The following is a 57671-nucleotide window of genomic DNA, read 5'->3' on the forward strand; positions in this document are numbered from 1 at the left end:
TTATAGTAATCTGTTTAAATAATAAATCAGCTAAGAATATTTTAAGTCATATACGATCTAGTTTGAATAATTTAGAAAATAAGGTACGTTGTATTACACCCGGATTCGTGGAAAGAACAGATTTGTTTAAAGAGAAAGGTAGAGTGGCTCTCGCAACTGCTTTTAGAGCCAAAGAAAATGAAGCTAATTTTTTTAATTAGATGTGATGTTATTCCGCGAGATATTAGAAAGAGAAACTCTGTATTTTTTTCAATAACGCGTTCTCGTGGCTGGACCTATTTAACAGGAACAGGTGATGAAAGTAATATAATAAAATCTGAAATAGATGAAATCGAAAAAATTATTCTGAATTTATATTTCCAAAAGAAAAAGATTACCAAAGAAGGTTTCAAATTATAAGTCGGGAAGATAACAAAGAAAATAGAAGGCTGGAAAGCTCAATGAAAACAATATTTATTTAACCCATGTTTGATTGCTTCAAATTTGTTGAAATCTAAACTAACTTCTATTAAAAAGCCTCAGATAAAAATTTTCTGAGGCTTTTTATTCTTATTTCCAAAATAAGAGCTTCTGAAACCAACTTTTCTTTTTTGGTTCAGGTTTAGACAATTCAACAGAATAACTTAATCCCTCCTCTAAATTTTGTGAGTCTTTATTCTTATAATACTCTTCTCTTTCGGAATCTTCAACTGCTCTGACTTTATGTATAGTTTCGTCAGACCATTTTAATGACCATTTAACCTCGTTGTTAGTAATCCAATAATGAGATTTACAGTCAAAACTCCAGTTACCAACCGATGGTTTTAAACTGATTGCCTCTCCATCATAAATCATTTTCCATCCTGTAGGAGTTAAAGGCGTATTAACTTCACTTCCACAACCACAGGCACATTTATGAATCACACTACCATAATCTAAAGAAATGTACAGAATACCTTCTTCAATTATATCTGGTATAAAGTCAACGAACTTATGCTGAAATCTCATTACTTACTAATTGATTAACATTAATCGAATAAGTGCTGTGATGCTCATTTTCAAGGTCATTTAAAACACCATAAAGCTTGTAAAACTTAATTACAGCAAACGTTGCATTTAAACAGTTCAAAGGAGCAATTTGTATATTGGAAGCATACTCTTCATTTTCTTCATCAGCAAATGAAATACATCCATTCCAGACATGGTCTCTTTTATTTTTAGTACTCGTAGTAGTCCTAATCATTCCTATTAAGGAATCATCAACTCGTTCAACTCCAATTCCTGTATCAATAAATTCGATCCCTTCATCTTCCAGTTTTTTAAATATTAATTCTTTGATTTCACTTTTGTCAATACAAACAAATACAAAATCCAAACCTTTAAGCATACCTACATTAGATTCATTTATAAACAAACCATGAGTAATGATATGCTTGCGCATTTTAGAATAAATATTGTAAAGATAATCTACCTTTAAAACGGATTCATTGAGTTCTTCCAACGAAGGAGCACCAGGTGCCCTAAAAGCATTATGTTGTAAAAACTTATCACCATCATATAAGTGTATTTCACCTACATAGGTTTTTGCTATGAAATCTAATATGTAAGAACCTGTACCTCCAAGACCTATAATTCCAATTTTAAGCCCTGACAACTTCTGGTTAATAGCTTCAATTTCAGCTTTTGAAGAATTTGTGTCACTATAATTTAATACTGATTCATCATCCAATGACTCAATAACTTTATATGTTCGAGCAGTAACACTAGGGGCAATATTTCTGGCAGGTGCTGAAATAATTTCAGCATACTGCACCATTTTATCATAGTAATTCTGATAACCATTTGCAGGTTTATTTGAAAATGAATGGTTTGCAACAATCCTATCAGTTAAATTCATAGTTCGGCTCGAATGCTGTAATTGACGAATTATAGTTCCATCAATATTACAAGGAAATTCACCAGCAAAATGGATTACATGTGTATTAGGTTTTGTAACTTGATTGTTAGCAATAGACACGTTGCTAACCAACGTGCCTTTTACTACTTCTTTATTAGCGTTCAAATAAGGAACACTATGCATCAATAAGTAATTTCCAATTACTTCTACTTCATAACCATTGTCACGAAGTTTTTTGACATCTGGACTATGATCTATTAGTTTGTGTGACATTGAAAATCATTTTATTTTTAACATATATCACTTCACCTTTAACCATACTTCCTTCTGGCTTACTAGGTACACCTCGCTTATAATTTATTGTATAAATCACATTAGGATTAGTGGAAACTTCTCCATAAGCAAGTTTTACAACATCATCAAAAGAGATTTTTTCATTGCTCCATGCCTTTTCTCTGGCATTTACAATAACACATTTAATCTCTTCTCGTTCACAGCTCACAAAACTTGATTTTTTGGTTATAGCTATCTTATGTTCTACATCATCCTTATAAGAAACCTCTACATTTCCTTTGCGAATCTCTTTTAGATAGAATCGGTCAGGATTAATACCTGCTACTTCCATTATTTCTAAAGAAGTCATCAAACACTCTTCAACTTCGTACTGCTTGTTATCAACTTTTATTTTCAGCTTTCTATAAGGTTTTGCTTTGAAGCCTTCAATACCTGCTGTTTTGAGGTCAACTATCTCATCAAGTTGAATTGGCGTAAAACCTTTCTCATTGATTTTGTATAGCAACTCAAAATCCTCCACAGGAGTTAGATTAGCAATAGTTAATAGTTCACGTCCAGTTATTTTTGATTCGCTGGACTCGAATTTTTTTCTATTAATTGTAAATATATAATTCATCTTATAGATTTTTTACGTTAAACTCAATTGAAGGTTTGAGCTCACCTTGAACCCGTAATCCTTTAAAACAGTATGGGTCAGGCACTATTCAGACAAATAATATTTTGCTAAAACAGTAATTATGACGTAAAAAATCATTATATTTGTATAACAAAATAAAGGGAATGCTTTGATGGTGATAAAGCCTCAAAGTGAAGTCGTCCAAACTTTTATTCCTCTTAAATTCTAATCCAATTCTATTGTTGTCTCAATTGAATTGGATTTTTTTTATCTGTTTATCGGCTTGTAATTTTTAAATTCATTTTACAAATATAATAAAAATCTAAATATAATAAGATTTTGTCTAAAATTTTTAATCTTATTTTTTTTAGATAAAAATTACCTAAAATAAGATTTTATTATTATATTTGTGTAATAAACGAAAAATGTTATAATGACAACATTAGGTTCTTATCTAAAGTCTTTGCGTAAATCGAATAATTTAACTTTAAAGTATATCGAAGAAAATTTAGGCATTTCAAATGCGTATCTAAGTCAACTTGAAAATGACAAAATTAAAAGCCCGTCGATATATGTGTTAACGACCTTGTCAAATGCATATGATACACCCCTTGCTCAAATATTAGAGGGATCGGGAATTGTTAAAAAGCCTGAACAAACACAAGAGGAAAATCAACTTAACAGCCGTATTGCCTTCTCAACAGAGAAAATGTCTAAAGCGGAAAAAGAAGAAGTATTAGAATATTTAAATTTTTTAAAATCGAAAAGAAAATAAATAGCTCACTTCAATCTCAGGATGCAATAGAAAAAATATCTTATAATCTTTTAAAAGATAGTAAGTGTTTAGGTATTTTTCCAACACCTGTTGAAAATATTGTACAATATGCTAATTTGAAAATCGATCAAGGTAACGACTTGTCTAAAATTGAAGAGTCATTTATCGATAATTTAAAATATAGAACTAAGGGGCAGATACAAAACTTACTATCTGGATTGAGTAAAATTAAAGGAATATTCTTTCGAGAGGATAATCTCATTTATGTTGACCTAAAGGATAAAACTAATAGAAAGAATTTTGTTGCTTTGCACGAACTAGGTCACGGAATTCTTCCTTGGCAAAATGAGTTATCTCTTGCACTTGATAACAAGTCTTCGCTTTCTATGGATGTAGAAGAACAATTTGAACTTGAAGCCAACCTCTTTGCTTCAGCTACTCTATTTCAGCATGAAAGATTTAATAGAGAATTAGAAAAATTACCTCTTTCTATTAAGTCTGGTATGGCTCTTGCAAAAAAATTCGGCTCATCCAACCATGCAGCTTTGAGAAATTATGTGCTAAAATCTAGAAATAGATGTGGTATGATTGTGTTGGATAAAATCCCAGAACCAAAATGGAATAAGCCTTTTTGTTCATTAAGAAATTTATTTTATTCAAATTCATTTTTACAAGATATTGGCGAACTATCAATACCTGAGGCCTTTGGTTATAAATGGGGATTTGCTCAAGATTTCAAGCACAAAAGAAGATTACACGAAGCAGGTGAGATTGAATTTACAAACATAGTAGGCGATACTATAAATTGTAAATACCATTATTTTTTTAACTATTACAATGCTTTTGTATTCTTTTTTCCTGCTGATGAAAAGAAAAAATCAAAAACAAAAATTATTTTGAAAAATGTATAATTTTAATAACGAGAAATAAACATGTCGTTATAATATATCTATATAATTTGGTTTAAAACTTGTTAACTCTTAATTAGCCAATATTACTCAAATCATTACTATAATTAGAGTTTGGTGTCTCCACATTTTTGCAGAATAAATTATATTTCTGTTTTCTTAAAAAATAGGTCAACTTATTTTAATCAATAGCTTCAAGTCAAACTTTGAACCATTCTAAATTAGATGTCTTTTTATTAGATATTTTTGAAGATGATTATTGTGGGAAAAATTTCAATAGACCTGCTATTAAAGAAATGTTTGAATTTTTAAATAAAAACAAATCCAAGGTTTATTTGTTTCTTGTCGATGTTGTAGATAGGTTTTCTAGAGATACTGAATACATTTAAACCATTGCCATAAATTGTAAAGCTTTTTGAGATCATACTTATAGATGAATACACTAAGAAGTCTGAAGACAAAATGAGAGAGATAAAGTCTATCGATAATGAGATCAGTAGGATGTGACAAAACGATTAAAATTGATAGTAAAATATGCAAATGATAAAATAGAAGAAAAAGATTATAAACAATTATTAGAAATGTATCGTAACAAAGAGACTGAGTTGCTTGGTGAAAAATTATAGTTCGATTCGTTTCAAGAAGATATGGATAAGTTTATTTCATTTGGGCTTACTCTTCTAACTAAATTGCTGAAGTGCTATAAAAAAATCAAGTGTTTCGGTAAAGAAAAAGATCATCAATTCGATAATTAAAGATTTACTTTACTTTGAAAAGAATAAGTTTCGAACCACAGAATTCAATGAAGCGATTAGTCTGCTTTTCAATTATAGTAACGGGCTTCAGAGAATAAAAAAGAAAACGGGAAACAAAAAACTATTGCTTCCCGCTTAGTACTCAAGGCGGGAATCGAACCCGCACTTCCGAAGAAACTGGATTTTGAATCCAGCGCGTCTACCAGTTCCGCCACTTGAGCGATTGCGTGTGCAAAATTAAAAAATAATTTGAAACTTCCGTGAAAATTAGTGAGAATATTACTTTTATGCTGAAAATAAATTTATAAATTTGCAGCTCGTTTTAAAAAACAGTAAACAAGTAGTTTACATAACATTACTAAAATGGCAAAAGTAATTACTGAAGCACAAATATTTGCATGTTCCCAGAGTACTATATTGGCTGAGAAAATCGCCAAAGATTATGGCGCTAAATTAGGGAACGTAATTACTTCTACTTATAGTGATGGCGAGTTTCAACCTTCTTTCGAAGAGTCTATTCGTGGAGCAAGGGTGTTCTTAATTGGTTCAACCCATCCCGGAAGCGATCATTTAATGGAGATGTTACTCATGTTAGATGCTGCTAAAAGAGCATCGGCCAGACATATTACGGCGGTGATGCCTTATTTTGGTTGGGCGCGTCAAGACAGAAAAGATAAGCCAAGAGTGCCTATCGCAGCGAAGCTTATTGCAAAAATGCTGGAAACTGCCGGAGCTACCCGAATTATCACGATGGATTTACATGCCGATCAAATTCAGGGTTTCTTTGAGCGTCCGGTAGATCACTTATTTGCTTCTACTATATTTTTACCTTACTTAAGAAAATTAAACCTCGATAGCTTAACCATTGCTTCCCCGGATATGGGAGGTTCTAAAAGAGCCTACGCTTATTCTAAAGCCTTAGAGAGCGATGTGGTAATTTGTTATAAGCAACGAGCAAAAGCCAATGTAATTTCGCATATGGAATTAATTGGGGATGTTACCGGTAAAAATGTGGTCTTAGTAGATGATATGGTAGATACGGCCGGAACCTTAACCAAAGCGGCAGATGTGATGATGGAGCGTGGGGCAAAAAGTGTACGAGCGGTTTGTACGCATCCGGTGTTATCTGGAAATGCTTATGAGCGTATCGAAAATTCACAATTACAAGAACTTATCGTTACCGATTCTATTCCGTTAAGACAGGATAGTAGTAAGATTAAAGTGGTGAGTTGTGCAGAGCTGTTTGCCGATGTGATGCGAAGCGTTCACGAGAATAAATCCATCAGCTCTAAATTTTTAATGTAGAACAATTTATTTATTAATTAATATTTTTTAGAAATGAAGTCAATTACGATCAATGGATCTAAAAGAGAAAGCGTAGGCAAGAAGTCAACAAAAGCCTTACGTAATGCTGGAGAGGTTCCTTGCGTATTATACGGAGGAGAGCAAGCTATTCACTTTTCAGCACCTGAAGTTTCCTTTAACAGTCTAATCTATACGCCAGATGTGCATACGGTAGTATTGGAGTTTGATGGAGCTAAGCATAACGCTGTCCTTCAGGACATTCAATTTCACCCCGTAACCGATGAAATCCTTCATATGGATTTTTATGAGTTTGGTGAAGATCAAGAAATTTCTATGGAAATTCCTGTACATGCAGAAGGTATTCCAAGAGGTGTGAAAAACGGAGGGGTTTTACGTTTTAACTTACGTCGTATGAAGGTAAGAGGCCTTGCTGCTAAATTACCAGATTATATCGTAGCCGATGTAACTCCACTTAAGATTGGAAATAAATTATATGTTACTGCTGTGCAAAGTGAAGATTATACTATTCTTCACCCAGATAACACGGTAATCTGTCAAGTGAAAACTTCTCGTAACATCGTTGCTGTTGAAGACGATGATGAAGATGAAGTTGCTCCAGGAGATGTTCCAGCAACTGAAACTCACGATGAAGGTGCTGCTGCAGCTTCAGACGATGCATAGAAAATTGCAAACGTTTATTATAAAGCATCTTGGTATTTATCAAGATGCTTTTTTTATTTTTACTGAAAATTGAACAGATGCTGTCGTTTTTTGGTAGAATTTTAAGTACAACTAAGGATAATACAGACCCAATGAGAAAATTTTTAATTGTTGGTTTAGGGAATATTGGTGAAAAATACGAGGAAACCCGACATAATATTGGCTTTAAAGTGTTAGACCAATTGGCTGCTGAAGAAAATATTTCTTTTGAAACCGTAAAGTTGGGAGATCGTGCTGAATTTAAATGGAAGGGAAGAACTTTTGTTCTAATCAAGCCTTCTACGTTTATGAACTTAAGCGGCAAGGCCGTCAACTATTGGATGCAAAAAGAGAAAGTTCAAGTAGAAAATTTACTTATTGTTACCGATGATTTAAACTTGCCTTTTGGAACCCTAAGAATAAAAACGAAAGGTAGTGATGGCGGCCATAATGGTTTAAAAGATATCCAAGCACAATTGAATACTTCTAAATACCCTAGGTTCAGGTTTGGGATAAGCGATGAGTTTAGCAAAGGGAATCAGATAGATTATGTGTTAGGGGAATGGGATGAAGAGGAACAAAAAAAATTGCCTGAGCGGTTAAAGAAATCTGCAGAAGCTATCCGTTCTTTTGGAACTGCAGGAGTCAATAATACCATGAATACATTTAACGGGAAGTAAAACCTACCCTATAGAAACAAAAAAAGGAGCTAGTTAGCTCCTTTTTTATTACAAATAATTCGTTCTATTCTATAATTACCTTTTTAGTAACAGACTTGTTGCCATTATCAACTTTTACAAAATAGACTCCCGTTTGAGCTTGATCAAGACTTAAAGATTCTGAAAATTGATTTTTGTAATGATAGGTTTTTGAGAAAATCCTTCTTCCCGAAATATCAAAAATATTTACTTTGATAGGTTCTTCTTCTTTAGGGGTTAAGCTAATAGTGAACCTTCCATTGTTAGGGTTGGGATAAATGACAAAACGATCTAAAAGTTTGATGTTTTCGTTTTTAAGAGGATCTCTGACCACTACCGTATAATCTTCTACTTCACCATAAAAATCTTCTTCACAAGATTCTGGAGCGAACAAGTTCCAAGGCGGGAAATAAATTTTAGTGGATACACGCATTATTGTAGGTCCTAAAACAGCATCGTTAGGAACGATAACTGATAGCGGGGAGTTCTCACTAGGTCCATTACTGGTGTTATAGGCACTGCCTAACTCATATTCTTCTCCGGGATCATCAAAACTACAGTTTTGGTTCCAATCAATCCAAACCATGGTATAAGCTTCAAATTGTCCTCCTGTATTGGAGTTCACGCTTAAATCATAACTTTCATTCAAATCAATAGTAGTGGATTGGTCTGTGTAGTCATTGTAGCCGCTGGTTTTTTGCGAGGAGTTACTAATAGTGTTAAAATCGACTAATGTGATAGCTATATCAAATTGAAGGCTACCGGAAGAAGGACAAACACTACAGCTTGTTGTTGTAAATTCATAAACCTCACTATATTCTGTTTCTGTACATGGATTAAATGCTTTTACTCTCCAGTAATAAGTGGTGTCAAAATCTGTTTCGGTGAAAGTATAAGTGTTATCTTCTACTTCTGTTTCAATTAAAATATTATTAAAGCTATTATCAGTTGATAGTTGAATGCCATATGAATTTGCATTTTCTAATGCCTGCCAACTCAATACAGGAGTCTCGCTTACGTCGGTCTCTTGGTTTTCCGGATTTAGTAAGTTAGGAGCTTCTAGGTTGTTATCGTAAATGTTTAAATTAACCGGAGTAGTATATTCTACAGAAGAAGAATTCCCCGCAATTTCGATTTCATAAGCACCAACTTCTAAATTTTCGGTACCTGAAATGGTAAGTGTGATTTCTGTTCCGTTTTCAGAAGTAGAAGGAGGGTTGAAATCAGCGAGTAGTCCTTCAGGTAAATTATTAACCGAGAAAACAGTAGTTTGATTAAAATTTTCTGAAGTATTGTAAGTGAAGTTATATTGAGCATTTTCTGGTACACAGATAGCTTCTACAGGATTTTCTACTGTAAACACAAAAGAAGAAGAAGCTATCGTGAAATCTTCGTTATTAACATCATAAAATATATTTTCTGAAGCTTTTACCATTAACCTAGCGTTCGAAGTAGAAGTTTCGTAGGGTACAGTAATTATGGCAGAACCATTATTAGGTATACCCGAAGCTATATTGATATCAAAATTTTGGCCTCCGTCAATACTTAAAAATACATCCACATTAGTTGCATTTATAGGTGCAGAATTTGTGTTGGAAACATCCCAAGTTATAGTTTGGTTTTCTCCTTCATTCCAAGTAATGTTTTCTTCGTTTTGTGAAGTTATCACAAAAGGTCCGGCACTATCATCTACAGTTACTTTCATTAAGTCAGAATCAGTTTGCCCAATTCCTGCAGAAAATCCACTTCCATTATCCCTTACTATAAAAGAAAAATTCATTTCCCGACTTATCGAGGGTGTTACTTCCCACATCGGAGTTAAGTTGCCGTTTACTACCTCTTCTAATCTTGGTAAATAGCGTTTCGGGCTATCTAGAGGCAAGATAGCTCGGTATAAAGGACCTTGTTCCCACGTAGGTTGAGGTGCTCCATTGCTAGGAGCCTGTTCCGGATCGTTTTGAGACCAATTGTAGGTTAAGGTGTTTTCACCATCAGGGTCTGTAGCATTTCCCTCTAATACAAATGCAGTTGAAATAGGGATAATGTAATCATTTCCTGCATCTGCTACCGGAGGCTGATTATCAATGGGTATTTCTGTAGCACAATTACTGCTAGCCCCATTTTTTATATTCTCGGTAATATCCCTAACAGAAACATAATTAAAATGCGCATCACTATGGTTTTGTACATTGGAAGAACAAATCCCGGCATATCCCATAATAGAACTACCACTAGCAGGTTCAACTTCTGTAGTCCCATTACCACTTCTATTACAAGTATTCATGACGTGAAAACCACCAAATTGGTGACCCATCTCGTGAGCTACATAATCAATATAGAAAGCATCGCCTACCGGGTTATTGCTTCCGGTATGACCACTTCCCTTTTGTCCAGAAATACATACACAACCAATGCATCCTGCGTCACCTCCTCCCGAAGTGTTAAAGTTGTGCCCAATATCGTAGTTGCTATTCCCAATAGTATTGTCAATAACTTCTTGGGTGGTATCGTTAAATTCTCCGTTCCAAGGGTCATCAGAAGTATTGCCATAATAGATGAGTTCATCATTATTTTCCACAAATATTAAGGTAACCCCTAGGTCTCTCTCGTAAATTTCATTAACCCTATTAATGCTTATGGTCATTTGTGCTTGGATATCGGCTATTTCATCACCTGCGGTATTGGCGAAAATATTCCCATATTCAGCCGTACAAGATAGAGCAAGTCTATAGGTTCTGTGAATACTATCGTCACTATCCATCAATTTACCCGTAGTATTTTCAAGCGAGGGAAGCTCTATTTCTTCCTCAGTAAGACATTCAAAATCATTGGAAGCATTGAGTAATTCAGAACGGTTAAAAGCAATATAATTAGAAGCATCTTTCGTGTAGGGTTCTACATATTCTACATTTCTTTTTCCTGAAAAGCTCATACTATGAACTCCAAATTGTGTAACACTAAAGCGCATGGTAGCGGTAGCATCATTTACTCCAATAGCTTTGTAAGTCTTAATTTGCGGATATTTTTCCTGAAGGCCAGGTTCCATGATAGAAGATTCTACAACGCTAAACTTCTCCAGATGCCCGTCTCCCATTGGAAAAGAGATTATAATTGGAGAAACCCCTGAAAAAGTTTCTCTATTGGGAGCATCTTCAATAGCAGACTTAAAAGAAGCTATGTCTAAATGAAATAAAGAATAGTGTTTAGGGTTTGAACTTCTTTCAATCTTTTCTGAAGGATCTAAATCTTTTTCGGATATTTTAGTCCAATACCTATTTTGTCCCGATATAGAAAAAGTCAGGAAAAATAAGAACAAACCTAAAACATAATGTAAATTTGTGTTCATAACAATATTTGGGGTTTTGAGCAGTACCAAACTTAACGAATTTTTAAAACATTAACTAACAGACGGTAGTTTTAATAGCTAAATGGCGTTTTTTTTATGAAAAAAATTAACAATTCGGTGGTTACCATCGGTACTTTTGATGGAGTTCACTTAGGGCATCGAAAAATTATAAAAAGATTGGTGGAAGCCGCTCAAGATTCCATATTAGAATCTGCAGTACTTACCTTTTTTCCCCATCCAAGAATGGTATTGCAAAAAGAAGTAGGTATCGAGTTAATTAATACCATTGAAGAAAGAAAGCAAATTCTACTAAATACCGGAATAGATCATTTAATCGTATATCCATTTACTAAAGAATTTTCAAGATTGTCTGCTAAAGAATATATTGAAGAGGTTTTGGTGAAGAAACTTCACGCCAAAAAAGTAATTATTGGCTATGATCATCGCTTTGGTCGAAATAGAAACGCCAATATTGAAGACCTCAGAAAGTATGGAAAAGAATACGGTTTTGAAGTAGAAGAAATCTCTAAACAGGATGTAGATGAGGTGGCTGTAAGTTCTACCAAAATTAGAAAGGCGCTTCAAGAAGGAAATATAGAAAAAGCAAATTCCTATTTAGGAAGTCACTTTTTATTAACGGGTAAGATTGTAAAAGGAAAAGGTATTGGTAAAGATTTAGGATTTCCTACGGCCAATTTAAAAATTGAAGAAGCCTATAAACTCATTCCTAAGACCGGGGTGTATGTGGTAAAAGCTGAAATTGATAACGAAGAAGTTTTTGGGATGATGAATATTGGTTATAATCCTACTGTAGGCGGATCAGAAAAAACCATAGAAACCTATTTTTTCAATTTAGATAAAAACCTGTATGGTAAACAACTTCAAATAAAAATGCTAAAACGCATTCGGGAAGAAAAGAAATTTAGCGGTCTTGAAGAACTTATCAAAGCGATGAAAAAAGATGAAGAATTTTCTATAAATTACATCAATCAACTTAAATCTTAATCAAGTGCTTAACAAATGGTTATTTCAGCGGGTAGATAATAGTTCTTTAATTGTTTTTAGAATTATTTTCGGAATATTAATCACAGCTGAAGCTTGGGGCGCTATTTTTACCGGTTGGATTCGCAGGACACTCATAGAACCGCAATTTACCTTTAACTTTATTGGTTTTGATTTTTTGCAACCGCTTCCCGGAAATTGGATGTATGTCTATTACGGGGTGATGGGCTTTTTTGGAGTATTGGTAACTATTGGTTACAAATATAAATGGAGTATTTCTGGTTATACGCTTATGTGGACGTGCGTTTACTTGATGCAAAAATCCAGTTACAATAACCATTATTACCTCCTTATTCTTATTCTGGTTTTTATGTTACTTGTGCCGGCAAATACGTATGCTTCGGTCGATGCAAAACTAAATCCAAAACTCAAACAAATCTCGATGCCGCGTTGGGTAGTTTTGTTTATTGTGTTTCAATTATGGATTGTCTATACCTATGCTTCCGTCGCTAAACTTTACCCTGATTGGTTAAGTGGAGAAGTTCCGGCAATGCTCATGAAAAACAAGAAAAATTATTGGCTCGTAGGTGAAATTCTTCAACAAAGCTGGGCGCATTATGTAATTCTTTACTTCGGTATTTTATTCGACTTACTCATCGTCCCTTTATTGTTATACCGAAAAACCAGACTTCCTATGTTCTGTCTGGCAATTTTCTTTCATCTCTTTAATAGTTATGTTTTTAGAATTGGGATTTTTCCATACTTATCGTTAGCCTTTTGTCTGTTCTTCTTTTCTGCTGAATTGGTACATCGAAGATTTCTGCCCAAAAAACCATTTTACGATAAAGAAGAAGTTATCGTGCCAGAACACCGTAATCTGCTCATCGGAATTTTTTGTTTTTGGTTTCCATTTCAAATTTTAATGCCCTTAAGGCACTGGGTGATTAAAGGTGATGTGTTATGGACAGAAGAAGGCCATCGGATGAGTTGGCGAATGATGTTACGCAGCAAAAGCGGAACAGCCTCCTATAAAATCGTGAATAAAACCACGGGAGAAGTCAACTACGTAAAAAAAGGAGATTACCTTAGTCGAAAACAGATTCGACAAGCAAGCACTAAACCCGACGTTATTTGGCAATTTTCACAACGATTAAAAGAAATGTATGCCGAAAAAGGAGAAGAGGTTGAGATTTATGTCAACGCTAGAGTGAGTGTAAATCATAAAGATAGAAAACAGCTTATTGACCCTAATGTAAATATGGCAGAAGCCAAGTGGGATTATTTCTTTCATAATGATTGGATTTTACTCCATGAAGATGAAGATTAGTTACACCGAAATAATTAACTTTGAATCCTTAATTAAACAGAAAAATTCAACCCTATGTTACAAGTAGCTCATATTAGAGAAAACAAAGAGGTTTATGTACAAGCTTTAAAAAAGAGAAATTTTGAAGCGGAAAGCATTTTAGAGGAAGTAATCACCCTAGATGAGGAACGTCGTTCAACGCAAACCGAATTAGACAATACCTTAGCAGAATCGAATAAGCTTTCCAAAGAAATTGGGTTGTTGTTTAAATCGGGAGAACACGAAAAAGCCAATAAGGTAAAAGAGCGAACCGGAGACTTAAAAGAAAAGTCGAAAGAATTAAGTGAAAAGTTGAATTCAGTTTCAGAACAACTCAATCAGCTTTTATATACCATTCCCAATATTCCGCACGAATCAGTTCCTGCCGGAAAAGATGAAGAAGATAATGAAGAAGTTTACAAAGAAGGCGATATCCCGGTCTTAGCAGAAGGAAGCTTGCCGCATTGGGAGTTAGCTAAAAAATACGACTTGATCGATTTTGAATTAGGAAATAAAATTACAGGAGCCGGTTTTCCCGTTTATAAAGGAAAAGGAGCTCGGTTACAACGCGCTTTAATTACTTATTTTCTAGATAAAAATATAGAAGCCGGTTATACCGAATATCAAGTTCCATTAGTGGTGAACGAAGAATCGGGTTACGGTACAGGACAGTTGCCCGATAAAGAAGGACAAATGTACCATGTGCAAAACGACGATTTATATTTGATTCCAACTTCAGAAGTGCCACTTACCAATATGTTTAGAGGCGATTTGTTAGAAGAAAAGCAATTGCCCATAAGCTGTACCGCTTTTACCCCTTGTTTTCGGAGAGAAGCAGGTTCTTATGGAGCGCATGTTCGTGGCTTAAACCGTTTGCATCAATTTGATAAAGTTGAATTAGTAAACTTGGTAAAACCGGAAGATTCTTATGCGACTTTAGATAAAATGGTAGAGCACGTAAAAGAAATTTTAAAAGAATTAAAACTTCCGTATCGGGTGTTAAGACTTTGCGGTGGCGATTTAGGATTCACCTCGGCATTAACGTTCGATTTTGAAGTGTTTTCTACAGCGCAAGACCGTTGGTTGGAAATTTCTTCCGTATCCAACTTTGAAACTTTTCAATCTAACCGATTAAAAGTACGTTACAAAAACAAAGAAGGGAAAAAAGAATTGGTGCATACCTTAAATGGAAGCTCTTTAGCTTTACCTCGCGTTATGGCCGGTATTTTAGAAAATTACCAAACCGAAGACGGTATCAAAATTCCAGATGTGTTAGTGCCTTACACCGGTTTCGATATGATTGATTAAAACTTTTTAAAAAAGTTCCTTCCCTTAGTAAGGGAAGGTGCCGAAGGCGGAAGGGTTCTAACTTCAAGCAGAAGAGTTTAAACTCTAAAAAGATAATTTCCATTAAAAACAATAATTCAAAACGCATTTTTTACTTAATTAACAAAAATAATATAACGTAATATACCCTATATAGGGTATTGAAAGGTATGTTTTTATCCTTTAGTTTTGGAGTGTAACTTTTATATGTAGAATTTTATTAACTTTAAAATCACAATGATGAAAAAATTACTTGGTTGCTTTTTTGTTTTAACAATGTTCACGCTTAGCATAAGCTGTTAGGAAGAAGAATTTACAGATATCCAGGCAAGCTCTTCCTCGAATAAAGCGATGGATTTTGGCTCACATAGCGAAAATGCTATGTCTGATTTTCAGACCGACAAAGATCGTCCACTTAGCGACGCATATTATAGGGACTATGTAGAAAAGCGCAATGAATATGGGGTTTCCTACACGTATGGGATCATCTCTGTCAATCCAAAAGATTACGCAACTAAAGCAGATAAACCCATCTCTTGGATTCCTGTTCTGTAATCAATGTTGACGCTCAACAATCCACTAGTAAAAAAAGATATTTATTTGATATTATTACATTAGGAACAACAAAGTTACAAATTGATGCTAAATTAAGTATACCTGAAAATGAGGGTGATGAATATGGAGTTAATCAGGTTACTTCGCATTTGTCTGGAATTACAACTCCAGTAGCTGAATGGGAAAAGACCAATTTTGATATATCCGAAGATTATGATGGAAATATTCGAGTTCAAGTTTATGGTTTTTTAAAGCAGGGACTAATGATTAGTGGCTGGGGAATATATTCCGAGGTAGGTTATATTTTTTAGTTAATATTCGAGAAAGATACAGGAGAATTATTGAGTGGGCAGCCAACTTATACAGATTAATTTAATTTTATAAACATGAAAAATAATTTATCTACTTAATGGCTAGTAGTAGGTCCAATACTTATACTAACATTAATTATAGTGTCAATTATTATGATTGTCCGGTTTTACTTTCTTATGGTAAAATTATTAAATTTAAAGATCAAGGAACTAAAAGATAAACAGAATGACCGTGAATGATTTTAGTATAGGTTTACTATTATGGCAAATTATTAATTTCGTTTTACTTGTTATTCTTGTAGTACTTATTTACAAGTTGTTCAAGTTTTTAAAAAAGAAATTAAAATAGAGTTTTTGTAAATCTACGGACTGATTTAGCAGTCCCTTTATATAATAAAATTTTGGGCCATAATTAGTTATTTAAAGTAGAAAAACAATCAAGAGTTTAGCGCACTATTTGAGCAAGATGTGTATGGTCAGACCGTATGGAGAAGTAATGCTTCAATAATATAAAAGCAAATTAAAACATGAGAAATACTTTTGGAGAAATATGGCTAGTATTAGGTCCAATACTTATACTAACATTAATGATAGGATCAATTATTATGATTGTCCGGTTTTACTTTCTTATGGTAAAATTATTAAAGTTAAAGATCAAGGAACTAGAAGATAAACAGAATGACAGTGAATGATTTTAGTATAGGTTTACTATTATGGCAAATTATTAATTTCGTTTTACTTGTTATTCTTGTAGTACTTATTTACAGGTTGTTCAAGTTTTTAAAAAAGAGATTGCTGTAAAATCATATTTCTTTTGGCGAAAAAGAAACCGAACCTGAAAGGGTTTTAACCTCAAAAAGATAATTTCCATTAAAAACAATATATCAAAACGCATTTTGTTATCTTAGCGAGATGCGTTTTTTAATTATCTTATTTATTACACTTGGTTTAAGTGGGTCGGTTTTTTCACAATCAGAAGAAATCGCCCAAAACTATTTTGATCAAGGCGAATACGAAAAAGCCAAATCGGTTTACCAACAACTGTACGAAAAAAGCAACGGCAACCTCAACTATTTACAAGGTTTGGTAAGCAGTATGCAAGAATTAGAACAATACCAAGAAGCAGAAAAATACCTTTTAGATTTTACCCATCGCAATAGTGCTTACCCTAATTTATTGGTAGAGCTTGGGCATAATTATCAATTGCAAGAACAAACGCAAAAAGCAAAAGAATACTACCAACAAGCCATAGATAAAATAGATAAAATTCCCAATTACGCTTATACCGTTGGAAAGGCATTTCAGAAATATAACTTGTTGGAAGAAGCTGCGTTGGCTTATGAAAAGGCACTGGAAAAACAGTCCAATCCCAACTTTATTATTCAGTTGGCAAGAATTTACGGCGAACAAAGAAAGTTAGAAGAGATGTTTGGTACCTATCTTGACCTTATCAAACAAAAACCGGAATATTTTTACGCCGTTAACCGAAATTTTTCAGAATATATTACCGAAGATGCAGCCAATGAACCCAATCAAGTCCTTCGGAAATTATTGCTAAAACGTATTCAACAAGAACCCGATTTATTTTATAATCAGATGCTCAGTTGGTTATTCACACAGCAGCAAGAATATAAAAAAGCGTTTATTCAAGAGAAAGCCATTTACCAACGTTCACCAGATAAAAGTCTGCGTAAAATCACTGAACTGGCAGAAATCGCTAATGAAAGTGGGGAGCCGGAAACCGCAAAGGAAATTTTAAATTATACCATAGAAACGGCCGATATAGAAAGCGAGAAGCTCAACGCTTATGAGTTGCTATTGGCCATTGAAATTGAACACATTTCTTCCGAAGATCAAAAAGCAGAAATCGATGAGCGTTTCCAAGAAGTATTTCAACAATACGGAAAAAACAGAAATACACTTGGGTTACAATTACAATATGCCAAATTTTTAGCCTTCAATGAGCATCAAAATGAAGCAGCGAAAACGCTATTAAGAAACGCCTTAGAAGAACGGATTAGCCGTTTTGAAGAAGCTCGTACCAAAATGGTGCTGGCCGATATTTTAGTCTTAGAAGAAAAGTTTAACCAAGCCCTTATTTATTACAGTCAAGTACAAAATTTGGTGCAAAATAACGAGTTAGCACAAGAAGCCACCTTTAAAGTCGCCAAAACCAGTTACTATAAAGGCGATTTTAAATGGGCACAAACCCAATTAAAAGTGCTAAAAACCGCTACGAGTCAATTAATTGCGAACGATGCCCTTCAGTTAAACCTATTAATTTCAGATAATTCACAGGAAGATTCTACCCAAACCGCTTTAAAACTTTTTGCGAAGGCAGATTTATACAGCTTTCAGAAGAAAGAAGAAAAAGCCTTAAAGCTGTTAGATACGATTTTACTTCAGCATAAAGGCGAAAAAATTGAAGACGAAGCTTTGTTAAGAAAAGCGCAACTTTTTGAAGAATTGGGAGAATATGAAAAAGCAGAAAAAAATTACCAGCAAATCATTCAATATTATGCAGACGATATTTTGGCCGACGATGCTTATTACTATTTAGCTGAACTCTACCGAAATCAGCTTAACCAACCTGAAAAAGCCAAAGAAAACTACGAACAGATTATTTTCAATTTTGCCGATAGTATTTATTTCGTCGAGTCCCGAAAAAAATACCGCATATTACGTGGCGATCAAATAGAATAATGCAATTTTGCAGCTTTAAATGTTGAAGCTATGATTATTTACAATGTAACCATCAATGTAAGTGAAGAAGTGCACGACGAGTGGCTTACTTGGATGAAGCAAGAACACATCCCGCAAATGCTCGATACCGGCAAATTTATAAACGCTATAATGACCAAAGTTTTGGTAGAAGAACCTATGGGCGGCGTTACCTATTCGGTACAATATAAAGCCGAAAGTAAAGCAATGTTAGAGCGTTATTATCAAGAAAATGCCGAAACACTTCGTGAACAATCAAAACGTTTTAAAGACAAAACCGTGTTTTTTAGAACCGAACTAGAAGTCATTTCTGAACAGTAGTTTTCAGTTGAAGTTGTAATTAACACTAAAGTGTGTCGTTACCCATCTTGTCACACTGAGCGGAGTCGAAGTGTTAATTGAGGAACAAATCTTCAAAATATTGAAAATTAAAGCTATAGGAGATTCCGGGTCAAGCCCAGAATGACGATGATTTATAAAATACGTTCAGAAAAATGAAAAAAAAGTATTCCCATAAAAAGCAGAAATCTACTAAAAAGCAATATGCTTCAGATCCTGTAAAGGCCAAAAAACATTTAGGGCAGCATTTTTTAAAAGATGAAGAAGTAGCTGAACGAATTGGCAATACACTAACCTTAAACGGTTACGAAAATGTATTGGAAATAGGTCCGGGAACGGGAGTGCTTACCAAATACATTTTACAGAAAGGGAAAAATGTAATTGCAGCCGATCTAGATACCGAATCTATCGAGTATTTAAACCAATCGTTTGCGTTAGACCACCCTTCTATTTCTACCGAAAATTTTCAGGTCATAGAAGCCGATTTCCTAAAGATGAATTTAGAAAAACTCTTTAACGGAAAAGCTTTTGCCATCACTGGAAATTTTCCCTATAACATTTCTACCCAAATTGTTTTCAAGGCTATAGAAAACCGAGACTTAGTGCCGGAGTTTACTGGGATGTTCCAAAAAGAAGTAGCGCAACGAATTTGTGAGAAAGAAGGTAGCAAAACCTACGGAATCCTTTCTGTGCTAACCCAAGCCTATTACGATGCAGAATACCTCTTTACCGTCCCGCCAACGGTATTCAATCCGCCACCAAAAGTAGATAGCGGAGTCTTACGCTTAATTAGAAAAGAAGACTACAGCCTGCCTGTAGAACAAAAATTATTCTTTAGAGTCGTAAAAACAGCTTTTCAACAACGAAGAAAAACGTTAAGAAACAGTTTAAAAAGCTTTAACCTTAGTCTACAATTAAAAGAAGATAGTATCTTTGGGCAGCGACCCGAACAATTATCGGTGCAGCAATTTTTAGAACTCACCCAAAAGATACAACACGATGCAGTTTCAGATTAGTCGGGAGTTTATAGAAAAAATTGAAAACCTTGTTGAACAAAAAAACAACAAGGAACTACTGGTGCAATTTGAAAATATGCACCACGCCGATATTGCTGAAACCCTAGAAGACCTCTCCCTCGACGATGCAACCTATGTGATAAAATTGCTTGAAAGCGATAAAACCGCAGAAGTCTTGATGGAGTTGGACGAGGAAGATCGTGAAAAAGTCCTCAATAACCTCTCTGCTAAAGAAATTGCTGAAGAGATTGAAGAAATGGACACCGATGATGCGGCCGATATTGTTGGTGAACTTTCCCCGGAAGTAAAAGAACTGGTGATCTCTCATATTGAAGACGAGCAACACGCCGACGATATTGTAGATCTCTTGCGTTATGAAGAGAATTCTGCGGGAGGGTTGATGGCAAAAGAGTTGGTGAAAGTCAATGAAAATTGGAGTGTTACCGGCTGCATGAGCGAAATGCGACAACAAGCCGAAAATGTAACCCGCGTTCATTCCATTTATGTAGTAGATAACAAAAACAAACTCAAAGGAAGGCTTTCCCTAAAAGACTTAATTACCGCCCCGAGCACCGCACAAATTAGCGATGTGTATATCGCTCAAGTAGATTATGTTTCAGTCGATACCAAAGGTGAAGAAGTAGCCCGTATTATGCAGAAATACGATTTAGAAGCTATTCCTGTAGTTAACGAAATGGGCAAGCTCGTCGGGCGTATTACCATTGACGATATTCTTGATTTTATACGGGAAGAAGCCGAAAAAGATTACCAAATGGCGGCCGGTATTTCTGAAGATGTAGAAGCAGACAGTAGCATTTGGCAACTTACCCGTGCGCGTTTACCTTGGTTAATCCTAGCTCTTTTAGGTGGTTTTATAAGTGTAAACGTCTTAGAAACTTTTGACGAAGCGATGGAAAAGCACGGAGCTTTATTCTTTTTTGTGCCATTAATCGCCGCTATGGCAGGAAATGTAGGAGTACAATCTTCCGCTATTGTATTACAAGGTTTGGCCAATGGTTCATTACGGGGATCTTTATTAAATCGCTTGCTGAAAGAGGTGCTGTTAAGTCTCTTCAACGGATTTGTCTTAGCGGGATTGTTAGTCTTGGGCGGAGTTTTCTTACTCAATTTGGACTTTGATTTTGGCTTAACGGTTGCTATTTCCCTAATTTCTGTGATCATTACGGCCTCCCTAATCGGTACGTTTGTGCCCATTATTTTAGACAAACAAGGCATCGATCCTGCGATGGCTACAGGGCCATTTATCACCACCAGTAACGACATCTGCGGTATTCTCATTTACTTCTCCATCGCCAAATGGATCCTTGGTTTTTAAAAAGTTTGTTTTAGCGTGACCCTCACGGGTCGGGCTATTCGCTATATCTTTTTTGCTTGTCACTCCGATTTCAACTAACAAATCATTCATATGCAAAAAAGGATGTCGCTACTATCCCTCACGCAAAATAAAACGAGATAAATACCTGCAAGTTTTTTAAATATTGCTGGGAAGGATTCTTTTATCTCCTTCTATTTCTAAGGGAAGGTGCCAAAGACGGAAGCTTTTTTAATCAAAATATTCCTACATTTGAAGAAAAGCAAAGAGAAAATGACACCTATTCCTTTTCAATATGAAATTGAAGTTCAGCCGGAACATATCGATGACCTAAAACACGTAAATAATGTAACGTACTTGCAATGGGTGCAAGACGTGGGTGAGAAACATTGGAATTTAAAAACTTCAGAAGAACTAAGAGAACGAGTAGGCTGGGTTGTACTTAATCATTTTATAGAATATAAAAGTCCCGCTTATTTAAACGATAAAATCATTTTAAAAACTTGGATAGAAAGTCACCAAGGAGTAAAAAGTGAACGTCGGGTAGAAATTATTCGAAAAGAAGACAATAAAATTTTGGCACAGGCCAAGACTTTATGGTGCCTGATAGAAAAACAAAACCATCGTCCCACACGCATCACTCCAGAAATTACAGATCCTTTTTTTGAAGATTAGTATATACTGGGGGTCGCCTTGAGCAGGGTTAAAAGCTTTTATCAATCTCGACTCCGCTCGATTTGACACGTAAATAATAGTTATAGTTCAAGTTCAATAATATAAGAAAATGAAAATCCTTCACCTCGACAAAAATCATCCTTTAATCATTCAACAATTAGAGGACTTAGGATTTACCAATGAAGAAGATTATACTTCCTCCAAAGAAGAAGTATTAGAAAAAATTGATGCTTATGATGGAATCATCATTCGTAGTCGATTCAAACTCGATCAAGCATTTCTTTCTGCAGCGAAAAACTTAAAGTTTATCGGTCGGTTGGGAGCAGGATTAGAAAATATTGATACCAAATTCGCTTCGGCGCAAGGTATTCAACTCTTTTCAGCTCCGGAAGGTAATCGGAATGCTGTGGGAGAACACGCCTTGGGAATGCTGCTTTCATTATTCAATAAACTAAATAAAGCCAATCAAGAAGTAAGAGCCGGTAAATGGTTACGGGAAGAAAATCGAGGCGTAGAATTAGAAGGAAAAACCGTAGGAATTATTGGCTACGGAAATATGGGGAAATCTTTCGCTAAAAAACTACAAGGATTTGATGTTGAGGTGTTGTGTTACGATATTCAAGATAATGTGGGCGATCCATTCGCAAAGCAAGTGAATTTGGAAGAATTTCAACAAAAAGTAGAAGTACTCAGTTTACATACGCCTTTAACAGAAGCAACCAATGATATGATTGATGCTGATTTTATCAATTCATTTAAAAATAATTTTTGGTTTATCAATACCGGGCGCGGGCAAAGTGTAGTTACTTCAGATTTGGTAGAAGCCTTAAAATCAGGGAAAATTCTAGGCGCGGGGCTCGATGTGTTGGAATATGAAAAAACATCCTTCGAAAATTTATTTACTTCTGCAGCGCAAATGCCGGAGCCTTTTCAATATTTGATTCAAGCCGAAAATGTATTGCTTTCTCCACACGTTGCCGGTTGGACGGTGGAGAGTAAACGAAAATTAGCCCAAGTGATCGTTGATAAAATTAAAGCGAATTTTGGTTAACTTTCTTAAAATGAAAAAAACAGTTCTTGTTTTTGCTGCTTTAATTTTTTCAATCTTATTGTTATTTCGGTTAGGAGAATATTCACTCATCACCGGGAATGTCACCATCGAAATTATTATGGCTGTTGTTGCCTTTGTCTTTTTTGGAATTGGGGTGGTATTAAACAAAAACAGTCTTCAGCAGAAAAAAGAAATTCAACCTCAACCCAAGGTCGATTTCAATAAAATTGAAGAATTGGAAATTACCAATCGGGAATATGAAGTTTTACAAGCGGTTGCTAAAGGTTTATCGAATAAAGAAATTGCCGAGAAATTATTTCTTTCAGAAAGTACTATAAAAACGCATGTTTCCAGTTTACTTTTAAAATTAAATGCAAAACGAAGAACGCAAGCGGTCCAGATAGCAAAAGAGCTTCATATTCTTTAAAATTGCCATTTTATACCAAAGTATGAGCGATTTGGTACTTTAGTATGAGGCTTAAAAAGAGCTTTCGATATAGCTTTGAAACAGAAATTTTAATTGATTAATCTATGAAAAAAGTAATTTTAAAATTTGGCGTTTACGGTTTATTAACGGCTTTAGTTCTGTTTTTATTGGTCTTATGGTTGGGCATGAGTTTAAGTTATTCCATTCAAGAAATTGTGGGTTATGCTACGATGTTGGCCTCGCTTTCTTTTATTTTCTTCGGGATAAAACATTATCGGGATCGTGTTAATAATGGTGAAGTATCTTTTGGGAAAGCCTTACTTATTGGTTTAGGAATTGCCGTTTTGGTTGGTGTTGGCGTTGCTATTGCAGATTATATTTATACGGCAATTATCAATCCCGATTTTGTAGAAGAATACACTGCTTATTCAATAGAAAACTTAAAAGAAACCGTTCCTCCAGAAAAATTTGAACAGAAAAAATTAGAATTGGAAAATGAAGTCAAATCGATGGACAGCTCAGGAATTTTAGCTTTTGTGATGTTTGCTACCGTCGTAATTATAGGCTTTATTATATCTTTAATCTCAGCATTGATTTTACAAAGAAAACAATAAAATATGCAAATTAAAGCAGATTCAGTCGAAGAGTATTTAGCAAAAGTCCCTGAAGAACGAAAAGGAGCATTTGCCAGGTTACGCAAAACAATTATCGAAAATTTGCCTTCCGGTTTTAAAGAATGCATCAATTACGGGATGGTAGGTTACGTGATCCCAAAAAGCATTTACCCCGACGGTTATCATTGCGACCCTAGTCTGCCCTTACCGTTTATGAGTATTGCTAATCAAAAGAATTTTTTGGCACTTTACCATAGCGGAATTTATGCCGATGAAAAATTGCTCAAATGGTTTCAACAAGAATATCCAAAACATGTGAAAACCAAGTTAGATATGGGCAAAAGCTGTATTCGCTTTAAAAATGTAAAGAACATTCCGTATGAATTAATTGCAGCGCTCTGCCAAAAAATGAGCCCGGAAGATTTTATAGCTATTTATGAAACTAACCTTCAAAAGAAATGAAAAAAAGAGTTACCGGCTTAGGTGGATTTTTCTTTAAGTCTGAAAATCCTGAGGCTGCTAGAAATTGGTATAAAGAACACCTAGGTTTAGATACAGATCAATATGGTTGCACCTTTTTATGGAAAGATAAAGAAGGCAACGATTGTTCAACCCAATGGAGCCCGATGGATGAGAAAACCGAATATTTTCAGCCTTCACAAAAACAATTTATGATGAATTTTCGGGTAGAAAATTTAGACGATTTGTTAGCTGCTTTGAAGGAAGAAGGCGTAACCATTGTTGGCGAACCGGAAGAATACAGCTACGGGAAATTTGGATGGATTTTAGATGCTGAGGGTAACAAAATTGAACTTTGGGAACCCAAAGGCGATGCTTTTTCATAAGCGTATTTTATATTTCTATATCGTTAAAAAATCCCAACATTATTGTAGGTCGTCATTTCAGCAATTATCTTTGCGGCAATGAGTACATCTACTATCGCCCAAAGTTTTGCACAATCCCCGCAACAGCAGGAATTGCGGGACGCTATTGCCGTTTCAGAAAAAAACACCGATAAAATTCATTTAAAAGGCCTTATTGGCTCATCCCTTTCTTTTGTGGTGGCCAATGCTTTTAAAGAAGCCAAACGTCCTTTTTTATTAATTCTAAATGATAAAGAGGAGGCTGCATATCACTTAAATGATTTGGAGCAGTTAATCGGAGAGGATAATGTGTTGTTCTATCCTGGCAGTTACCGCAGGCCTTATCAAATTGAAGAAACCGATAATGCCAATGTGCTTTTGCGTGCCGAGGTCTTAAACCGAATCAATTCGCGCAAGAAACCGGCAGTGATTGTTACTTATCCCGATGCGCTTTTTGAAAAAGTAGTTACCCGAAAAGAACTTGATAGAAGTACACTGAAGATAAAAGTGAACGACGAACTTTCTATCGATTTTGTAAATGAAGTTTTGTTTGAATACAAGTTCAAACGAGTAGATTTTGTTACAGAACCCGGCGAATTTTCAGTACGAGGAGGGATTATTGATGTATTTTCTTTTAGTAATGACGAGCCGTACCGAATCGAATTTTTTGGGGATGAGGTAGATAGCATCAGGAGTTTTGATGTAGAAACCCAACTTTCTACCGATAAGGTGAACAAGATTTCTATTATGCCCAATGTCGAGAATAAACACCTCGATGAAGTAAGAGAAAGCTTTTTAAAATATGTGGCTGAAAATACCTTGATATTCGTTAAAAATCTTGATCTTTTTTCAGCACAAATGGATAAACTTTTTGAGAAGGCAGAAGAAGCTTTCCAAAAACTTTCCGGAGAAATAAAGCAAAGTGAACCCGCAGCGCTTTTTTGTACCTCTTCCTTAATTCATAAACAGATCCTTGATTTTTCGGTGGTAGAATTAAGCAATTATCCGTTGCTAAACCCGAAAAAAGAGATTGTTTTCTTTGTAACGCCGCAACCTTCCTTCAACAAACAATTCGATTTATTGATTGCCAATTTAATCGAAAATCAAGAAAAAGGATATAGCAATTATATTTTCTGCGGAAGCGAACAGCAAGCCAAACGTTTCCACGATATTTTTAAAGATCAGGAAAAAGAGGTAAAGTATAAAACGGTAGTCCTTTCCTTATTTCAAGGATTTATTGATGAACAGGCAAAAAATGTTTGCTATACCGATCATCAGATTTTTGAGCGTTACCATAAATTCAGCCTTAAAAATGGCTATGCCAAAAAGCAGGCAATTACCCTGAAAGAATTGACCAATCTTACCGTAGGTGATTATGTAACCCACATTGATCACGGAATTGGAAAGTTTGGCGGATTGCAAAAAATAGATGTAGAAGGCAAAAAACAGGAAGCCATTAAACTGATTTATGGAGAGCGCGATATCCTGTATTTAAGTATTCATTCCCTACATAAAATCTCGAAATATAACGGCAAAGACGGGAAAGAACCTAAAATCTTCAAGTTAGGTAGTAATGCTTGGAAAAACCTGAAGAAAAAGACCAAAGCCCGCGTAAAACATATCGCCTATAATTTAATTGAATTATATGCGAAACGCCGCTTGCAAAAAGGTTTTGCGTACGGTCCAGATTCTTATTTGCAACACGAGCTGGAAGCTTCTTTTATTTATGAAGATACACCAGACCAAAGTACAGCGACCGAAGCGGTTAAAAAAGATATGGAAAACGAACGCCCAATGGACCGATTGGTTTGTGGGGATGTTGGTTTTGGGAAGACCGAAGTAGCCATTCGCGCTGCCTTTAAAGCGGTAGATAATGGGAAGCAAGTTGCGGTTTTAGTGCCCACGACGATTTTGGCCTTTCAGCATCATCAAACTTTTTCGGAGCGTTTAAAAGATTTACCCGTAACAGTCGATTACTTAAATAGATTTAGAACCGCCAAAGAACGCCGAGAAACGCTAGCCGATCTGGAAAGCGGTCGCGTAGATATTATCATTGGAACGCATCAATTAGTAAACAAGGCAGTTAAATTTAAAGATCTGGGACTGCTGATTGTTGATGAAGAGCAAAAGTTTGGAGTAGCGGTAAAAGATAAGCTGAAAACCATCAAAGAAAACGTCGATACATTGACACTCACGGCAACCCCAATTCCGCGTACGCTTCAGTTTAGTTTGATGGCGGCAAGAGATTTATCGACCATTACCACTCCGCCACCTAACCGGTATCCAATCGAATCGAATGTGATTCGTTTTTCTGAAGAAACCATTCGGGATGCGGTATTATATGAAATTCAGCGAGGCGGACAGGTGTTCTTCATTCATAACCGCATTGAAAACATCAAAGAAGTTGCCGGCATGATTCAGCGTTTGGTACCCGATGCGAAAGTAGGCATTGGTCACGGACAAATGGAAGGGAAGAAGCTGGAGAAATTAATGTTGAGTTTTATTAATGGCGAATTTGATGTGTTGGTTTCTACCACGATTATTGAAAGTGGATTGGATGTAACCAACGCCAACACTATTTTTATTAATAACGCCAATAATTTCGGACTGTCTGATCTTCACCAAATGCGAGGTCGGGTAGGACGAAGCAATAAAAAGGCCTTCTGTTATTTTATCACGCCACCTTATTCGGCAATGACCGAAGAAGCGCGTAAACGAATGACGGCTCTAGAGCAATTTTCTGAATTGGGAAGCGGATTCAATATCGCGATGAAAGATTTAGAAATTCGAGGTGCCGGAGATTTATTAGGCGGGGAACAAAGCGGATTTATCAATGAAATTGGTTTTGATACCTATCAGAAGATTTTAGCGGAAGCTATTGAAGAGCTGAAAGAAAATGAATTTAAAGAGCTGTATAACGAAGAAGATATTGAAGATAAAGATTTTGTGAAGGAAACACAGATCGATACTGATTTTGAAATTTTATTCCCGGATGATTATATCAATAACATCGCCGAGCGTTTGAATTTATATACCAAGCTGAACGAATTAAAAACCGAAGAAGAATTAGAAAAGTTTGAAACCGAATTAGTCGATCGTTTTGGCGAATTACCGGTTTCTGCCGTCGATTTATTAAATAGTGTTCGTATTAAGTGGATCGCTTCTAAAATAGGCTTAGAACGCATTATTATGAAGCAGAATAAACTGATAGGCTATTTTATTGCCGATCAGCAATCGCGTTTCTACCAAACAGCTAATTTTACCAAAGTATTGCAGTACGTACAGTCGCATCCTACAACTTGTAAGATGAAAGAAAAGAAAACCAGAAATGGCCTGCGTTTGCTCTTAACCTTCGATAAGATAACTTCGATAGAAAAAGCACTAAAAGTATTACAACCCTTAGATTTTAGAAAGAAAAAAGAGGAAGTGGAGGTATAAAAAATTAAAAGCCTTTCAATAATATAGAAAGGCTTTTTTATTCTAGGCGGGTAAAATACCCCGAGACTTGTCTCGCTAGTAAATTTTAAAAGTTTGTAAACGTGTTCCGCTAAAAAAATGCTCGTGGGCTTGCCCCGGAGAAATTTACGACATTATTTAGATTATAGATTTTTTGTTGTCTCTAAATACATTTCAATAATTTCATCTATGTCTTTAAAATTAAGCTCATTATTATTAATTTTTTTAAGTAGTGCAGGATCTTCTTTTAAATACGCATTAGCACTTTTTTTAAACCCTCTTGAAAGATTTGTTTCATGAAATAGGCGAGCTTTTTCGAAGTCTCTTTTTTTAATATAATATTCAAGTGAAGGAAAATCTCTTCCTTGCATATATCGATAAAGCATGTATAATTCACCATCTTTATTTACTCTATATACGCCATAACTCACGTAAAATTTTGCATAATCATTTTCTTTAGATATAAGTAATAATGATTTACCTAAAGAAGAATTACCCTTCAGTGTTAATACTACTTTTACAGGTTCAAATTGGTAAACAGTACCTGATTGTGAGGTGAGTTTAATTGTTTGTATGTCTTTTTTCTTTACTTTTTTGTTTTTTCCGTTTTTAGTTGATTTGATTAACACTTTCCCTTGTGCCGGATTATTAGGAACTTGGATAAAACCTTGTTGTGAAGTTCCATCGTTCAATATAATTTCTCCTTCCCAAAAAGGATTAGTGTTTATGTTTTGAGCAGAAACATTAATTGGAGCAAGAAATAATAAAAATAGAGTAAAAATTGTGTAAATGTTTTTCATAATGAATTTGTTTAGGGTGTTTAATTTAGAGATAAAATTAGAAATATAAAAAAGCGTCTTCTAAATGTTCAATGCGGGTTCCGAGTTTGTTTTTAATAATCGCTACAATATCAAACCGAAGTTCTACATCCAAATCATGTTCGATTAAGTAAAAATCCATCGCTTTTACCAACTGCTGAATTTGTTTTGGTTTTACAAAATCTTGTGGGTTTCCAAATTCCGGGGTACTTCTGGTCTTTACTTCCACCGCACAAATCATATCTGCTTTTTGAGCAATGATATCAACTTCGGCTTTTTGATGTCTAAAATTACGCTCTAAAATGGCATAACCTTTTTGCTGAAGGAAATCTACTGCGAGTTGTTCGCCTTTTTTGCCTAAATCATTGTGTTGCGCCATGGATACATCTCGAAAAGTTTAATAGTTCATCTAATATACTATTTTTTAAGATTTATATTTGTATGAAAGAGTGATGTTTAAAAGATGAAAGAGATTAAATTAAAAGTCCCGGACAATAAACTGGTTCAGCAATTAGGCTTTGCGGTTTCTCAGGAAGCTGAAATACTTGAAGCACATAAAAATATCGTTCGTGAACGAAATGCTGCTTACCAGAAAAACCCGGTTTAGATTTAAAATTTATAAATGAAATTGAACTAACGTTTTCTTCTTTAAAACAAAATCTTTTTTATCAATTCAGGTATGAAGAAATTAGATGCATTCCTTTAAAAAATTTTCCATTTATAATTCATTTTTCGTTAGATGAAAAAACGAACTTATTATCATTTAGGTCGTATTTCATACACGCAGAAATCCACTTCATTGGGATAAACGAAATCAATAACTATTTTAGGTAGCTTAAAAAAGAGTTTTCATCATTCACCTCTAGCTTTACTCTTCTTCCAAAAATTAAAGCTTGATTATGCTCAATATGTCCTGCCGGAAAATTAAAGGCTACCGGAAAATCATACGCTGCTACTGTTTCAGTGATAATTTCTTCCGCAGTTTTTCCAAATGGTATTGTGTTATCATTCATAGCATTCATTCCGCCAACGATGAGTCCCGCTAAATTTTCTAGCATTCCATTACGTTTTAGGTTTTGCATCATCCGGTCGATATGGTAAAGGTATTCATCTAAGTCTTCTAAAAATAGGATTTTCCCTTGGGTATTGATGGCAGAATTGCTTCCGCAGAGCGAATAGAGCACCGATAAATTTCCACCAACCAATTCGCCTTTAGTAGTTCCGGTTTTATTTAGGGAAGAAGTTGAAAATTCATACGTTAATTCTTCTCCGAATAACACCTTTCTCAACGTTTCCCGACTTGCTTCAGATTTGGTCTCCACCCCTAAGCACATTTGAGCGTGAAGTGTAGCGATTCCTAAGTTATGAAGATGCGAATGCAAAGCGGTGACATCACTATAGCCTATAATCCATTTCGGATTTTCTTTAAATGCAGAGAAATCGATTAAATCTAAAATTCTCACCGTTCCATAACCCCCTTTGGCACACCAGATTGCTTTAATTTCGGGATCATTTAATTGTTGCTGAAGATCTTCTGCTCGTTCTTTATCACTTCCTGCAAATTGATGTTCTTCCAATCCGATGCTAGAACCAATTACGGCTTGTAGTCCCCAAGCTTCCAACAGCTGAATGGCCGGTTGCAAATCTTCTTGCGTTGCTTTCCTGGCGGTGGCTACAATGGCGACTTTATCTTTTTTTTTTAAAAATGGAGCTGTTTTCATAAAGAAGTACTATTGATAAAGAATTAGATAGTGAGGCTTAAATTTCTTTGGGAAATTCAGGTACACTTTTTCCCTTAAAGTGGAGGCTAAATTTTTTATCATCATCAAAAAATCCTTCAAAAATTATTTCTATAGGTTTTAATGATATAATTAGAGCATTAACTTCTACGGATGTATGACGAACTAGAGAATTCGTGCTAGTTTCTTCCATAAAATCAACAAATAAACACCTGCAAGAACTTTGGCATGAGTTTAATTCTAAAGGAAACGCTCTGTTGAAATTGGTGTCAGGGCCTATATATATCGTAAGCAAGGGCTTTGCATCTGGCTTAATGCTCTTTGTGTCGTAGAAGAAAAGATTATATCCATATTCTGATTCTTTTGTGGTACAATAAGAGTTGTAAACGAAATAATTACCAGTGAGTGCTTGTACCTTAAAAGACTCTAAATTATACGATTCATTATTATAATTAAGTTTATTTAATTCAGGATTTTCTTCTCCATCATCATCTTTATCACAAGAAATAAAAGAAAGAATACTAAAGCATATTATAAATAAAAAGTAGATTTTTTTCATTCGATTAAATTATGGTGGGGTCAAAAATAATAATCTTATATAAATCCTAATCATAAAAAGCTTGTCAAGCAAAAAATGGAAAAACAATACTTGAATTCTCTGAAAAGAATGAAATAGCAAATTTATAAATATTCTTTGATGATTTTGTCTCTTTTATTTTTTTGAATTCCTATTTAGTAAGCGGTTAAAGTAACTTTATAATTAACAGAAATGTCTTTACCTTCAGAAGTAGTACCTCAAAAGTTATCTCGTAAGTACTTCCGTTTTTGGAAACCTCAATTTCTCCAGAATTGATAGAATATTTAGCACCTTTAGTTGAGAAAAATTCTTTATCAATAGTAATTAATTGTTCCTAAACCAAATGAAAGCGGTTCTTCTGTTAGATTATTGAAAGTATAAATACCACCTGTTAAGCCTGAAGGACTTTTAGATAACATGGGAAAATAAATATAAGAATACTTCTCTTCTGTAGAAGTATAGCTTTCATCGTAATTTTCAATATCGAGGGTAGAAAAATTAAGTTTGCAATTGTAAAGATTCTCATTATTGGTTTCTAAACAACTTTCGATAAATCCCATCTTTAAATCATAGCTTTTGCCCTTAAGCTCTATAGAACCTTTTTCATTAGTTATATGTTATTTCTAAATAGTAATTAAAAAAACTAACTATTCCTCACTGTAATCATATTCATATAAATTGCCTTTGTAGTGTCCTTCAAAATCAACAATGTCAGTTTCATCGTCCCAATTTCGTGCTTTACCTTTAAAAGTTACTTCATAAGGGTTAAGGCTAATAATATTTAAAACACCAGCTGTTAATTCGTAATTATCTATATCAATCATATCTTCCGTTTCTGTCATTATCTTAATTTCAGAAAAGTCAGAAAACGTATTTGCTAGTTCTCCTTCAAAAAATTTGTATTCTCTTGTTCCTATAGTTCTTTCAGAAGTAAAAATTTCAAAAAATATAGAATTAAAAAATTCATCTTCCGCTTCTTCATTTTCATTTACTTCTGTAGTAACCAATATTAAACCTGAACTGTGGTTTCCAGATTCATTTCCATAATATTCAAGGGCACCAGCTTTTAGTGGATAGGTTTTTCCATTCACTAAAAGTTCATTATTAAGATTGGAAGAATTATTATCATCATCATTGTTACAGGAAATAAATGCGGTTGCTATAAAAGCAAACAATAAAATCGAATAAATTTTTTTCATAGGTGTTATGTTATTTAAGGTTAGAATAATAAATAAAAAAAGGTGAAAGATTAGAACCTTTCACCTTTTTATATATTTCAAGAAAATTAGAAAGTGCTTAACAAGCCTTTATAATTAACAGAAATGTCTTTGCCTTCAGAAGTAGTACCTTCAAAAGTTATCTCGTAAGTACTTCCGTTTTTGGAAATTTCAATTTCACCTGAATTGATTTCATAATAAGTTCCATCCTCAGAGAAAAAATTATAGTTCAGGCCAATCTCTGAATCGCTAAATGTAAAAGCATCCTGCGTATAGTCGCTATCATAACTATAATTCCCGTCTGTTAATTTTGATGCACTGTCTGACCACAATTCAAAATACACAGAAGAAATGTTGACATCTGTTAAAGACGACTCATCATTTATAGAACTAATATCTTCTGAAAAAAGTTCAATATCGAAATTGTAGGTATTGCCGTCATCAGATTCTCCATAAGATTCAATAGTTCCCGATTTTAAATTGTAATTTTCATTGTCTATTTTCATCTTTCCTTTGACGCCGTTATCGCTTCCTCCGTCGTCATCATTTCCGCAGCTAGACAACACCATTGCTACTGCAAAAAACAAGTAATAAATTTTTTTCATTTAAGTATTTTTAAGATTAACGGGGGTAAATATATAAAAATTACTTTTCGGTTTTCTAGAATGAATTTAAAATAAATATAAGTTTTTATGAAAACATCTATTTGTATTTCCTTCAAGATTATTTTACTAAAACTCTCTTTTCTATAAACAGTTTCAAAATCCTCGTCGCTTTTCTTACCTTTACCGCTTAAAATTTCAGAAATGAGTACACCAAAAAGATATACCATTACGGCGGCTTTGCCTTACACCAACGGACCTATTCATATTGGTCATTTAGCAGGGGTTTATGTGCCTGCAGATATTTATGTAAGATATTTAAGAAAACGAGGGAAAGATGTAGTTTTTGTCTGCGGAAGTGATGAACACGGTGTGCCCATTACCATTAAAGCAAAAAAAGAAGGCGTAACGCCACAAGATGTGGTGGATAAGTACGACGGAATCATTAGAAAGTCATTCCAAGATTTTGGGATAGCTTTTGATAATTATTCGCGTACGTCTTCCAAAATTCATCACCAAACGGCCTCCGATTTTTTTCAGAAATTATACGATGAAGATAAGTTTATTGAAGAAGTGACGCAGCAACTGTACGATGAAGAAGCACAACAATTCTTAGCCGATCGTTTTGTGGTGGGTACTTGTCCTAAGTGTGGTTTTGAAGAAAGTTATGGCGACCAATGCGAAAAATGTGGAACTTCCCATAACGCCACTGATTTAATTAACCCAAAATCGGCCATCACCGGAGCTACGCCTATTTTAAAAGAAACGCGCCATTGGTTTTTACCCTTAGATCAATACGAGCCTTTTCTAAAAGAATGGATACTAAAAGAGCATAAAAAAGATTGGAAGTCTAATGTTTATGGACAATGTAAATCATGGATTGATGATGGTCTGCGTGCGCGTGCCGTAACGCGTGATTTAGATTGGGGAATTCCCGTTCCTGTGGAAGGTGGTGAAGGTAAAGTACTTTACGTTTGGTTTGATGCGCCTATTGGTTACATTTCTGCGACCAAGCAATGGGCAGAACGTGAAGGCAAAGATTGGGAGCCTTATTGGAAAGATGAAGACACCAAATTGGTTCATTTTATAGGGAAAGATAATATTGTCTTTCATTGTATTATTTTCCCGGTGATGCTAAAAGCGCACGGTGATTATATATTGCCGGATAATGTGCCTGCCAATGAGTTTTTAAACTTAGAAGGAAATAAGCTTTCCACCTCAAAAAATTGGGCGGTTTGGTTACATGAGTATTTAGAGGATTTTCCGGGAAAAGAAGATGTGTTGCGTTATGTGTTAACCGCCAATGCCCCAGAAACGAAAGATAACGATTTTACGTGGAAAGATTTTCAGCAGCGTAATAACAGTGAATTGGTAGCTATTTTCGGTAACTTTATCAACCGTGTGGTGGTATTAACCAATAAATATTATGATGGAAAAGTACCCAGTCCAGCAGAATTGACAGAAATTGATGAGCAAACCTTAGCCGAGTTAAAAGCCTATCCATCGGTTATTGCCAGTTCTATTGAAAAATACCGTTTTAGAGAAGCTCAGGCTGAATTGATGAATGTCGCTCGATTGGGGAATAAATACTTAGCCGATGAAGAACCTTGGAAAACTTTTAAAACTGACAAAGAGCGGACACAAACCGTAATGTATGTGGCGCTTCAAATTGCTTCCGCTTTAGCAACCTTGAGTGAACCGTTCTTACCGTTTACTTCAGAGAAGTTGAAAAAAATGCTGAACTTAAATGATGCTGTCATCTCGAGCGGAGTCGAAAGGTCTTGGGAAGATATTGCTACAGATAAAGTATTATTAGAAAAAGATCACCAAATCGGTAAAGCAGAACTATTATTTGCAAAGGTGGAAGATGAAGAAATTCAAAAACAAATTGACAAATTGGAAGCGACTAAGAAAGTTAATGCAACAGAAGAAGCAGAAGTAATTCCGCAAAAAGAATTCATAGAATTTGACGATTTTACCAAACTCGATCTTCGTGTAGGAACTATTCTAGAAGCCGAAAAAATGCCGAAAGCCAAAAAGCTTTTGGTCCTCAAAGTAGATACAGGTATCGATAAAAGAACCATAGTTTCCGGTATTGCCGAACATTTTAAACCCGAAGATATCATTGGGAAAAAAGTAAGTGTGGTAGCCAATTTAAAACCAATCAAGCTCCGTGGTACCTTAAGTGAAGGAATGATTTTAATGACGGAAACAGCCGATGGAAAATTAGTGTTTGTGAATCCAGATGAAAACGGAGTAAATAGCGGAACGGTAATCTCTTAAGATGAAAAAGTTTTATTTTCTATTTGTAATAGTATTATTAAGTTTTTTGGTAAAAGGCCAGCAAATTTATAATATCCCTAATAATTTAAAAGATAGTAATCGCTCAATTAAGGATGTTTTTATCATTAGTAATGAAACGACCAAAAACTTAACTCTTTTTATAGACGATAATAAAACGTTCAATGCATACCTCTATGATAAAGATATGCAACGCTTAGATGAGTTATCCTCTGAAGGTTTACCTAATCGTTACAATGAAATCATTGGATATATTCAAAAAGAAAATCAAACTATTCTTTTCTTAAAACATGGAAATAATAAAAATTTCGGTGCTATTATCTTTAATTTTAAAACTAAAAAATCATCTGAAATTGAATTCGATTTCAAATTAAAAAAAGGAGAGTATATAGAAAGTCTTAGTAAAAACGGGAAGTTCTATTTGCTTTCTACAGATAAGAAAAAATCTGTAATAAATTGTTTTGAGTTTACCGGAATTGATTACAAAGAACATCAAATAGTATTAAATCAGGATTTCAGGATAGAAGATAACAAACAGAAAAACCTGTATGAGATGCTCAAAAATCTAAAAAAGAGTAGTCCAGATCCTCTTGAAATTCGAAAAATGGACACCAATTATCCAATTGGAGTGGCCTGGGCAGGTGCTATGAACAAACTTTATGAAACTGAAAAAGGTTTTGAATTAACCTTAGACAAAAGCATTTACGAAACCTATCTTATAGACGTAGATTTAAACAAATATAACGCAGAAATAGAACATTTTGAAAAACCTTATTTTTCTACGAAAGAGAGATTTTTCAGTAAATCTTTTCTGCTTAATGATAATATTTATCAAATTGTAGGGAACTCAGAAGAACTTTTCTTTGAAGCCAGAAATAGGGAAACAGGCAAGCTACTTAAAGAAATACATTTGAATGACGATGAAAAAATTACGTTTGCAAACACTCCTGATATTCAGGATGAAGATGGAGACATGTATATTCCAAAAGATGAACTAAAGAAAACTTCTAAATTTTTAAAAAAAATTGATAATGAAGATATTGCTGTTTCTGTTCAAAAAGATAACAATCGTTATGTTGTGAATATAGGCAGCTATTCTAAAGCCTATCATGGAAATACAGCTGTTAGCATAGGACCAATGGGTATGGTCCAAGTTATGCCATATGGTGACAATTTCGATCAATCTCCATATCTTTGGTATGCTTACACAAACCCTATTCGCATAAAATGCTTATTCGATAGCAATTTTAATCATATTGAAGGAGAAGTTCCAGAAAATGCTTTCGACCGTATAAAAAAATACGCCAAAACTCTACACGATCAGATTGCTGAAAATGTTTTTAAGTGGAATAATAAAATTTATTACGCTTACTATAATAAAGAAACAGAAGCTTACCGAATTGTAGACTTTTCAAAATAAATAGCTACTATTTTGCTCAAAATTGCTTTTCATCCCAGTTATGTTTATCCCTTACCACCTAAACATCGCTTTCCTATGGAAAAGTACGAGTTGCTTCCACAGCAATTATTGCTAGAAGGAACGTGTACGGAAGAAAACTTTTTTGAACCAGAACTTCCCAACGATAAATATATTTGTGCGGTTCATGATCCCGATTATTATTACGACTTTCTCAATCTAAAACTTTCCCAGAAAGAAATTAGAAGAACCGGTTTTCCGTTATCTCGGGCTTTAGTGGCTAGAGAACGTTTAATTGCCGGAGGAACGATCATGGCTTCAGAATTTGCTTTGCAACACGGTATAGCGATGAATATCGCCGGAGGAACGCATCACGCTTATAGCAATCGAGGGGAAGGGTTTTGCATGCTGAATGATCAAGCCATTGCGGCCAGATATCTTCAGCAGCAAAAATTAGCCGAAAAAATATTAATCATCGATTTAGATGTACATCAAGGCAACGGAACCGCAGAAATTTTTGGAGGAGATGATTCAGTCTTTACCTTTTCGATGCACGGTGAGAAAAACTATCCGTTTAAAAAAGAAAAATCAGATGTAGATATTGGTTTAGCCAACGAGACGAAAGATGAAGAATATCTTAAGATTTTAAAAGAAACGCTTCCGCAGTTAATTGAAGAAGTAAAGCCTGATTTTGTATTTTATCTTTCTGGGGTAGACGTCTTGGAAACAGATCAACTAGGGAAATTAAGCCTCTCGATTAAAGCTTGTAAGGAACGGGACCGATTTGTATTGCAAAGTTTAAAAGATAAAAACCTTCCGGTAGAATGTAGTATGGGAGGCGGATATTCTAAAGAGATTAAACACATTGTGGAAGCGCACGCCAATACCTATCGCTTAGCTCAAGAAATATTCTATTGATACCAACTCTAACACCTTTTCTAACTAGTTTAAGTGAAATCTCTCACCATCTTGAAAGTTATTTTTTTCTAAAAGTCTAAGGCTAGACAATAGGATTTTTTGAACTTTAAATAAAAAAGATGAATACGAAAGAAAATAAAACTAGAATTGTAAGATTTCATGAGACAGGGGAGGCTGAGGTTTTAAAAATTGAAGAGGTTCCTCTTGAAGAACCGAAAGCCAATGAAGTGAGAATTAAGGTAGAAGCTATTGGTTTAAACCGTGCAGAAGTAGCCTTTAGAGCAGGTAATTATTTAGAACAACCAAAATTCCCATCAAAAATAGGCTATGAAGCCAGTGGCGTGGTTGATGCGATTGGCAGTGAAGTACAGTCGGTTAAAGTTGGTGATAAGGTAAGTACAATTCCTTCCTTTTCTATGAATGATTACGGTACCTATGGCGAAACGGCCATTTTACCTGAACATGCAGTAACCACCTATCCCGCTCAACTTTCTGCTGTAGAAGCCACTTCTATTTGGATGCCATTTACTACTGCCTATGGCGGACTTATTGAAAATGGAAAATTAAAAAAAGATGATTTTGTTTTAATTACTGCTGCCAGCAGTAGTGTGGGGTTAGCAGCCATACAAATAACCAAATCTAAAGGGGGGATTGCTATTGCTACTACTAGAAAAGAAGAGAAAAAGCAATATTTATTAGATGCCGGAGCAGATCATGTAATTGTTACAGACGATGAAGATTTAGTAGAAAGAACTCAAGAAATTACTGATGGGAATGGTATTGACATTAGTTTTGATCCAATCGGAGCTGAGATGGTTGCGTCTTTAACGAAAGCAGCAGGAGAAGAAAGTAAAATTATTCAATACGGATCTTTAACAACTAAAAATGTTGATTATCCTTTATTTCCCATATTGAGTAAAAGATTAACCATTAAAGGATACATATTGTTGGATATCACAACAGACAAAGAGAAACGTAAGAAGGCAAAAGATTTTGTAGTTAAAGGGATCGAAGAGGGGAGTTTGACGCCTACGATAGATAAAACCTTTGCTTTTGAGAAAATTGTAGATGCCCATAAATACATGGAATCCAATCAGCAAAAAGGAAAAATTGTAGTGGTTGTAAACTAATAAAAAAGGAAATCTTGGCTGATTTATTTAGCTAAGGTTTCCTTTCTTTTTCTGAAAATTTGAATTGAAATTAATGGAAATGCAAAGATGAAAAATCAACTTTTCCAGTTATAGCCTTGTATTTCTAAAGCAGCTTTTAAAACATCTTTTTGGCTAATAAGGCCGATTAGTTTTCCTTGTTCACAAACGGGAAACCTTCTTTTCTTTAAGCTTAAAAACTTATTGGCTACATCAAATAAATGCATATCTGGGCTTACCGTCTCTACCTCTTTAGCCATGTAATTTTCAACAGTCATATTCTCCATAGGTTGGTTGTAATAACGTGATTCTGAAATTTGCTTTATACAATCTCCTTCAGAAATGATCCCTATTAATTCGTTTTGTTGATTAACGACAGGACCTCCGGAAATTCTATATTTTAATAAAGTTTCCATCACCTCTAAAACACTTTGTCCTGCATAGAATTTGTACATATTTACCGTCATAAAATCTTCAACGGTAATATTTTCTGAAGTAGCAATAACCCCTATTTGTTTTCCTTGAAAGTTCTTGATTCCCATAATACTTTAATTTTCAATTAATTAAAGATAACGTAATTTTTTGAATTATGAAAATGATAAAATAAGGAGTCTCTAGATGTGATTTTGGTAATTTAAAAGTGTTTTATTGATATAAAAAAGTGCCCTAGAAAACTCTAGAGCACTTTTTTAAAATGAAAAACAAGGCTATTAGGATGCAATAAATAAACTTGCAATAGCTGTAGCTTCGTCACCTGTTAAGATTTCATCATAAGCTTGAGAAGAAGCTTCTGCCGTAAATGGCGAACCACTTCCTAGAGTAGAAACATCTACTCCTCCTTGTATTAAATTTTCTTCTCCGGCATATACCGCTTCTACACCTTCATTGGCGGCGGCTACACCAAGATCTGGAATCCCTGTATTATCTAAAGTAATCCAACCTTCTAGGCCTCGTAACCTTCTTATTTCTGAAGCATGTCTCGCCTCTACTGAGTGAATTTGAAGTGCAGCGGTTAATAAATCATCGTTGCCCATCAATGCTCCGGCTTGTCCTTTATAAGCTCTAACCCCTGTATCTTCAAAAGCTTGAGCTAAAATAAGAAGCTGTGCATAAGCTACTTCGTTTCCACTATTATTTTCATTAAAAGGGTCAAAATTACCATCTACTGTAAAATCAAACGTGGGTTCGCTTACTGGGTTTTCCCCAAGAGATTCTAAGGTATTTTTTAATAAATTTACATGAGCAGATTCATGCATTGAAATTTGCTGATAAATCGCTTCTGCTTTGGCATTGCTCGAGAGTACACCAGAAGCAAGAGCTTTAGCATAAAAATCTGCTTCCAAGTATTCTAAGGTCAAAGCTAATTGTAAAGCACCTACCGCATTATCTGTTTGAAACATAGTGGCAGCTTTTGCTTTGTTTGATAAAGTTGCCATCCCAAATGGAACGGCAGCTATGGCAGCTTTTTTACCAAGGGAAGAAAAGGTGCTAAAGGCATCTCTTCTAGAAGCTCCTTTTTTGGTAAGGTTTTCAGTGGTAAACTCGTCTAAAAATTTTATAAGATTCATAATATTGTTTTTTAAATTATTGAAATGATTAGTTACTTATTTTACGGCAATTGGTTTGCGGTAAATGGAGTAACAATAAATCCGCCTGCGGCATTAATGATTACTGATGGGTTTTCTGCACCATCCAAACCTGTGTTGGGATCTACAATATCATCTCCAGCAAAAAGTTTGAAGTCATCCATATCGTTACCTATAATACTTCTAATGGCAGCAGCGTGTCTTGCTTCTACAGAAACAATTTTGCCTGCGATTACTAAGTAAGCGGCAGTTTCAATAAGTTTACCGGCACCATTATAGGCCTTTACACCCGTATCTTCTAACAATTTAGCGGTGGATAATACAGAATCTCGATTAGAAAAATCTACACTTGAAAAATCAAATTCTAAGCTTTCCGGTAATACGACCTCTGCATCAAAATTCGCATTTAAAGCGGCTTTAAAAAACTCCCTATGGTTGACTTCGTGGTTATATAAATCTTCCAAAATTTGTTTTTCTTCCATCGCAGCACCCGACCAATAAGAGCCATTAACTACTTTGGTATAAAACTCTGCTTCCAATTGCTCCAGTGCATACGCGTAATTAAGCACTCCTAAATCGCCTCCTCCTAAATCAAAAGTGTTTGGGTCCGGATCTGGAGTTGGTTCTGTGAAATCGTCATCATCGCTACAGCTTAAAATTAAACCACTACCGGCAATCGCGAGTCCACTCATTTTTAAAAACTGTCTTCTTTTGTTCCCGTTTTTAGAAACAAAGCTTTCTACTTTTACGTTTTTGTTCTTCATAATAAAAATAAGTTTTGTTAATCTTATACGAGATCTACGCAGCAATACCGATTCTAGTTTTTAGAAAACAGGTTAAAACTTTGTTATAGCTTGTTAAAAAATGTTAATTAAAGGTGTTTTTGTTAAAACTGAAAGGATCCGATTGAAGATGTTGTGGTTTCAAAGCGAGTTTATTTTAAAATAAGCAATTCATTAATCTGTACCTCAGTAATGTATCTTTTTTCTCCTGTTTTAGTTTCGTAGTTTCGAGAAGTAAGTTTTCCTTCTATCATGACTTCTTTTCCTTTTTCTAAATAATTCTCTATAATTTCTACCGTTTTTCCCCAAGCAATAAGACTATGCCATTGCGTGTTGGTTACTTTTTCACCTTTCGCATTTTTGTAAGTCTCATTAGTAGCTAAAGAAAATTTGGCTAATTTCTTTCCGCTTTCTAAGTAAATGATTTCTGGATTGTTTCCTAAGTTTCCAATTAACTGTACTTTGTTTTTTAACGCATTCATAATTTTGAGTTTTAATAGTATTGAATTTCGTTCGTTCAATTCAACAGTACAAAGATGAAAACAGAGTAAAGTTTTAATTGGTTGATAAATAATTACTTGCGTTTGTAACCGTTTTTAAACGGTTGTAGTCGTTTGTAAATGATTTTATTTCCGTAGAAGATTTCTTATTTTTAGCTTATGGAAAAACTATCAGTAACTATTATTCAAGCCGATTTACATTGGGAAAACGCTGAGCTTAATCGAGAAATGTTCAGTAAAAAAATAAATGAACTCAGCCTGTCAACCGATCTTATTGTCTTACCGGAAATGTTTACGACAGGGTTTTCAATGAATGCTGAAAATTTAGCGGAAGAAACCAATGGAAGTAGTTTAGCTTGGCTTCAACAACAGGCCAAGAAGTTTGAGGTGGCACTTACCGGAAGTGTCATTATTACCGAAAACAATAATTATTATAATCGTCTATTCTTTGTTTTTCCTGACGGGAGTTTTAAAACTTACGATAAAAAACACCTATTTACGTTGGCTGATGAGCAAAATACCTATTCTGCAGGGAAAGAAAGGTTACTCGTGGAATATAAAGGCTGGAAAATATGTCCGTTGATTTGTTACGACCTTCGTTTTCCTGTTTGGTCCAGAAATACCGAAGATTTTGATTTATTGCTATACGTGGCTAATTGGCCTAAGAAACGAACGCAAGCTTGGGATGCACTATTAAAAGCAAGGGCAATAGAAAATATGTGCTACGTCGCAGGAGTAAACCGGGTTGGGTTCGATGGGAATAGCCACGAATATTCAGGGCATTCGGCAATTTACGATATGCTGGGCAAGCAAATTTCGACCTTAAACCACGAGGTAGTTTTTTCAGAAACTATTCAATTGAGTAAACAGGAACTAAATGAAACCCGTAAACGTTTTGCTTTTTTAAACGATAAGGATGAGTTTACCTTAAAATAAAAGTTTCATTAACATCCCAATTTGCCCTAATTTCAATTTCACCGGGATAATAAAAAACCCGTTCCGGTTGGGTTTTGTTCAAAAAGCTTCCGGTATCCCATTTACCATTTTCGTTTTCATCGTAAATAACCCTAACCCTATAAGAAGCGGGTTTAATATATTCAAAGTTAAACACGTTTCCTTCTTCTTGGTTATGAATAATTTCTTTGTACGTGTCTCCTTTTGAGTTGGTAAGTTGAACGATTACCGGGTAGGAATTAATATTGTTGACGGTCAAATTTAAGATTCCTAAGTCTGAAAGTTTAGGGGTTTTAATTTGAAAGTCTAAGGTGTCATTTGAATTTTCGTAAAAATCGGTAATTGCGCCGGGTAAAAGCTGAATTTTAAAGGCTTGATCTTCTTTTTTATCAAAAGCAAGACTGAGAATGTTTTCTCTTTCCTGAAAAATATAATCAAAATGAATAGGAATAGAATCTTTATCTATAATCTTCACCAACGTAGTATCTAAGGTTTCTAATGGAGTATTGGCCGTAAGCTGAAAATTTTCATCTGGGTTAAAACTACCTTTGGTCAATGCTTTAATTTCTAAAGAATCACTTTTCATATCCCGGATTTTGGTATAAACCGTATCTATATAATTTTCTTTTTTTACCTGAAAGACCAAACTATCCACTTCCATAAAAGGTTTATACCAATAATGAAGTGTATCGGTTTCGGCATCGGGTAAAATTCGATAGTCAAAATCAGTGGCAACATCAGAGATTAAGTTGATTTGAGTACTGTCTGCATTTCCTTTGTAACCAAAAATCAAGTGTTTTTTAGAAAGTTGTTTGGGCCGCTGAATCTGGAAATCTAGAATTTCTTTAAAGACTTTCAATCCATAAGTTTCCTTGGTAGGGATGGTTATTAGGCTATCTACATAACCAATTTTATCAGTACGCGGATCAAATTTATAGTTTTGGTTTTTATCGACCATTGCTACCATCTGGTAAGTTCCGGCACGCATATTATCTACCGTAAAGGTATTTAACGTATCTCGGGTATACGAAATATAAGTAGGCATTCTTTTGTAAACGGCAGAATCACTATAGGTAGAATCTACTTCATACAACATGATCGAAACAAATTCGTCACTTTTTCTTTTATAAGCATCGCTCACCGCTCCGGAAACTGAAAGGGAGTCTACGTAACTCCCGGTAGAAAAAACGTATTTGAAAAACTGGAGAGGGTTACCTTCATTATTATCAGTAATGCTATTTCCAAAGTTGATGGAATAGGTAGTGTTCTCTAATAAAGTGTCTAAAATTTTAATCCTAACATCTTTGCTGGCACTACCCATCGGGTAAAACTCTGGTTTCGGATCCATGGGAGGAGAAACAATAATCTGGCGTTGCGGATTATCTAATTTCACATATTCATTGAAATAAATTCTAATCTCTTTTGCCTTGAAATTGGTACTGAAATTCTCCGGGTTCGCCCTTACAAAAACCGGTGGGATGGTATCTATAATTCCTCCTTGTGGCATTCCACGTTTAGCGCAATTAAAGAAAAACGTAAAGCTTAACAGCAACAAACAAAAGTAGGTGAAGCGTTTAAAATTCATTTACAAAATTTTACTGCAAAGAAACAATTATTTTAAATATCAACGTAATTTAGATCGCATAAGCCATTGATGCAATACTAATTTTTACGTTTTTGGCTACTTGTAATACTTGGATACAATTTTTCATGGTTGCTCCAGTGGTAACAATATCATCACAAAGCAAAATGTGTTTGTTTTCAATTTTACTTTCCTGCTCTAAACTAAAATAATTGGGTTTTATTTTTTGTCGGGCCAATCGGTTTTTAAAAACTTGGGTTTTCGTGGCTTCTTTTTTAATGAGAACATCGTCAATATAAACTTTATTGAAGTTGGTAGCTAGAGTTTTGGCGAAGCCCTCTACTTGATTGTAACCGCGCTCTTTTAAACGGCTCCGATGTAGAGGGACGGGAATAATCCCATCAATCCCGGTCATAAAGTTATTTTCCTCCAAATAAGGTGTAAACCATTCGGCTAGATAGGAACTTATTTCTTCTTGACCGCGATATTTTAAATTATGAAAAAGCCGTTGGGTAATTCCTTTTTTGTAATAATAAAGCAAGCAAGAGGCCTTCTTAATATCAACTTCGTGATTAAATACTTTTTTTAGTGTATTTTCGTTATTTAGATGCGTATTGGCTAGCGGAAGTTGGTGTAGGCAAGAAGTGCAAATCATTTCTTTGTGTACCAAATTTTCCTCACAGGCAACACATTTTTTAGGAAAAAACAGATGAAGTAAATCTTGAAACACGTGTAATTTATTTCTTCTGAAGTTAATAAAATTTTCGCGAGGGAAATATATGAGTGAGAAAAAGAAAGAGAATATTCTGAAAATTTTAATCGGTGTGTTACTTGCCGGATTAGTGATTATGTTGGTGTATACCTTTAGTTTTCACAGTGAGAAAAATGAAAATATAAAGTTTTTAGAAGAAGAAAAAGTCTTTTTGCAAAAAGAATTAGAAGGTATTCAGCGGGCATATGATAGCTTAGAGCTGGATAATGCCAGTTTAAAACAAAACCTGAAAAAAGAGCAGCAGCGTATTTCACAGCTCATCGATTCCATTGAACAAATGGAGCAAGATTATTTTCAGTTGAAAAAATACCGATTACAGGCCGACCAATTAAAGATGGAAAAACAGCGTTTGCTCTCACATATTCATAAGCTATCAAAAGAAAATGAGAAATTAAAAACGGCAATAGATAGCACCAATCAAATTCTTCAAACCACCCAGAAAAAAACCGACTCTATTTATCAAAAAAATGAAGAGTTGCAGCAAAAAATTAATGAAGCTTCGATTATTAAACTTTCCAATATTCAAGGACAAGGAGTGACGGTAAAAAATGACGGAGAAATTAATATAATAAATAAGGCCAGTCGAATTGAAAAAATAAGGGTTTGTTTTACCATTAATGAAAGTAAATTAGCAGAAGAAGGCGAAAAGCAGCTTTATATTCAGGTAATTAATCCTAAAAACAATTTGATAGGGGAGAAGAAAAAGAAGAAATTTAATGAAAAAGAATTGTACTATAGTGCAATGGCTGTCATAAATTACCATAAGATAGATACCGATGCTTGCGCTTTGATCAATATAGCTAAAGAAAAAGCGGTGGAAGGCAAGTATATTGTCCACGTTTTTCAAGATGATATCCTCTTGGCCTCAGAAACTTTCATGTTAGATTAGAAAAATTCGTTCAAGCCTATTTATTTAACCTGCCGTTTCCTATTTTTGTGCTATGGCAAAACAACAAGATAATTTTAAGCAGGTAATTGCTCACGCTAAGGAGTACGGTTATATTTTTTCTTCAAGTGAAATTTATGATGGTCTTAGCGCGGTTTATGACTATGGTCAAAACGGAGCAGAGTTAAAGAAAAATATCAAAGAATATTGGTGGAAAAGCATGGTTCAGCTTCACGATAACATCGTAGGCTTAGATGCGGCTATTTTAATGCACCCTACTACCTGGAAGGCTTCCGGTCACGTAGATGCTTTTAACGATCCACTTATTGATAATAAAGATTCTAAAAAGCGTTATCGAGCCGATGTATTGGTGGAAGATTATGCTGAAAAGATCAACCAAAAAGCGCAAAAAGAAATTGCGAAAGCCCGTAAGCGTTTTGGCGATAAGTTTGATGAAGAAGAATTTGTAAACACCAATCCACGGGTTATTCGCTATAAAAAAGAAGAGAAAGAAATTCTTGAGCGTTTAGCAAAGTCGTTAACCAACGAAGATTTGGCCGATGTAAAAGCTTTAATTGAAGAATTAGGCATTGCTTGCCCCGAAAGTGGTTCTAAAAATTGGACTGATGTAAAGCAGTTTAATTTGATGTTTGGGACTAAGCTAGGTGCGTCTGCCGATAGTGCTACCGATTTATATTTACGTCCGGAAACCGCTCAAGGGATCTTTGTGAATTTTGCCAATGTACAGAAAACCGGAAGAATGAAAATACCTTTCGGGATTGCGCAAATAGGAAAGGCTTTTAGAAATGAAATTGTTGCGAGGCAGTTTATTTTCCGTCAGCGTGAATTTGAACAAATGGAAATGCAATTTTTTGTACGTCCTGGAGAAGAACTTACTTGGTTTGAAAAATGGAAAGAAACCCGTCAAAAATGGCATGAATCTTTAGGTTTAGGTAAAGAAAATTACCGTTTTCATGACCACGAAAAAATGGCGCATTATGCAAATGCTGCTACCGATATAGAATTCAACTTCCCTTTTGGTTTTAAAGAATTGGAAGGAATTCATTCCCGTACCGATTTTGATCTAAAAGCCCATGAAAAGCATTCGGGGAAGAAACTACAGTTCTTCGATCCGGAGATGAATAAAAATTATGTGCCTTATGTAATTGAAACTTCCATTGGGTTAGATAGAATGTTCTTAGCGGTATTTTCGAGCTCTTTACAAGAAGAAGAGTTAGAAGGTGGTACTACGCGAACTGTTTTAAAATTACCGGCTATTTTAGCACCTTATAAGGCTGCCATTCTTCCGTTAGTGAAAAAAGATGGTTTACCGGAAATCGCTCAAGAATTGTTAGATGACTTAAAGTGGGATTTTAACGTGACTTACGATGAAAAAGACGCCGTAGGAAGAAGGTACCGCCGTCAAGATGCTGCCGGAACACCTTTCTGTATCACGATAGATCATGATACCAAAGAAGATAAACAAGTAACCGTAAGAAACCGTGATACCATGGAACAAAAGCGTATCCCGATGGCTGAGGTAAAAGCGATGCTGGCTAAAGAAGTAGATTTTAGAACTTGGATGGATAAGTAATCCTTTCTAAATTCTTAATTATAAAAAACCCCTGCTGAATTCAGTTTAGCAGGGGTTTTTATATAAATAACTTGTGTGCTTTTCCCATAAAAAAATCCCTATTGCACATGTGCAATAGGGATTTTTATAAGTTGAAATGTGTTTTGCATTAATCGGCTAACACAATTGCTTTATTGTTTTTCATTTCTAATACGCCTCCTTTAATAGGGAAGTGCCATTTACCATCTTGTGCTTTGGTGAAATCGTCTTTAACTTCTTCAGCAATTTCAAAATTACCGTCTACTTTTACCACTCCTTTTGCTAACACAGAGACAATAGGTGCGTGGTTATTCAACATTTGAAATTCACCTTCTACTCCAGGAACAGTAACCGAAGTAACTTCAGCACTTAATAAAACTTTTTCTGGAGAAACAATTTCTAAATACATATTTTTTGGTATTTAGTAATCAGTAATTAGTTGCCTAGTTTACTGCCTACTGTTTTACGATTCGGCTAACATTTTCTCTCCAGCTTCGATAGCTTCTTCAATACTTCCTTTTAAGTTAAAGGCTGCTTCAGGAAGGTGGTCTAATTCACCATCCATAATCATATTAAAGCCTTTAATAGTTTCTTTAATATCTACCAACACTCCTTTAAGACCGGTAAATTGTTCTGCTACGTGGAAAGGCTGAGATAAGAAACGTTGTACACGTCTTGCACGTGATACGGCTAACTTATCTTCTTCAGATAATTCTTCCATACCAAGAATTGCAATAATATCTTGTAGTTCTTTATAACGTTGTAATAACTCTTTTACGCGTTGTGCACAGTTATAATGATCTTCTCCTAAAATATCTGCAGTTAAAATTCTTGAAGTAGAATCTAATGGATCTACCGCTGGGTAAATACCAAGCTCTGCAATCTTACGAGAAAGTACTGTAGTCGCATCTAAGTGGGCAAAAGTTGTTGCCGGTGCTGGATCGGTAAGGTCATCTGCAGGTACATAAACGGCCTGTACAGATGTAATCGAACCTTTTTTAGTGGAGGTAATACGTTCCTGCATCGCACCCATTTCTGTTGCTAAGGTTGGTTGGTAACCTACCGCTGAAGGCATACGTCCTAAAAGCGCTGATACCTCTGAACCTGCTTGTGTAAAACGGAAGATATTGTCTACGAAGAAAAGAACATCTTTTCCTTGGCTATCTCCTGCTCCATCACGGAAATATTCAGCAATGGTTAAACCAGATAAAGCAACACGTGCACGTGCTCCCGGTGGCTCATTCATTTGTCCGAATACGAAAGTAGCTTTCGACTCTTTCATAGAAGATTTATCTACTTTTTGTAGATCCCATCCTCCTTCTTCCATCGAATGCATAAAGTCGTCTCCGTATTTGATAATTCCAGATTCTAACATTTCTCGAAGAAGGTCATTTCCTTCACGAGTACGTTCTCCAACTCCGGCAAATACAGAAAGACCACCGTGACCTTTCGCGATATTGTTAATAAGTTCCTGAATAAGTACTGTTTTACCAACTCCGGCACCACCAAATAATCCAATTTTACCACCTTTCGCATAAGGCTCAATAAGATCGATTACTTTAATACCGGTAAAAAGTACTTCAGTCGAAACTGATAAGTCTTCAAATTTTGGTGCTTCACGGTGAATAGGAAGCCCATTTTCGTTAGCTTTAGGAAGATCTCCCAAGCCATCTATAGCATCTCCAGTTACATTGAAAAGACGTCCGTAAACATCTTCACCAATTGGCATTTGTATAGGATTTCCTGTAGCAATTACTTCGGTTCCTCGGCTTAAACCATCTGCAGAGTCCATCGCGATAGTTCTTACCGTTTTTTCCCCAATATGAGATTGAACTTCCAGCACAAGTTTTGATCCATCTTTCTTTATGATTTCTAATGAATCATAAATGTTTGGTAACTCAGCATTCTCTGTGTTGAACTCAACGTCAATCACAGGGCCAATGATTTGTGCAACTTTACCTGTAACTTTAGACATTATCTAATTGTTTAATTTATAGTTTGTAATGTGGAAAAAAGCCCTTACTTTTTTCGGCTGCAAAGATAGATTATTATTATGAAATAACAACATCTTAATTTTGAAAAATAATTTATTGTTAAAAACCTTATTCTACCGTTACCGATTTTGCAAGGTTTCTTGGTTGATCTACATTTTTACCTAGCATTAAGGCAATATGATATGACAATAACTGTAAAGGAATGGTTGTTAGTAATGGTGTAAAGGGTTCTACCGTGTCTGGTACCTCGATTACATAATCTGCCAACTCTCTTACCTCTACGTCTCCTTCCGTCACAATTCCTATAATTTTACCTTGTCGTGATTTAATTTCCTGAATGTTGCTAATTACTTTTTCGTAATGTCCTTTTCGGGTTGCAATCACCACAACCGGCATCATTTCATCTATCAATGCGATGGGGCCGTGTTTCATTTCTGCTGCAGGATAACCCTCCGCATGAATATAGGAAATTTCTTTTAGTTTTAAAGCGCCTTCTAAAGCTACCGGGAAGTTAAAACCTCTTCCTAAATATAAGAAGTTAGAAGCGTCTTTATATTTTTTGCTTACTTCTAAGATGTGCTCATTAGATTGTAAGGCTTTTTCAATTTTCTCTGGAATTAATTCCAATTCCCTTAAATACAGGTGGAAATCAGATTTACTGATACTTCCTTTTTCCTTGGCCATTTTAAGGGCCATAAGGCTTAATACTGTAATTTGAGTGGTAAAGGCTTTGGTAGAAGCTACTCCAATTTCGGGTCCTGCGTGTGTGTAAGCACCGGCATGGGTTTCTCTTGAAATGGATGAGCCTACCACGTTACAAACGCCAAAAACAAAAGCTCCTTTTTCTTTTGCTAATTTTATAGCAGCCATTGTATCGGCAGTCTCCCCCGATTGGGAAATGGCAATAACGATATCATCTCTATAGATAACGGGATTTCTGTAACGGAATTCGGATGCATATTCTACTTCTACAGGAATCCTAGCTAAATCTTCAAAAATATATTCAGCTACTAAACCGGCGTGCCAAGAAGTACCGCAAGCCACAATAATTATTCTTTTGGCGTTAAGGAATTTCTCTAAATTATTATCTACTCCAGCCATTCGTATAATGCCTTTGTCTACCAACATTCTACCTCTATAGGTGTCGGTAATGGCATCGGGTTGTTCGTAGATTTCTTTCAACATAAAATGGTCATACCCATTTTTTTCAATCTGGTCAAGGTTCATTTGAAGCTCCTGTACATAAGGATCAACTAAGGAGTCATTGTGAATTTTTCTTATTTTCACTGTTTTCCCTAATCTTACCACTGCCATTTCGCCGTCTTCTAAATAAATAGCAGAGCTGGTATATTCGATGAAGGGAGATGCATCTGAAGCAATAAAAAATTCATCTTCTCCAACCCCGATTGCTAATGGACTTCCTAGTCTAGCAACGACAATTTCATCTGGTTTTTTCTTATCGAAAACAGCAATGGCGTAAGCACCTACGGTTTGGTTAAGGGCAATCTGTACAGCTTTCCCTAATTTAACCCCTTCTTGTTTTTGAACGTCTTCAATTAAATTGACCAATACTTCGGTATCGGTATCTGAATGGAATTGGTAGCCTCGCTTAACCAGTTCTTTTTTTATAGTATCGTAATTTTCGATAATCCCATTGTGGATAATCACTAACTCGCCTGAATTGGAATAATGAGGGTGTGAATTAGCATCATTGGGAACTCCATGAGTTGCCCATCGGGTATGACCAATACCTATACTTCCAGAAGTGGAAATTTCTGCTTCTAGCTTTTCTTTAAGATCGATCACTTTCCCTTTGGTTTTGGAAAGCTTTAATTTACCTTCATCATAAAGGGCGATTCCTGCACTATCATAGCCTCTGTATTCTAAGCGTTGTAATCCCTTTAATACGATGGGGTATGCTTGACGATGACCTATATAACCTACGATTCCACACATATTTTTTTAATTATTTTGGTTCGGTATAGTAAATTTCCAATTGAAGTTTTTTGTCTGTATTTTCTTCTGAAGTGTTTGTTCCTTTTAAAACAGTCCCTTTAGGGTAAAAAATACTTGAATTGGGTAGATTTTCTAAATTTTCAACTGCTGGATTGAAATCTGCTTTGGATAATGTAGTAGAATTTACATTGTTACTTACGGTTAGCCCTAGCCTTGTATTAGTAGAATCTTTATTGATAATGTTATTTACTAAACCAGTTACTCTAATTTTATAAAACCTGTTCCCATTATCGTCTTCAGATAAGGGGCCTAGATGTATTAATCTTGAAACAAGAGGATTGTTTTCATTGGTAGAAGCATCAAAAGTATAATCTGAAACTACACTGTTATTGTTTATATCATAAATAAACAATCGCAAAGGTTGTTTCTGATTGTTGGGAACAGATTCATCTACATAAAATTTAAGATTGGCTTCATTTACTAGCCATCCTTGTTCTCTTATGGAATCTAATTGAACTTCATTGGTAAATAAATCAATCACAGCCATAGCGCCTTCCCCTCCTTTTAAGTAAAGTTTTTCGTCTTCTGGCAGGGCATTGAAATCATTTTCAAATACATTTACACGATTTGGGCCAAAGTTAAGAGTGAGATCTCTTTGTCCCTCTCGTTCTTCTACTATAGTTTCCCCTTCTTCATTTTGTACGTTTACCGTGTAATCATAGGTGTAATGTAAGGTGATGGATGCCTTACTGAAATCTAATAAGGACATATTTCCTTCTCCGGTTGGGGAGTTTACTTTAAAATACAAGCCTCTAAAATAATCCTGAAAATTTGAGTTATTTCTTAAGTAAGAAGTTCCTTCTTGATCTATAATTAAGTTTTTAAAGAATTCGTTAGAAAGCAAAGTTCTTAATGCAGGAGCGCTTCTTATAACTTCTTTTTCATTGGTTTCTTCCCCGTTTTCATTTACTACAGGAGTTGTTGTGATGATTTCTTCAGCAGATGGAACAAAATTTTCATCGGTGTATAACGCCACCGGTTCTATGTTTTGCTCAAATACCTCGCCTTGATCGCTATAGTAAAGCTGTTGATCATAATTATTTGCAGGGTCTAGACTTCTTAGGTAATAGTTAGATCGATGAATAGATAAGTTGATAGGCTCATTGCCATATAAGGAATCTAATTCATAGATGGTTTCTTGACCATCGATATCGATGGCAGTACTAAAATAAGGAATTTTAAGTACGACACTATCTAAAACCGGGTTGTCACCAAATGAGGGGTCGGGAACAGCTAGGCTTAGTTGACTAAGAATGTTGGCTTTGGTGTTGCCGTAAACTTCATCCTTATAGGTTCCTAAAAGAAAAACATTAGAATTATTGGTTTGTACCCGATTCACTTTTACGCTATGGGCATCTATTTCAGAATTTTTAAATAAAAGTGAATTAAAATTACTGTTGTCAACTAAATCTGATCCTACTTCGCTAAAATCTTGCTCACAGGCTGTAAAAATTGAACTTATTATGAGAATTAAAACAAAAAGATTAATCCCTTTTTTTACAGCGCTTCCATTTTTTTTCATATAAATTATTATTCTTTTTCGTTTAATACTTCTTGTGTGTAAAAGTCTTGGTAGGCTTGTCCAAACTCTTCTTTAGATTTATAGCTTAACGTTGGTTTTTCTAGTTTATTGATGTATTCTTCCAATTCCTGTGGTATTTCTTCGCTCCCTTGGATAATAGCATCAGAATTGTCAATAGCCGTTTTCATAATATTAACGTAGTTGGGCTTGTTTAAATGCTCCACGGTATCATCTTCCAAACCATCAAAGAGTACTTTTTTCTTCATTTCCTCATCCAACGTGTCTTCGAAACCTTTTGAGTAGACAGAGGTGACAATTTTAGAAGTTTTAAATAAAGGTTCGTTCCCGTAATAGTTTCTTAGGTATAAAGGCAATAAAGATGCCAACCAACCGTGTACATGAATAATATCTGGCGCCCAATTTAATTTCTTTACCGTTTCTATCACTCCTTTTGCAAAGAAAATAGCCCTTTCGTCATTATCTTCAAAAAGCTGCCCATCTTCATCGGTAAAAGTGGCCTTTCTTTTAAAATAATCTTCATTATCGATAAAGTACACTTGCATGCGTTCCTTAGGGATAGAAGCTACTTTTATAATTAGCGGCATGTCGAGATCGTTTATCACCAAATTCATTCCAGATAGACGAATCACTTCATGCAATTGATGCCGTCTTTCGTTTATATTCCCAAAACGAGGCATAAATATACGTATTTGACCGCCTTGGCTGTTTACCATTCTTGGTGCTTCAAATGACATAGAGGATATTTCCGTTTCCGGTAAATAAGGGATTACTTCAGACGATACGTACAAGATGCGTTTATCTTTCATAAATAGCTGTACTCTTTGTGTTAGTATTAACGATAAAAAACAGGCAAAATTACAAAATTTTATGCAGTTTCCCAGTATTATATTAATTTTGCACCAGCTAAAAAAGAGCGATTTGCAACTATATCAAGAAAATCAACTGCTTCAAGCTGCCATGCTGAAGTTGAAAAATAACTCTCAAAGCATAGGACTGGTGCCTACTATGGGAGCTTTGCATGAAGGTCACATGTCTTTAATTAGAGAAGCAGAAAAACAAAGTGATGTAGTAGTCATTAGTATTTTTGTTAACCCTACTCAGTTTAATAATTCTTCAGATTTAGATAAATACCCTAGAACACTTGAGGAAGATTTAATATTATTGAACCAAAATTTTAAAGATTTAATTATATTTTCACCTACGATAAAGGAAGTATATGGGGAAAGTATAACTTCTGAAAAATTTGAGTTTGGGAACCTTGCTCAACAGATGGAAGGTAGGTTTAGGGACGGTCATTTTGACGGAGTAGGGACTATATTAAAAAAGCTTTTTAACATTGTTCAACCCGATAAAGCTTTTTTTGGAGAAAAAGACTACCAGCAATTGCTAATAGTAAAAAAACTCATAGAGATTACTCATCAAAACGTAGAAATTATAGGTTGTCCTATTAGTCGTGAAAACAATGGCTTGGCCAGAAGTTCAAGAAATAAAAGGCTTTCTGAAGAAGAACAGGAAAAATCAACCTTTATTTTTAAAACCTTACAAGAGGCCAAAGAAAAATTTGGTACAAAAAATGTCCTATTGCTAAAGCAGGAAATAGAAGAAAAATTCAGTAAGCAAGACTTTTTAGAACTGGAGTATTTTGAAATCTCAGATGCAGCTACTTTAGTACCTGTCACTAAAGTTGAAGAACATAAAAAATACCGAGCATTCATAGCAGCTTACGCAAACGATGTAAGGTTAATAGATAATATCGCACTAAACTAAAAGATTGTAAACAAGGAAAATAAAATGCAAGTACACGTTGTAAAATCTAAGATTCACCGCGTTAAAGTAACAGGGGCAGATTTAAATTATATTGGTAGTATTACCATTGACGAAGATTTAATGGAGGCCGCTAATATTATAGAAGGAGAAAAAGTTCAAATTGTAAATAACAATAATGGAGAGCGCTTAGAGACCTATGTGATCCCGGGGCCAAGAAACAGTGGTGAGATTACCTTAAATGGAGCTGCTGCCAGAAAAGTAGCCAAAGGGGATGTGCTTATTTTAATTGCCTATGCACTCATGGATTTTGAAGAGGCTAAGCAATTTAAGCCTGCACTTGTGTTCCCTAATGAAGAAAATAATCTTTTAAATTAAAGGCTTGAATAAAAAAAGCCTTATAAAGATTTTAAAAACCATACTCCCATTATTGTTGGGAGTTTTTTTCATTTTATACTCAGTAAAAAGTGCCACGCCGGAAGAAAGGAAGCTTCTGTGGGAAAATATAACCAAAGCCAATCCTTTCTGGGTTTCGGTTTCTTTGTTATTAGGTATTCTTTCGCATCTTTCCCGCGCTTACCGCTGGAAATACCTTATACATCCTCTTGGCTATAAAGTTAAGTTTTACAACCGTATGATGGCGGTCATGGCAGGCTATTTAGCAAATTTAGGTATTCCCCGATCAGGTGAAGTATTACGTGGGGCAACTATTGCTTCCTATGAAAAAGTGCCTTTTGAAAAAATATTTGGGACCATTATTTCAGAAAGGGTAGCCGATTTATTAATGCTATTGCTGATTGTTTTGGGAACCCTTGTTTTTCAATATGACCAACTTCTTTACTTTTTTGAAAAAAACAACATTAATCCGGTTTTTAGTATTCTTTTATTGATCGTATTGGTGATTGCCGGTTTTTGGGTCATCAAGTTGGTAAGAAATTCAACAAGTTCCCGGTTTAAAAAAATCAAGGAGTTCTTAAACGGAATTTTAGAAGGAATGATCAGTATTCTCAGGATGAAGAATTCTGCTGCCTTTATTTTTCATACCATTTTTATATGGGCAATGTATATCGCTATGTTTTACGTTGTAAAGTATGCTATTCCCGGCACCGAAGACTTATCCTTATCTTCTATACTGGTAGCTTTTGTGGTAGGTTCTTTTGCCATCTCTTTAACCAATGGCGGTATAGGGGTTTACCCGGTGGCAGTGGGAGCAATTTTAATGGTATTTGGTGTTCCCCAACAAGACGGTGAAGCCTTTGGCTGGGTGGTTTGGAGTACGCAAACATTTATAAATTTAATACTCGGGGGGCTATCGCTTATATTTTTACCTATCCTTAACAAAACAAACTAAAAAATTAATTAAATTGCTAAGACCAAATTCTTAACGATGAAAAAATTACTATTTCTCTTAGCAATTACTCCTCTTTTTCTTATTGCTCAGCCCGAGTATAGAACCATACAATCTCAGATCTTAAACCAGAAACGGGAAATTAAAATTCAATTTCCACGGAATTATAATAACAATAAACAAAAATCCTATCCGGTGATTTATGTATTGGACGGGGATTATTTATTTGAACCCGTTGCTGGGAATGCAGATTACTTTGGGTACTGGGGAGATATGCCCGAAGCAATAGTTGTGGGGGTTAATCAATTAGGAAGTAGGGAAGAAGATACCTATTACGACCAGTCCAACTATTTTCCGGCAGATGGTGGTGCCGACTTTTTTGAGTTTTTGGGGATGGAGTTAATGCCGTTGGTAGATGAAGAGTTTCGAACCGCCAATTTTTCCATCTTGGTAGGGCACGATTTAAGCGCTAATTTTATCAATTACTATTTGTTTAAAGAAAACCCCTTATTCAAAGGCTATATTAATCTAAGTCCCGATTATGCCCCAGAAATGGAAGAACGGGTTTTTGATGCTTTAGAATATTCAAAAAAGAAAATTTGGTATTATTTAGCCACCGGGACAGAAGATGTTTCTTTCTTGAGAAAAGGCGTTTTGGCAATGAATGAAAAATTAAGTCAACTAACAAATAAGTTGGTACATTATGATTTTGATGATTTCGAGGGAGATAATCACTATTCTTTAGTAGCCAAAGCTATTCCCAATGCTTTAGAGAATATGTTTACCCTTTACCGCCCCATCACCCAATACGATTATGAGAACATATTGGCCGATGAGGAAATCACGAATTATTATGAATACCTTACCAAAAAATATGAAGAAATTGAAAGTCAGTATGGCTTATCCCTTCCTATACGTACCAATGATATTTTAGCCGTTTCCAATGCGATAATTGAAGAAGAAAAATGGGAGCAGCTCAAAGATTTAGCCAAATTAGCTTCCGATGAACACCCCGATAGTATGCTCGGCTATTATTTGTTGGGATATCATTACGAAGCTATTGGCAAGCCAAAACGTGCTTTAAAAGAATACCAGGCAGGCTATGTAGCTGAACCGGTCGCCTTCATCAATAAAGAGCTGATGATGAATAAAATAGATCAGATAAAAGCCGATTTCGGAGACTAATAGTTAAAAAGTAAAGGCATAGCTTGAACGGAGAAAGAATAAATTAGTGTTCGTTTTTCCGGCTCCTTCATGGATGTCGAAAATTTCTTTTAGTATTTCAATTT

The 57671-nt window shown here is 35.1% G+C and carries 56 protein-coding genes and 1 tRNA gene; 34 read left to right on the forward strand and 23 right to left on the reverse strand.

Annotated features, from left to right (window positions below; all coding sequences use genetic code 11):
- Positions 1-177 precede the first annotated feature (177 nt).
- Entirely contained in the window at positions 178-399 is a 222-nt protein-coding gene (locus FVB9532_RS01570; RefSeq protein ID WP_150543455.1) for a hypothetical protein, read from the forward strand.
- Positions 400-549: 150 nt separating this feature from the next.
- Here the strand turns inward: FVB9532_RS01570 and FVB9532_RS01575 are convergent, their stop codons facing one another.
- Genes FVB9532_RS01575 through FVB9532_RS01585 form a run of 3 tightly spaced genes read right to left on the reverse strand, consistent with a single transcriptional unit; the run spans position 550 to position 2786 of the window.
- The gene (locus FVB9532_RS01575) at positions 550-987 is read right to left on the reverse strand and encodes a ubiquitination-like system serine protease family protein (protein WP_150543456.1); all 438 of its coding nucleotides are present in this window, start codon (positions 985-987) and stop codon (positions 550-552) included.
- Positions 971-2149 carry a ThiF family adenylyltransferase gene (locus FVB9532_RS01580; protein WP_150543457.1) on the reverse strand — a complete coding sequence of 393 codons (1179 nt, stop codon included), beginning with the start codon at positions 2147-2149 and terminating at the stop codon, positions 971-973. The genes FVB9532_RS01575 and FVB9532_RS01580 overlap by 17 nt, the downstream gene beginning before the upstream one ends.
- Complete coding sequence (locus FVB9532_RS01585; RefSeq protein ID WP_150543458.1) at positions 2124-2786, reverse strand: multiubiquitin domain-containing protein; 663 nt, start codon at positions 2784-2786, stop codon at positions 2124-2126. The genes FVB9532_RS01580 and FVB9532_RS01585 overlap by 26 nt, the downstream gene beginning before the upstream one ends.
- Positions 2787-3219: 433 nt before the next feature.
- Here FVB9532_RS01585 and FVB9532_RS01590 point away from each other — a divergent pair, with 433 nt between their 5' ends.
- Positions 3220-3561, forward strand: a complete 342-nt coding sequence (locus tag FVB9532_RS01590) for a helix-turn-helix domain-containing protein (RefSeq protein ID WP_150543459.1) — start codon at positions 3220-3222, stop codon at positions 3559-3561.
- Between the two features lie 116 nt (positions 3562-3677).
- Positions 3678-4472: an ImmA/IrrE family metallo-endopeptidase gene (locus FVB9532_RS01595; protein WP_194716459.1), complete on the forward strand. Its 795-nt coding sequence runs from the start codon at positions 3678-3680 to the stop codon at positions 4470-4472.
- Positions 4473-5363: 891 nt separating this feature from the next.
- Here the strand turns inward: FVB9532_RS01595 and FVB9532_RS01600 are convergent.
- Positions 5364-5445, reverse strand: a tRNA-Leu gene (locus tag FVB9532_RS01600).
- 142 nt (positions 5446-5587) lie between these two features.
- Between FVB9532_RS01600 and FVB9532_RS01605 the strand changes: the two genes are divergently transcribed.
- The 3 genes from FVB9532_RS01605 (at position 5588) to pth (ending at position 7908) form a co-directional block, all read left to right on the forward strand.
- Positions 5588-6529 carry a ribose-phosphate pyrophosphokinase gene (locus FVB9532_RS01605; protein ID WP_150543461.1) on the forward strand — a complete coding sequence of 314 codons (942 nt, stop codon included), beginning with the start codon at positions 5588-5590 and terminating at the stop codon, positions 6527-6529.
- A gap of 33 nt (positions 6530-6562) precedes the next feature.
- Complete coding sequence (locus FVB9532_RS01610; protein ID WP_150543462.1) at positions 6563-7210, forward strand: 50S ribosomal protein L25/general stress protein Ctc; 648 nt, start codon at positions 6563-6565, stop codon at positions 7208-7210.
- A 77-nt stretch (positions 7211-7287) separates the two neighbouring features.
- A complete protein-coding gene (pth, locus tag FVB9532_RS01615; RefSeq protein WP_150543463.1) occupies positions 7288-7908 on the forward strand; it encodes an aminoacyl-tRNA hydrolase in 621 nt (206 codons plus the stop codon).
- A gap of 64 nt (positions 7909-7972) precedes the next feature.
- Here pth and FVB9532_RS01620 read toward each other — a convergent pair whose 3' ends face one another.
- Positions 7973-11272, reverse strand: coding sequence for a reprolysin-like metallopeptidase (locus tag FVB9532_RS01620; protein ID WP_150543464.1), 3300 nt, complete (start codon positions 11270-11272; stop codon positions 7973-7975).
- A gap of 96 nt (positions 11273-11368) precedes the next feature.
- On the opposite strand from FVB9532_RS01620, the gene FVB9532_RS01625 reads away from it, so the two are divergent.
- The 16 genes from FVB9532_RS01625 to mfd all read left to right on the forward strand — a co-directional run bounded on the left by FVB9532_RS01625 (position 11369) and on the right by mfd (position 28288).
- A complete protein-coding gene (locus FVB9532_RS01625; protein ID WP_150543465.1) occupies positions 11369-12277 on the forward strand; it encodes a bifunctional riboflavin kinase/FAD synthetase in 909 nt (302 codons plus the stop codon).
- 4 nt (positions 12278-12281) lie between these two features.
- Positions 12282-13601 carry an HTTM domain-containing protein gene (locus FVB9532_RS01630; protein WP_150543466.1) on the forward strand — a complete coding sequence of 440 codons (1320 nt, stop codon included), beginning with the start codon at positions 12282-12284 and terminating at the stop codon, positions 13599-13601.
- A 54-nt stretch (positions 13602-13655) separates the two neighbouring features.
- Positions 13656-14927 carry a serine--tRNA ligase gene (gene serS, locus FVB9532_RS01635; protein ID WP_150543467.1) on the forward strand — a complete coding sequence of 424 codons (1272 nt, stop codon included), beginning with the start codon at positions 13656-13658 and terminating at the stop codon, positions 14925-14927.
- A gap of 399 nt (positions 14928-15326) precedes the next feature.
- A complete protein-coding gene (locus tag FVB9532_RS19385; protein ID WP_194716460.1) occupies positions 15327-15500 on the forward strand; it encodes a hypothetical protein in 174 nt (57 codons plus the stop codon).
- A complete protein-coding gene (locus FVB9532_RS01640; RefSeq protein WP_150543468.1) occupies positions 15482-15811 on the forward strand; it encodes a hypothetical protein in 330 nt (109 codons plus the stop codon). The genes FVB9532_RS19385 and FVB9532_RS01640 overlap by 19 nt, the downstream gene beginning before the upstream one ends.
- Positions 15812-16723: 912 nt before the next feature.
- Positions 16724-18514, forward strand: coding sequence for a tetratricopeptide repeat protein (locus FVB9532_RS01645; RefSeq protein ID WP_150543469.1), 1791 nt, complete (start codon positions 16724-16726; stop codon positions 18512-18514).
- A 30-nt stretch (positions 18515-18544) separates the two neighbouring features.
- Complete coding sequence (locus tag FVB9532_RS01650) at positions 18545-18853, forward strand: DUF4286 family protein (protein ID WP_150543470.1); 309 nt, start codon at positions 18545-18547, stop codon at positions 18851-18853.
- A gap of 173 nt (positions 18854-19026) precedes the next feature.
- Positions 19027-19887, forward strand: coding sequence for a 16S rRNA (adenine(1518)-N(6)/adenine(1519)-N(6))-dimethyltransferase RsmA (gene rsmA / locus FVB9532_RS01655; RefSeq protein ID WP_150543471.1), 861 nt, complete (start codon positions 19027-19029; stop codon positions 19885-19887).
- Entirely contained in the window at positions 19871-21223 is a 1353-nt protein-coding gene (mgtE, locus tag FVB9532_RS01660; RefSeq protein WP_150543472.1) for a magnesium transporter, read from the forward strand. Before rsmA ends, mgtE begins: the two co-directional genes overlap by 17 nt.
- 249 nt (positions 21224-21472) lie before the next feature.
- Positions 21473-21895, forward strand: coding sequence for an acyl-CoA thioesterase (locus tag FVB9532_RS01665; RefSeq protein WP_228482232.1), 423 nt, complete (start codon positions 21473-21475; stop codon positions 21893-21895).
- A gap of 109 nt (positions 21896-22004) precedes the next feature.
- Positions 22005-22946: a 2-hydroxyacid dehydrogenase gene (locus tag FVB9532_RS01670; RefSeq protein ID WP_150543473.1), complete on the forward strand. Its 942-nt coding sequence runs from the start codon at positions 22005-22007 to the stop codon at positions 22944-22946.
- A gap of 10 nt (positions 22947-22956) precedes the next feature.
- A complete protein-coding gene (locus FVB9532_RS19955; protein ID WP_150543474.1) occupies positions 22957-23373 on the forward strand; it encodes a response regulator transcription factor in 417 nt (138 codons plus the stop codon).
- Between the two features lie 104 nt (positions 23374-23477).
- Positions 23478-23987 carry a DUF4199 domain-containing protein gene (locus FVB9532_RS01680; RefSeq protein ID WP_150543475.1) on the forward strand — a complete coding sequence of 170 codons (510 nt, stop codon included), beginning with the start codon at positions 23478-23480 and terminating at the stop codon, positions 23985-23987.
- A 3-nt stretch (positions 23988-23990) separates the two neighbouring features.
- The gene (locus FVB9532_RS01685; RefSeq protein WP_150543476.1) at positions 23991-24449 is read left to right on the forward strand and encodes a DUF1801 domain-containing protein; all 459 of its coding nucleotides are present in this window, start codon (positions 23991-23993) and stop codon (positions 24447-24449) included.
- The gene (locus FVB9532_RS01690) at positions 24446-24832 is read left to right on the forward strand and encodes a VOC family protein (protein ID WP_150543477.1); all 387 of its coding nucleotides are present in this window, start codon (positions 24446-24448) and stop codon (positions 24830-24832) included. Before FVB9532_RS01685 ends, FVB9532_RS01690 begins: the two co-directional genes overlap by 4 nt.
- A gap of 78 nt (positions 24833-24910) precedes the next feature.
- Positions 24911-28288, forward strand: a complete 3378-nt coding sequence (gene mfd, locus FVB9532_RS01695; RefSeq protein WP_150543478.1) for a transcription-repair coupling factor — start codon at positions 24911-24913, stop codon at positions 28286-28288.
- 161 nt (positions 28289-28449) lie between these two features.
- Here mfd and FVB9532_RS01700 read toward each other — a convergent pair whose 3' ends face one another.
- Both FVB9532_RS01700 and FVB9532_RS01705 read right to left on the reverse strand, forming a co-directional pair.
- Positions 28450-29106, reverse strand: coding sequence for a hypothetical protein (locus FVB9532_RS01700; protein WP_150543479.1), 657 nt, complete (start codon positions 29104-29106; stop codon positions 28450-28452).
- 37 nt (positions 29107-29143) lie between these two features.
- Positions 29144-29503, reverse strand: a complete 360-nt coding sequence (locus FVB9532_RS01705; protein WP_150543480.1) for a YraN family protein — start codon at positions 29501-29503, stop codon at positions 29144-29146.
- A gap of 84 nt (positions 29504-29587) precedes the next feature.
- Here FVB9532_RS01705 and FVB9532_RS19390 point away from each other — a divergent pair, with 84 nt between their 5' ends.
- Positions 29588-29731: a hypothetical protein gene (locus FVB9532_RS19390; protein WP_194716461.1), complete on the forward strand. Its 144-nt coding sequence runs from the start codon at positions 29588-29590 to the stop codon at positions 29729-29731.
- 214 nt (positions 29732-29945) lie between these two features.
- Here FVB9532_RS19390 and FVB9532_RS01710 read toward each other — a convergent pair whose 3' ends face one another.
- The 5 genes from FVB9532_RS01710 to FVB9532_RS01730 form a co-directional block, all read right to left on the reverse strand.
- Positions 29946-30845 (reverse strand): S66 peptidase family protein, encoded by a 900-nt coding sequence (locus FVB9532_RS01710; RefSeq protein ID WP_150543481.1) that lies wholly within the window; start codon positions 30843-30845, stop codon positions 29946-29948.
- A gap of 37 nt (positions 30846-30882) precedes the next feature.
- Positions 30883-31422, reverse strand: coding sequence for a hypothetical protein (locus FVB9532_RS01715; protein WP_150543482.1), 540 nt, complete (start codon positions 31420-31422; stop codon positions 30883-30885).
- Positions 31423-31754: 332 nt separating this feature from the next.
- The gene (locus tag FVB9532_RS01720; protein WP_150543483.1) at positions 31755-32000 is read right to left on the reverse strand and encodes a hypothetical protein; all 246 of its coding nucleotides are present in this window, start codon (positions 31998-32000) and stop codon (positions 31755-31757) included.
- An 87-nt stretch (positions 32001-32087) separates the two neighbouring features.
- On the reverse strand, positions 32088-32639 hold the full coding sequence (locus FVB9532_RS01725; RefSeq protein ID WP_150543484.1) for a hypothetical protein: 552 nt from the start codon (positions 32637-32639) through the stop codon (positions 32088-32090).
- An 86-nt stretch (positions 32640-32725) separates the two neighbouring features.
- Positions 32726-33262 (reverse strand): hypothetical protein, encoded by a 537-nt coding sequence (locus FVB9532_RS01730; protein ID WP_150543485.1) that lies wholly within the window; start codon positions 33260-33262, stop codon positions 32726-32728.
- A gap of 201 nt (positions 33263-33463) precedes the next feature.
- On the opposite strand from FVB9532_RS01730, the gene metG reads away from it, so the two are divergent.
- From metG to FVB9532_RS01750, 4 genes are all read left to right on the forward strand, one after another.
- A complete protein-coding gene (metG, locus tag FVB9532_RS01735; protein WP_150543486.1) occupies positions 33464-35542 on the forward strand; it encodes a methionine--tRNA ligase in 2079 nt (692 codons plus the stop codon).
- A gap of 1 nt (position 35543) precedes the next feature.
- Positions 35544-36980: a hypothetical protein gene (locus FVB9532_RS01740; protein ID WP_150543487.1), complete on the forward strand. Its 1437-nt coding sequence runs from the start codon at positions 35544-35546 to the stop codon at positions 36978-36980.
- Between the two features lie 12 nt (positions 36981-36992).
- Complete coding sequence (locus FVB9532_RS01745) at positions 36993-37895, forward strand: histone deacetylase family protein (protein WP_150543488.1); 903 nt, start codon at positions 36993-36995, stop codon at positions 37893-37895.
- 119 nt (positions 37896-38014) lie between these two features.
- A complete protein-coding gene (locus FVB9532_RS01750; RefSeq protein ID WP_150543489.1) occupies positions 38015-39025 on the forward strand; it encodes a zinc-dependent alcohol dehydrogenase family protein in 1011 nt (336 codons plus the stop codon).
- Between the two features lie 95 nt (positions 39026-39120).
- Here FVB9532_RS01750 and FVB9532_RS01755 read toward each other — a convergent pair whose 3' ends face one another.
- From FVB9532_RS01755 to FVB9532_RS01770, 4 genes are all read right to left on the reverse strand, one after another.
- Positions 39121-39585, reverse strand: coding sequence for a CBS domain-containing protein (locus tag FVB9532_RS01755; protein ID WP_150543490.1), 465 nt, complete (start codon positions 39583-39585; stop codon positions 39121-39123).
- A 168-nt stretch (positions 39586-39753) separates the two neighbouring features.
- Positions 39754-40611 (reverse strand): ferritin-like domain-containing protein, encoded by an 858-nt coding sequence (locus FVB9532_RS01760; RefSeq protein WP_150543491.1) that lies wholly within the window; start codon positions 40609-40611, stop codon positions 39754-39756.
- Between the two features lie 41 nt (positions 40612-40652).
- Positions 40653-41393: a ferritin-like domain-containing protein gene (locus tag FVB9532_RS01765; RefSeq protein WP_150543492.1), complete on the reverse strand. Its 741-nt coding sequence runs from the start codon at positions 41391-41393 to the stop codon at positions 40653-40655.
- Positions 41394-41563: 170 nt separating this feature from the next.
- Complete coding sequence (locus FVB9532_RS01770) at positions 41564-41893, reverse strand: single-stranded DNA-binding protein (RefSeq protein ID WP_150543493.1); 330 nt, start codon at positions 41891-41893, stop codon at positions 41564-41566.
- A gap of 177 nt (positions 41894-42070) precedes the next feature.
- Between FVB9532_RS01770 and FVB9532_RS01775 the strand changes: the two genes are divergently transcribed.
- Positions 42071-42847, forward strand: a complete 777-nt coding sequence (locus FVB9532_RS01775) for an amidohydrolase (RefSeq protein ID WP_150543494.1) — start codon at positions 42071-42073, stop codon at positions 42845-42847.
- On the opposite strand, the gene FVB9532_RS01780 is transcribed toward FVB9532_RS01775, so the two are convergent.
- Together FVB9532_RS01780 and FVB9532_RS01785 are read right to left on the reverse strand one after the other, a co-directional pair.
- Entirely contained in the window at positions 42834-44450 is a 1617-nt protein-coding gene (locus tag FVB9532_RS01780) for an Ig-like domain-containing domain (RefSeq protein ID WP_150543495.1), read from the reverse strand. The two genes, FVB9532_RS01775 and FVB9532_RS01780, sit on opposite strands and share 14 nt — an antisense overlap.
- A 49-nt stretch (positions 44451-44499) precedes the next feature.
- On the reverse strand, positions 44500-45177 hold the full coding sequence (locus FVB9532_RS01785) for a ComF family protein (RefSeq protein ID WP_150543496.1): 678 nt from the start codon (positions 45175-45177) through the stop codon (positions 44500-44502).
- Between the two features lie 49 nt (positions 45178-45226).
- Here FVB9532_RS01785 and FVB9532_RS01790 point away from each other — a divergent pair, with 49 nt between their 5' ends.
- Both FVB9532_RS01790 and FVB9532_RS01795 read left to right on the forward strand, forming a co-directional pair.
- Positions 45227-46108, forward strand: coding sequence for a DUF8428 domain-containing protein (locus FVB9532_RS01790; RefSeq protein WP_150543497.1), 882 nt, complete (start codon positions 45227-45229; stop codon positions 46106-46108).
- 52 nt (positions 46109-46160) lie between these two features.
- Positions 46161-47699: a glycine--tRNA ligase gene (locus FVB9532_RS01795; RefSeq protein WP_150543498.1), complete on the forward strand. Its 1539-nt coding sequence runs from the start codon at positions 46161-46163 to the stop codon at positions 47697-47699.
- Between the two features lie 148 nt (positions 47700-47847).
- Here FVB9532_RS01795 and FVB9532_RS01800 read toward each other — a convergent pair whose 3' ends face one another.
- The 5 genes from FVB9532_RS01800 to FVB9532_RS01820 all read right to left on the reverse strand — a co-directional run bounded on the left by FVB9532_RS01800 (position 47848) and on the right by FVB9532_RS01820 (position 54076).
- Positions 47848-48126 carry a F0F1 ATP synthase subunit delta/epsilon gene (locus FVB9532_RS01800; RefSeq protein ID WP_150543499.1) on the reverse strand — a complete coding sequence of 93 codons (279 nt, stop codon included), beginning with the start codon at positions 48124-48126 and terminating at the stop codon, positions 47848-47850.
- Positions 48127-48180: 54 nt separating this feature from the next.
- Positions 48181-49692 carry a F0F1 ATP synthase subunit beta gene (atpD, locus tag FVB9532_RS01805; protein WP_150543500.1) on the reverse strand — a complete coding sequence of 504 codons (1512 nt, stop codon included), beginning with the start codon at positions 49690-49692 and terminating at the stop codon, positions 48181-48183.
- Positions 49693-49819: 127 nt separating this feature from the next.
- Positions 49820-51667: a glutamine--fructose-6-phosphate transaminase (isomerizing) gene (gene glmS, locus FVB9532_RS01810; RefSeq protein WP_150543501.1), complete on the reverse strand. Its 1848-nt coding sequence runs from the start codon at positions 51665-51667 to the stop codon at positions 49820-49822.
- Between the two features lie 10 nt (positions 51668-51677).
- Positions 51678-53249 carry a beta-barrel-assembly machine lipoprotein BamH gene (locus FVB9532_RS01815; RefSeq protein ID WP_150543502.1) on the reverse strand — a complete coding sequence of 524 codons (1572 nt, stop codon included), beginning with the start codon at positions 53247-53249 and terminating at the stop codon, positions 51678-51680.
- A gap of 8 nt (positions 53250-53257) precedes the next feature.
- The gene (locus FVB9532_RS01820; RefSeq protein ID WP_150543503.1) at positions 53258-54076 is read right to left on the reverse strand and encodes a glycogen/starch synthase; all 819 of its coding nucleotides are present in this window, start codon (positions 54074-54076) and stop codon (positions 53258-53260) included.
- Between the two features lie 112 nt (positions 54077-54188).
- On the opposite strand from FVB9532_RS01820, the gene panC reads away from it, so the two are divergent.
- From panC to FVB9532_RS01840, 4 genes are read left to right on the forward strand one after another with little or no spacing between them, the layout of a single operon-like run.
- Positions 54189-55037 (forward strand): pantoate--beta-alanine ligase, encoded by an 849-nt coding sequence (gene panC / locus FVB9532_RS01825; RefSeq protein WP_150543504.1) that lies wholly within the window; start codon positions 54189-54191, stop codon positions 55035-55037.
- 24 nt (positions 55038-55061) lie between these two features.
- Positions 55062-55412 (forward strand): aspartate 1-decarboxylase, encoded by a 351-nt coding sequence (gene panD, locus FVB9532_RS01830; protein WP_150315893.1) that lies wholly within the window; start codon positions 55062-55064, stop codon positions 55410-55412.
- 4 nt (positions 55413-55416) lie between these two features.
- The gene (locus FVB9532_RS01835; protein ID WP_150543505.1) at positions 55417-56385 is read left to right on the forward strand and encodes a lysylphosphatidylglycerol synthase transmembrane domain-containing protein; all 969 of its coding nucleotides are present in this window, start codon (positions 55417-55419) and stop codon (positions 56383-56385) included.
- Between the two features lie 36 nt (positions 56386-56421).
- Positions 56422-57567 carry an alpha/beta hydrolase gene (locus FVB9532_RS01840; RefSeq protein WP_150543506.1) on the forward strand — a complete coding sequence of 382 codons (1146 nt, stop codon included), beginning with the start codon at positions 56422-56424 and terminating at the stop codon, positions 57565-57567.
- Positions 57568-57671 lie beyond the last annotated feature (104 nt).

This window comes from Mesonia oceanica (assembly GCF_902499555.1).
GTDB lineage: Bacteria > Bacteroidota > Bacteroidia > Flavobacteriales > Flavobacteriaceae > Mesonia > Mesonia oceanica.

Excerpts from the sequence above, each read along its gene's own strand:
- FVB9532_RS01795 (WP_150543498.1), top strand. The coding sequence starts at position 46,161 with ATGGCAAAACAACAAGATAATTTTAAGCAGGTAATTGCTCACGCTAAG.
- FVB9532_RS01840 (WP_150543506.1), top strand. The coding sequence starts at position 56,422 with ATGAAAAAATTACTATTTCTCTTAGCAATTACTCCTCTTTTTCTTATT.
- FVB9532_RS01570 (WP_150543455.1), top strand. The coding sequence starts at position 178 with ATGAAGCTAATTTTTTTAATTAGATGTGATGTTATTCCGCGAGATATT.
- rsmA (WP_150543471.1), top strand. The coding sequence starts at position 19,027 with ATGAAAAAAAAGTATTCCCATAAAAAGCAGAAATCTACTAAAAAGCAA.
- FVB9532_RS01815 (WP_150543502.1), bottom strand. The coding sequence starts at position 53,249 with ATGAAAAAAAATGGAAGCGCTGTAAAAAAAGGGATTAATCTTTTTGTT.
- FVB9532_RS01580 (WP_150543457.1), bottom strand. The coding sequence starts at position 2,149 with ATGTCACACAAACTAATAGATCATAGTCCAGATGTCAAAAAACTTCGT.
- FVB9532_RS01645 (WP_150543469.1), top strand. The coding sequence starts at position 16,724 with ATGCGTTTTTTAATTATCTTATTTATTACACTTGGTTTAAGTGGGTCG.
- mgtE (WP_150543472.1), top strand. The coding sequence starts at position 19,871 with ATGCAGTTTCAGATTAGTCGGGAGTTTATAGAAAAAATTGAAAACCTT.
- FVB9532_RS01690 (WP_150543477.1), top strand. The coding sequence starts at position 24,446 with ATGAAAAAAAGAGTTACCGGCTTAGGTGGATTTTTCTTTAAGTCTGAA.
- FVB9532_RS01610 (WP_150543462.1), top strand. The coding sequence starts at position 6,563 with ATGAAGTCAATTACGATCAATGGATCTAAAAGAGAAAGCGTAGGCAAG.
- FVB9532_RS01650 (WP_150543470.1), top strand. The coding sequence starts at position 18,545 with ATGATTATTTACAATGTAACCATCAATGTAAGTGAAGAAGTGCACGAC.
- FVB9532_RS01765 (WP_150543492.1), bottom strand. The coding sequence starts at position 41,393 with ATGAAGAACAAAAACGTAAAAGTAGAAAGCTTTGTTTCTAAAAACGGG.
- FVB9532_RS01585 (WP_150543458.1), bottom strand. The coding sequence starts at position 2,786 with ATGAATTATATATTTACAATTAATAGAAAAAAATTCGAGTCCAGCGAA.
- FVB9532_RS01620 (WP_150543464.1), bottom strand. The coding sequence starts at position 11,272 with ATGAACACAAATTTACATTATGTTTTAGGTTTGTTCTTATTTTTCCTG.
- FVB9532_RS01605 (WP_150543461.1), top strand. The coding sequence starts at position 5,588 with ATGGCAAAAGTAATTACTGAAGCACAAATATTTGCATGTTCCCAGAGT.
- FVB9532_RS01710 (WP_150543481.1), bottom strand. The coding sequence starts at position 30,845 with ATGAAAACAGCTCCATTTTTAAAAAAAAAAGATAAAGTCGCCATTGTA.
- FVB9532_RS01670 (WP_150543473.1), top strand. The coding sequence starts at position 22,005 with ATGAAAATCCTTCACCTCGACAAAAATCATCCTTTAATCATTCAACAA.
- pth (WP_150543463.1), top strand. The coding sequence starts at position 7,288 with ATGCTGTCGTTTTTTGGTAGAATTTTAAGTACAACTAAGGATAATACA.
- FVB9532_RS01715 (WP_150543482.1), bottom strand. The coding sequence starts at position 31,422 with ATGAAAAAAATCTACTTTTTATTTATAATATGCTTTAGTATTCTTTCT.
- FVB9532_RS01730 (WP_150543485.1), bottom strand. The coding sequence starts at position 33,262 with ATGAAAAAAATTTATTACTTGTTTTTTGCAGTAGCAATGGTGTTGTCT.
- FVB9532_RS01790 (WP_150543497.1), top strand. The coding sequence starts at position 45,227 with ATGAGTGAGAAAAAGAAAGAGAATATTCTGAAAATTTTAATCGGTGTG.
- FVB9532_RS01775 (WP_150543494.1), top strand. The coding sequence starts at position 42,071 with ATGGAAAAACTATCAGTAACTATTATTCAAGCCGATTTACATTGGGAA.
- FVB9532_RS01755 (WP_150543490.1), bottom strand. The coding sequence starts at position 39,585 with ATGGGAATCAAGAACTTTCAAGGAAAACAAATAGGGGTTATTGCTACT.
- FVB9532_RS01750 (WP_150543489.1), top strand. The coding sequence starts at position 38,015 with ATGAATACGAAAGAAAATAAAACTAGAATTGTAAGATTTCATGAGACA.
- FVB9532_RS01760 (WP_150543491.1), bottom strand. The coding sequence starts at position 40,611 with ATGAATCTTATAAAATTTTTAGACGAGTTTACCACTGAAAACCTTACC.
- metG (WP_150543486.1), top strand. The coding sequence starts at position 33,464 with ATGAGTACACCAAAAAGATATACCATTACGGCGGCTTTGCCTTACACC.
- serS (WP_150543467.1), top strand. The coding sequence starts at position 13,656 with ATGTTACAAGTAGCTCATATTAGAGAAAACAAAGAGGTTTATGTACAA.
- FVB9532_RS01740 (WP_150543487.1), top strand. The coding sequence starts at position 35,544 with ATGAAAAAGTTTTATTTTCTATTTGTAATAGTATTATTAAGTTTTTTG.
- glmS (WP_150543501.1), bottom strand. The coding sequence starts at position 51,667 with ATGTGTGGAATCGTAGGTTATATAGGTCATCGTCAAGCATACCCCATC.
- FVB9532_RS01720 (WP_150543483.1), bottom strand. The coding sequence starts at position 32,000 with ATGGGATTTATCGAAAGTTGTTTAGAAACCAATAATGAGAATCTTTAC.
- atpD (WP_150543500.1), bottom strand. The coding sequence starts at position 49,692 with ATGTCTAAAGTTACAGGTAAAGTTGCACAAATCATTGGCCCTGTGATT.
- FVB9532_RS01800 (WP_150543499.1), bottom strand. The coding sequence starts at position 48,126 with ATGTATTTAGAAATTGTTTCTCCAGAAAAAGTTTTATTAAGTGCTGAA.
- FVB9532_RS01685 (WP_150543476.1), top strand. The coding sequence starts at position 23,991 with ATGCAAATTAAAGCAGATTCAGTCGAAGAGTATTTAGCAAAAGTCCCT.
- FVB9532_RS01625 (WP_150543465.1), top strand. The coding sequence starts at position 11,369 with ATGAAAAAAATTAACAATTCGGTGGTTACCATCGGTACTTTTGATGGA.
- FVB9532_RS19955 (WP_150543474.1), top strand. The coding sequence starts at position 22,957 with ATGAAAAAAACAGTTCTTGTTTTTGCTGCTTTAATTTTTTCAATCTTA.
- FVB9532_RS01725 (WP_150543484.1), bottom strand. The coding sequence starts at position 32,639 with ATGAAAAAAATTTATTCGATTTTATTGTTTGCTTTTATAGCAACCGCA.
- FVB9532_RS19385 (WP_194716460.1), top strand. The coding sequence starts at position 15,327 with ATGTCTGATTTTCAGACCGACAAAGATCGTCCACTTAGCGACGCATAT.
- mfd (WP_150543478.1), top strand. The coding sequence starts at position 24,911 with ATGAGTACATCTACTATCGCCCAAAGTTTTGCACAATCCCCGCAACAG.
- FVB9532_RS01590 (WP_150543459.1), top strand. The coding sequence starts at position 3,220 with ATGACAACATTAGGTTCTTATCTAAAGTCTTTGCGTAAATCGAATAAT.
- FVB9532_RS01680 (WP_150543475.1), top strand. The coding sequence starts at position 23,478 with ATGAAAAAAGTAATTTTAAAATTTGGCGTTTACGGTTTATTAACGGCT.
- FVB9532_RS01820 (WP_150543503.1), bottom strand. The coding sequence starts at position 54,076 with ATGAAAGATAAACGCATCTTGTACGTATCGTCTGAAGTAATCCCTTAT.
- FVB9532_RS01700 (WP_150543479.1), bottom strand. The coding sequence starts at position 29,106 with ATGAAAAACATTTACACAATTTTTACTCTATTTTTATTATTTCTTGCT.
- FVB9532_RS01705 (WP_150543480.1), bottom strand. The coding sequence starts at position 29,503 with ATGGCGCAACACAATGATTTAGGCAAAAAAGGCGAACAACTCGCAGTA.
- FVB9532_RS01575 (WP_150543456.1), bottom strand. The coding sequence starts at position 987 with ATGAGATTTCAGCATAAGTTCGTTGACTTTATACCAGATATAATTGAA.
- panD (WP_150315893.1), top strand. The coding sequence starts at position 55,062 with ATGCAAGTACACGTTGTAAAATCTAAGATTCACCGCGTTAAAGTAACA.
- FVB9532_RS19390 (WP_194716461.1), top strand. The coding sequence starts at position 29,588 with ATGAAAGAGATTAAATTAAAAGTCCCGGACAATAAACTGGTTCAGCAA.
- FVB9532_RS01770 (WP_150543493.1), bottom strand. The coding sequence starts at position 41,893 with ATGAATGCGTTAAAAAACAAAGTACAGTTAATTGGAAACTTAGGAAAC.
- FVB9532_RS01780 (WP_150543495.1), bottom strand. The coding sequence starts at position 44,450 with ATGAATTTTAAACGCTTCACCTACTTTTGTTTGTTGCTGTTAAGCTTT.